Origin of the sequence: uncultured Bacteroides sp. (genome assembly GCF_937912035.1) — a bacterium.
Taxonomy (GTDB): Bacteria; Bacteroidota; Bacteroidia; order Bacteroidales; family Bacteroidaceae; genus Phocaeicola.
Window position 1 is genome coordinate 57672 of sequence record NZ_CALDPF010000007.1, and the last position, 57671, is coordinate 115342.

Consider the following 57671-nt stretch of genomic DNA (forward strand, 5'->3'; position numbering starts at 1 on the left):
AAAAGGTAATATCGAAGAAACAGAAGAATAAACCTTGAAAGAACATAATCTAACGGACTGGTTGCCTACGACCAAGAAAGAAGTAGAGCTAAGAGGATGGGATGAACTGGATGTCATTCTGTTCAGTGGTGATGCATATGTTGACCATCCGTCGTTCGGAGCTGCCGTGATAGGAAGAATGCTTGAGGCACAAGGACTTAAAGTTGCCATCGTACCACAGCCAAACTGGCGTGACGACCTTCGTGACTTCAAGAAACTTGGAAAGCCAAGACTCTTTTTCGGAATATCAGCCGGATGTATGGACAGTATGGTGAACAAATATACTGCCAACAAGCGCTTACGAAGCGAAGACGCATATACTCCTGACGGACGACACGACATGCGCCCTGAATATCCTACTATTGTATATTCACAGATATTGAAGAAACTCTATCCCGATGTTCCTGTCATTATTGGCGGAATAGAGGCTTCACTGCGTCGTCTTACCCACTACGATTACTGGCAGGACAAGGTCAGACAGTCTATTCTGTTGGATTCAGGTGCCGACCTGCTGATTTATGGTATGGGAGAAAAACCAATCACAGACTTATGCAGACACATGTCTGAAAATCCAACCATACCGACAGATATTCTTCAGACTGCATACGTTTGCAAAAAGGAAGAATTCAAGCCCGAAGAGAATGACTTGAGACTTTACTCTCATGAAGAATGCCTGAAAGACAAGAAGAAACAGGCTGAAAACTTCAGACATATAGAAGAGGAATCGAACAAATATGCAGCACAGAGGATTATCCAGGAGTCTGGCAAGAAAGTGGTTGTGGTAAATCCGCCTTATCCGCCAATGACTCAGGGCGAGCTGGATATGTCGTTCGACCTGCCATATACACGCCTTCCGCATCCGAAATACAAAAACAAACGTATTCCGGCATACGATATGATAAAGTTCTCCGTCAACCTCCACAGAGGATGTTTCGGAGGATGCGCATTCTGCACCATATCGGCCCATCAGGGTAAATTCATAGTAAGCCGAAGCAAGGAAAGTATTCTTAAGGAGGTGAAAGCGATAACAGAAATGCCAGATTTCAAGGGTTATCTGAGTGATCTTGGAGGCCCATCTGCCAACATGTATGCCATGAGAGGAAAGGACGAAAGTATGTGCCGCCGGTGCAAACGCCCTTCGTGCATTCATCCCAAAGTATGTCCTAATCTGAATACAGACCACAGACCACTATTGGACATCTATCATGCCGTAGATACACTTCCAGGAATCAAAAAGAGCTTTATTGGCAGCGGTGTGCGATACGACCTGCTTCTGCACGAAAGCAAAGACCCGGCTGTAAATAAAAGCACTCAGGAATATACTCGAGAACTGATAATGAAACACGTGAGCGGACGACTGAAAGTAGCACCTGAGCACACAAGCGACAAAGTGCTTTACGTCATGCGCAAACCTCCGTTCGAACAGTTTGAAAGGTTCAAGAAGATATTCGACCGCATAAATACGGAACATAACCTGCGCCAACAGATTATACCATACTTCATAAGCAGTCACCCAGGATGTACGGCTGAGGATATGGCAGAACTGGCAGTTATAACCAAAAGGCTTGACTTCCATCTGGAACAGGTTCAGGACTTCACTCCTACTCCTATGACTGTCGCTACAGAAGCCTGGTACACGGGTTATCATCCTTACACCCTCGAACCAATCTTCTCTGCAAAAACGCAGAAAGAGAAACTTGCGCAACGCATGTTTTTCTTCTGGTACAAGCCAGAGGAAAGAAAGAATATTATCAATGAATTGAGGCGTATGGGAAGGAATGACCTTATAGACAAACTTTACAAAAAGAGATAAAAAAGACGAGTGAAACAAACGATAATTCTTATGAATATTTTGTTTCACTCGTCTTTTATTATTCAACCTTCAACTCCACGACTTCACGTACAAGATACGTCCCATCATATTCAGCGGCAAAGCCTTCGTCCCACTTTCCGTTATATTCAAGTCTTAATGTAGCTTTTACAGGCTTGCCGTTTTTTTGACCTTTAGTTATTTTGTCATACTTTTCAAGCAACTGGCCGGTCTTGTCAACAATCCAGAACTCTCTGTCGCTGCCGGAAGGAGTAAACGCTCTTACTTCATGTCCTATTCTTAATTCGCCTTCCATGGTGTAAAGCAAGTCCATAGAGGTTGAATCCGTTTCAGTTTCACACAGTTCGATACTGTTTTCATCAAACAGCGGCGCATCCTGACCAATTTCCATAAAAACAGCCTTGTCCGGAGCATTATCGTATATTTCAAAATATCTCATTCCGCTATTACCCGTTCCCCAACCATTGCACGTACTCGGAACAGGTTCCTGCTTCTTCATACTGTCTATCATCTCAACATAAACACCGTCAGGGAGCATTACATATCTGCGTACCCCACTACGGCCGGAAGCCGTTTCTTCAAACCTGCATGTCTGACTTTTATCCCAGTCTGCGGAGCTTGAAAGTATATCTATAACATCGTCTATACGTTTATTCTTCAACTGGAATATTCTGATTAAAGCGTGAGGAGCAATATCACCATTCCTTACCATTACCACACCAGGAAGCAACGGATCGACCAAAAGCCTTATGTCACCATTACTTTGAGCCATCAGTTTCAAACCGGCTCCGGAAATTTCTTTCCATTCAAATCCTTCGTATGGTTTTCTTTGAGACAGCGATACAGATGTATCATTCTTACTTGCAGTCTTGCTTGCCTTATTACTGTAATTGCACGATGTGCAAACAAAAAATGCTAAAGGCAACAACCAAATAAATCGTTTCATAATCAATATTTTTATAGACAAATCAAATATACATTATAATTTTGACATAAACATATTGTTTAAAAATAATTCTCATAAATATACAACTAAGAGACTTTTCAGACATCAGACACATTGATAACAAATTAGCCTAAGAAACAACGACCATACAATCAATTATAATAATTTTACCATACTCCATGAATGCCTGTTTCAATATACTCTTTGTTTCATGACAATATAATTAATAAAAAACCACTAATTCATAATTTAAATATTACAAATCAGTGGTTTTTAAAATATTCAATATAGATTTCCTTTTATCTAAATCGGTTCATATTAAATAGTACATTTATATTCTAAATAATACACTTACTTATAAAAATAATATCATCTTTTGTCGTAAAAAAACATCTGACTTTATTTAACACAAGTAAAAACTTCTGTATAAATATTATCCTCAGATTCACCGTAAAGTTCTACCTTCATAGATGTTGAATTCATTTCCAATATACCTCCAATAATAGATTCATCAAAACCTTCATTAAAATCAACAACGTGCAAAATTCCTGTTCTACTAAATGTCCCATAATCTAGAGCTTCTAGCGATTCAAAATTACCAGGCAAATAACTAATTGGTCTGTCATAATCAACACCAACTAATACATTACCATCCAATTTAAAGTTAAACGAATTAACTTTATTCCAACTACCACTATCATTTAAGAATATGTCAACCTTAAATGAATTATTTCCAAGACTAGATATCTCAAACCTATTTACATAGCTATCATAATCTATCGATTCATCTTGACTTTCTTGTTTAGTATTCTTATCATAATCATAGCTAGCATAACTCTTCACATTCCACTTTCCTGGTATTATAGAGGCATCCACAATTACGCCATAAGAAGTTTCAGCCTTTTGTTCTATAATAATAGTAATACTATCATCACCACATATTATTGTAATTTGAGCCTTACGTTCTACACCTGTATAATTTTTCTCCAACGATATAGAAATCACGTTTTCTCCAGCATTTCCCTGTTCTGAACTTAAAGAGACCCAAGAATCTTCAGTTGAGGCAATCCACGAATCATTAGCAATAAACTTAATAAATTGACTACTTCCATCTTCATCAGCTTTAAATTGCATTACTGCAGAGGCACCATCTGCTAAAACAATTTCACTATCAGCAGTACTTGATTCTTCACTACATGAGCATAGAGCAAAAGCTGTAAAAAACACAATAAAATAAAAGACTTTCATACTTTCAATTTTTATTAGGCTCAATCAAATTTTAAATTCTCATCACACAACTGAGCCATTAACCTGCGTAACAAGAATATTTTATATACAAAAATAGATACATGCCCAATAAAGTATTTAAATATTCGTAAAAAAAATCCCACAAAATTCAACAATTCATAAAAAATGTACACATTTTACAATAATACAATAAAAGCTCTTTTACTTTCCGATAAAATAAAATGAATTTTGAAAATAAAAACGCTCTGATATTTTAATTGAGACGACTTACGTCTGCAATAAAATATCAAAGCGTTTAAGATATGCCTAATTCAGTATTCTATTTATTAAACTATCTATAAAAAGATATAGGTTATTCTGTTTAAAATAACAAAATCTAATCTCACTTTTTACTTTTTTCAAGCTCCTGAAGACTTTCCATCTTCTTAGTCTCAAGGAATTCGTATATACCGCAAAGATGTTCTTTAACCTTCTTGTTGCCGAACTCATAAACCTTGGTAACGAGTCCGTCGAGGAAGTCACGGTCATGTGATACCACAATCAGAGTTCCGTCAAAATCCATGAGAGCCTGCTTCAGTATATCCTTGGTTTTCATGTCAAGGTGGTTGGTAGGCTCATCGAGGATGAGCAGATTCACCGGTTCAAGCAGAAGTTTAATCATAGCCAGACGGGTACGTTCACCACCGGACAAGACCTTGACTTTTTTCATTGACTCTTCTGGACCACCGAACATAAATGCACCAAGCAGGTCTCTGATTTTATTTCTGATTTCGCCTTTAGCCACATCGTCTATAGTCTGAAACACCGTAAGATTTTCGTCAAGAAGCGAAGCCTGGTTCTGAGCGAAATAACCTATCTGAACATTGTGACCTAATGTTAGGGTACCCTCGTGGTCTATCTCGTTCATTATACATTTCACGAGAGTTGACTTACCCTCACCGTTCTTACCTACGAAAGCCACTTTATCGCCACGTTCTATCGTCAGTGTGGCATTGCGGAACACCACATGGTCGCCATATGTCTTTCCTACTCCATCCATTATCACAGGATAGCTTCCACTGCGTGGTGAAGGAGGGAATTTAAGCCTCAACGCCGAAGTATCTTCTTCGTCAACCTCTATCAGTTCAAGTTTCTCCAGCATCTTCACACGGCTCTGAACCTGAAGTGTCTTACTGTATGTACCCTTAAAACGCTCGATGAAATCCTTAGTTTCCTGAATCATCTTCTGCTGCTCTTCGTACTGCTTCATCTGCTGTTCGCGACGTTCCTTACGGAGAACAAGATACTGGGAATAGTTCACCTTATAATCGTATATTCGTCCCATAGTCACTTCTATAGTACGTGTAGTGATATTGTCGACAAACTTACGGTCGTGGCTTATAACGATTACGGCCTTCGCACTGTTGATCAGAAACTCCTCAAGCCACTGTATAGACTCGATGTCAAGATGGTTTGTAGGCTCGTCGAGCAACAATACGTCCGGATTTTGAAGAAGAAGTTTTGCAAGCTCGATACGCATACGCCATCCACCGCTGAAATCGCTCGTAGGACGATTGAAATCTTCTCTCATAAACCCAAGACCGAGGAGAGCCTTTTCTACATCTTCTTCAAAATGAGTCATATCTATGGCATAGAACTTCTCGCTCATGGCAGCCACTTTCTCTATGAGTGCCATATACGAATCGCTTTCATAGTCAGTTCTTGTAGCCAGTTCGTTGTTCATTGCCTCTATCTCTTTTTCCATCTCCTGAAGGTGAGCGAAAGCCTGAGATGCTTCTTCGAACACAGTTCTGCCATCTTCTGTCATGAGATGCTGTGGCAAATATGCTACAACACAATCTTTAGGTGTAGTGACTTTTCCACGTGTAGGCTGCCTTACTCCTGCCAAAATCTTTAACAAGGTTGACTTTCCTGCTCCGTTCTTTCCCATCAGGGCTATACGGTCTTTCTCATTGATCTGAAAACTAATGTCACTAAACAAGGTGGTACCGCCAAATTCAACGGTCAATCCATCTACTGAAATCATATAATTAAAAGTTTTTAGTTTGTGAGTTTATAAGTTTTTGAGTTGAACTGCAATTACAAAATAAATTGGCAAGCAGACGGGGATATTGTCCTTATCCACTTGCCAACACACATTTCATATAAAATTAATATTATGCCATAAGCAATATAAGCAATTGAGCCGTAAGAATACGCAAGAACATACTCAACGGATATACTGTAGAATATCCTACGGCAGGAGCATCATTGCTTGACACCTGGTTTGCATAAGCCAATGCTGGTGGATCTGTATTACTACCTGCAATAAGTCCCATCAGTGTATAATAGTTGAGTTTATGTCTCCAACGTGCTACAATACCCATGATAATAAGAGGTATTATAGTGATAAGGAAACCTATACCTACATAAAGAAGACCGTCTCCCTCTACTACTGTCTGTACGAAACTTCCACCTGCCTTAATACCTACACTGGCAAGGAACAAGGCCAAGCCAACTTCGCGAAGCATCAGATTGGCACTCATTGTAGTATAAGTAACAAGTTTTACTTTATGTCCGAAACGTCCTATAAGTATGGAAATGATAAGCGGACCACCGGCAAGACCTAACTTAATAGGTGTAGGTATTCCCGGAATTGCAAAAGGAAGGCTACCGAACAGAATACCACAAAGAATACCTATAAATATAGTAACTATGTTAGGATGGTCAAGACGCTTCAACTGATTTCCCAGCAAACCGGCTACACGTTCCACAGCATCTTGCGGACCAACAACCATCACACGGTCACCTACCTGAAGAGTCAACTGGCGTGATGCGAACAGGTCCATACCTGAACGGTTAACACGAGTGACGTTTACTCCATACATACTATTGAAATGCAATTCACCAAGTGTCTTACCGTTAATGTTGGACTGAGTGACAAGAATACGGCGTGACACCATCGGTTTGTCTGTTTTGCCTTGAGCTTCCCAATCAACATTCTGCACCTGAGGGCCAATGAATGTTATAATGGCCTCCGAATCATCTTCAGCACATACAATGAACATCTTGTCGTTAAGTTCCAAAACTGTATTTGCTGTAGGAATATATACGCAACCGTCGCTTTTCATTATTCGGGAACAAACGAAATCGCGCGCAAGGAAATTACGTACCTGTAAAACCGTCTTACCCTGCAAAGCTTCGTTATGAACCTCAAGATTGAGGAAGAAAGGTTTCAGATGAGGATTGGCTTCTTCACCACGCTTGATTTCCTCTTCCTCCTTGCTTAAATCTATCCTGCATATTATACGTATGAGAATCATTGACAAGATAATACCCATAACTCCCAACGGATAAGCACAAGCATATCCCATGGCTATCTGAGGTCCGTTATAGTTAATCTGTGTCAAAGCTTCGTTAGCGGCTCCAAGACCAGGAGTATTGGTTACGGCTCCACATAGAATACCTACCATCATAGGTATATCCACCCTGCCCTGAAGTGCGAAATACAGTATCAAGGCTACAGCTATGTTCAGCGCCACTATGCCTACAGCAATCATATTCATGGCTACGCCGCCTTTCTTGAATGAAGAGAAGAAAGAAGGTCCGACCTGAAGACCAATACAGAACACAAACAAAATTAATCCGAAGTCTTGAACAAAATTAAGAATTGATGTATTTCCGGTAAATCCGAAATGCCCTACCAAAATACCTACGAACAAGACAAATGTAACCCCCAGCGAAATGCCGAAGACTTTAATTTTTCCCAATAACACACCCGCTGCTATAACAAAGGCATAAAGAGCAACTATATGGGCTATGGAATCGGGATTGAATAACAAATCACTTAACCAATTCATAGTTTATAAAATAACACATAAATAATTTCCAGCAAAAGTAGTTAAAAAACAATAAGGTATCAAATTAAACAGATTAAAAGTAACAAATCCTAAACTTTTTTTGCCATATAGAGTTTACAATAGTCTAAAAATATCTTCTGCATTATAAAATAAATGTTTATACATCGTGCATTTCCCGAGAGAAAATGGTTGAGATTGGAAGAAATTTGTATCTTTGCCTGAAATGGTACTAAAATAATCAAGTACAAATTTAAAATATAACCTATTTATATAAACCTAATCAACTATGGCAGATAGTAAAGAAAAACTCTTTTCCGATTTCCCTTCCGTAAGCACACAGGAATGGTTGGATAAGATTACAGTTGACCTTAAAGGCGCTGATTTTGAAAAGAAGTTGGTATGGAAAACCAACGAAGGATTTAAAGTAAAACCTTTTTACCGCAAAGAAGATCTTGAAGGACTGAAAACAACAGAAGGACTTCCCGGAGAATTCCCATACGTAAGAGGAATAAAAAAAGACGACAATACTTGGTTCATACGTCAGGACATAAAAGTCAATGATCCGGCCGAAGCAAATACCAAGGCTCTGGAATTGCTAAACAAAGGCGTTGATTCACTTGGATTTAAAGTAAAGGCTTCTGATTTAAGTACCGAATATATAGCCACACTGCTGAAAGACATCTGTTGTGACTGTGTAGAACTGAACTTCTCTACATGTCAGGGACATACAGTAGAACTTGCAGAATTACTTGTAGCTTATTTCAAGGAAAAAGGATACGATCCTAAGAGTTTGCAGGGTTCGGTCAACTTCGACCCTATCAGCAAGATGTTAGGCAAAGGCAAAGACAAGAGCATGCTTATCGCAAAAGCTAAAAAACTTATTGAGACGTTAGCAGAATTCCCTAAATTCCGTTGCATTACCGTAAACTGTGTTGACCTTAATAATTCCGGTGCATATATTTATCAGGAATTGGGATATGCACTATCTTGGGGTAATGAATATCTGAATCAGATGGTAGAGGCAGGTGTTCCTGCCGCTCTAGCCGCAAAGAAAATAAAATTCAACTTCGGTATCAGCTCAAACTATTTCATGGAAATCGCCAAATTCCGTGCAGCTCGTATGCTTTGGGCTAACATCGTTAAAGAATATAATCCTCAATGTCCTCGTAAAGACTGTTCTAACACTGGTGCAGACGGTACTTGCTACTGCGCTTGCAAGATGGTTGCACATGCTGAAACATCTAAATTCAATCTTACACTTTTCGATGCTCATGTAAATCTGCTCCGTACTCAGACTGAAGCCATGAGTGCCGCTCTGGCAGGTGTAAACTCTATCACTGTTACTCCTTTCGACAGTGTTTACGAAACTCCTAACGAATTCTCTGAACGTCTGGCACGCAACCAACAGTTATTGCTCAAGGAAGAATCTCACCTCAACCGTATAGTTGACCCGGCAGCCGGCTCATATTATATAGAGAACCTGACAGCTTCTATTGCCCAGCAGGCATGGAACCTGTTCCTGGCTACTGAAGACGAAGGTGGTTTCCTTGCAGCTGTAAAGGCTAACAAAGTACAGGAAACTGTAAATGCCAGCAACAAGGCTCGTCATGAGGCTGTTTCTAAACGTAAGGAGATACTCCTCGGTACAAACCAGTATCCTAACTTCTCTGAAATGGCAGGCGAAAAGACTCCAGAAGAATGCAAGTGCAACTGCGGATGCAGCCACGGAACAGAAGAAGCTGCTCCTTATATGGCTCTTGACAAGTCACGTGCAGCAAGCGAATTCGAAGCTCTCCGTCTGCAGACAGAACATTCAGGCAAGCGTCCTAAAGCATTCATGCTCACTATCGGTAACCTTGCTATGCGTCAAGCCCGCGCACAGTTCTCTTGCAACTTCCTTGCATGTGCCGGATATGAGGTTATCGATAACCTCGGATTTGCTACAGTAGAAGAAGGTGTAGAAGCTGCAATGAAGGCTAATGCAGATATCGTAGTGATGTGTTCAAGCGATGATGAATATGCAGAATACGCAATCCCTGCATTCAAGGCACTGAACGGACGTGCAATGTATATCGTAGCAGGTGCTCCGGCATGCATGGACGACCTGAAAGCAGCAGGTATAGAGAACTTCATCCACGTTCGCTGCAACGTATTGGAAACTTTAAAAGAGTATAACGAAAAGTTAGGAATTAAATAACTATGAAACCGAATTTCAAAAACATCGATATATATGCCGGATTCCAGCCTAAGAACGGTATGGAATGGCAGAAAGCCAATGGCATCGAAGCCAATTGGAGAACACCGGAACAGATTCAGGTAAAACCGGTCTATACAAAAGAAGACCTTGAAGGAATGGAACACCTTGACTACGTGGCAGGTATTCCTCCTTATCTTCGCGGCCCTTACTCAATGATGTACACTTTCCGTCCTTGGACTATCCGCCAGTATGCAGGATTCTCTACAGCCGAAGAATCAAACGCATTCTATCGCCGTAACCTTGCATCAGGACAGAAAGGTCTTTCAGTAGCATTCGACCTTCCTACTCACCGCGGTTATGACCCTGATCATCCACGTGTAGTGGGCGACGTAGGTAAAGCCGGAGTATCAATCTGCTCGCTAGAAAACATGAAGGTTCTGTTCGACGGTATTCCATTGAACAAGATGTCCGTATCAATGACCATGAACGGTGCGGTACTTCCAGTTATGGCATTCTATATCAATGCCGGACTTGAACAGGGTGCGAAACTTGAAGAAATGGCAGGTACAATCCAGAACGATATCCTTAAGGAGTTCATGGTGCGTAACACATATATCTACCCACCAGCATTCTCAATGAAGATTATCTCTGACATCTTCGAATATACTTCACAGAAGATGCCTAAGTTCAACTCAATCTCTATCTCAGGTTACCACATGCAGGAAGCAGGTGCTACAGCAGACATCGAGTTGGCTTACACTCTTGCCGACGGTCTTGAATATCTCCGTGCCGGTGTAGCAGCAGGTATCGACATTGATGCCTTCGCTCCTCGCCTCTCGTTCTTCTGGGCTATAGGTATGAACCATTTCATGGAAATTGCGAAGATGCGTGCCGCACGTATGCTTTGGGCTAAGATTGTAAAACAGTTCAATCCTAAGAACCCTAAGTCATTGGCATTGCGTACTCACTCACAGACTTCAGGATGGTCGCTCACAGAACAGGATCCGTTCAACAACGTAGGCCGTACTTGTATCGAAGCTATGGCTGCCGCACTTGGTCACACTCAGTCACTACATACAAACGCGCTTGACGAAGCCATCGCACTTCCTACAGACTTCTCTGCACGTATCGCACGTAACACTCAGATTTATATCCAAGAAGAAACTCAGATATGCAAGAACGTTGACCCATGGGGCGGTTCTTACTATGTTGAGGCTCTTACAAACGAACTTGCTCACAAGGCTTGGGAACACATTCAGGAAATCGAACGTCTGGGCGGTATGGCCAAGGCTATCGAAACAGGTATTCCTAAGATGCGTATCGAAGAAGCTGCAGCCCGCACTCAGGCACGTATCGACTCTGGCGAACAGACTATCGTTGGTACAAACAAATACCGTCTTGAAAAAGAAGACCCAATTGATATCCTTGAAGTGGACAACACAGCCGTTCGTCAGGAACAGATTGAAAACCTCCGCCGCTTGAAGGAAGGCCGTAACCAGGCTGAAGTTGACAAGGCTCTTGCAGCAATCACAGAATGTGTGAAGACCGGTAAGGGCAACTTGCTTGAACTTGCAGTTGAAGCTGCACGAGTTCGCGCTACATTGGGAGAAATCTCAGATGCTTGCGAAGTGGTAGTAGGACGTTATAAAGCAATAATCAGAACAATATCAGGCGTGTATTCATCAGAAAGTAAGAAAGATGCAGATTTCGCAAGAGCTTGCGAACTGACAGAAGAATTTGCGAAGAAAGAAGGTCGCCGCCCACGTGTAATGATTGCCAAAATGGGTCAGGACGGACACGACCGTGGTGCAAAAGTTGTAGCAACAGGTTTCGCTGACTGCGGTTTCGACGTTGATATGGGACCATTGTTCCAGACTCCGGAAGAAGCAGCACGCGATGCAGTGGAAAACGACGTTCATGCAGTAGGTGTTTCTTCACTTGCGGCAGGTCATAAGACTCTTATCCCACAGATTATCGCAGAGCTGAAGAAACTCGGCCGTGAAGATATCCTTGTATTCGCAGGAGGTGTAATACCTGCACAGGATTATGACTTCCTCTATAAGGCAGGCGTTATGGCTATCTTCGGTCCTGGTACATCAGTAGCAAAATCTGCTTGCCAGGTTATGGAGCTGTTGATGGAAACTGAAGAGTAATATTCTATAAGTCAGAAATAAATTATCCGGCCTTTATATGCTGCTTAAATGGTAATTAAATACTATTTAAACAGTGTTTAAAGGCCGGATTTTTATTACTTTATCAAATACTAATTTAATATACTAATCTATCGGCAAATTTAGATAATAAAATTCATGGAAAAGATACATTTCTTGCCGGTATCGGCAATATTTCAATCAAATAAAGTCAGACTATTATCCACCTGTCTATAGTTCTTGTCTCGGAACTGAAATTCACCCCAACCTTGACAACTTTTCTTCCGTCCGCAGCAAATGCTGAGGCATAGCCTTTCGCATTTACCTGAGCCATGGCTTCCTCGGCTGTTCCATTAAGCTTGAATTCCATGACATAGATATAATCAGAGGTTTTCAGCACGAGGTCAACACGTCCGCGTGAAGTATGATATTCTACTTCTGCATGGAAACCCATGAGCTTGAACACTATGTAGAGAATGTTCTGATAGTGCACTTCACGGTCTCGTGGAGCAAGTTCGTATGGTATATCATCGAAAAAAGTCTGCAGACGACTTAGGAAAGAATCCACATCACCTTTGCGGACTTCCTCTACAAAACGCTGGATTTCGTACGGAGATTTTGTTACGCTGACAGAGGCATAATTGGGAAGAAGGAAACGGAAAAAGCCCTGCTCAACCTCGCGGTTAGGGAAACCGAGAGTGTAGTTCTCGAACTCTTCATTATATCCCTTTATTGTAAGATAGCCACTCTGATAGATTACAGGAACCGGGTCAGTAGATGCCGCATCTATGGAATCAAGAACAGGACCGCTGGTCACTATGTCTTCTATCTCCTCTACATTGTAGTTATGCTGCTTCATCAATTCCACAAGGTATGTAGGCGTACCCGTAGCAAACCAGTAATTATCTATCTGCATATTGGCAAAGGTATTGAGGATACTGAAAGGATTATACATTCCTGGTGATTTAAAACTGAAATGATAGCCGTCATAATTCAGTTTCAGACGTGCGCAGGTTTCCTCATAACCTGTTCCAAGTTTCTCGGCCAAAGTGTGAATATCATCGTCGAAATATCTGTGCAATTCCTCTTCGGTTATTCCGCATATTTCGGAGAAACGGTTTATCATTGAGATATCCATCAGATTGTTCAAATCACTGAACACACTTACTTTTCCGAATTTTGTAACTCCTGTGAGCATGGCAAACTGTATGTATCCGTCGCATGACTTTAAGGCTCCATAAAAGGCTTTCAAAGTATTACGATACTCAGTCTGAAGTTCAGGATTGCCTATTGCCTGAAGCATAGGCTTGTCGTATTCATCTATGAGAATAACAGTGTTATGTCCGCTCTTTTCGGCTGCTCTGCGGATTACTCCCTGAAATCGTAAAGACAAGCTGGTTTCACTTTCCCTGCTACCATAAATATCTTCCCATCTGCACAAAGCGTCATTAAGAATACCTTCAAGCTTTTCTATACTGTCATATTTTTGCGTATTAAGGTCAAGATGCAGCACAGGATACTCTATCCACTTCTTTTCCAGTTTTCTCCATCTCCAGCCCGGCAAAAAGTTCACGCTTACCGGAGAAATACGCTTCGAGAGTAGATATAAGAAGACTCTTTCCGAAACGGCGGGGACGGCTGAGGAAATAATATTGACCTGTAGCCACCAACTGATATATCAATACTGTTTTGTCAACATAAATATAACCCTGTTCCCTGATTTTTTCAAAACTCTGTATGCCTATAGGATAAAGTTTGCTCATAACTCACTGTTTTTTAATCATATCAATACAAAGATATTACAAACAATATAAAGAGCAAAATAAAGACACAGTTTTCAAACTCTCTTCAGGATCAAATCCTGCTTTGTATAAAAAAAAATACAAGAAAAAACAGTGCCAACCTATATCACATTTCGGAAGCAGAAACATTATTACGTAAATAATCAGTAGGCAGGACACCTATATATTTTTTAAAACTTCTCAAGGCTGTCTCACGGGAACGAAAACCTACACTGAAGAAAGCATCTTGAACATTATCTATTTTTCCGTTTTTTGCCATTTCAACAAATTCAGAGATTCGTCTGCGATTAATCATGTCAGAATAGTTTTTATAACCAGCCTCCTGAATGGCCTTGGATAAATAACTCCTGTTCGTATTAAGCATAGACGACAATTCTATCAAATTCAAATCAGGATTTCTCCAAATCTGTTGTTCATCCATTAATTTATAAATCTGCTTTACAAGGGAATTAACTGTATCATCCTGAGTAATTAAATTATCAATAGTTGGACTTATTGTTTCCACTTTTATCTGTTCTCTAATTTCTTTTGAGACATTAAAGCGAACAAACAACTCATAATATGTAACAGAAGTACATAGATATATATTTACCAATAAATGAATTTCACTGACAATCGAACTTCCTGTAAGCATAAACATAATATACAGTGCGCCAATCAGTTGAATCTTTATCGAATAGGACAATATCCACCTATGGTAGGCACCACTTCGTGTATAATTATATGGTATATAAAACAACATTACGGTAAAAGGCAAGATGCCCAATAACAGTATGACCAATCTCAAAATGACATCAAATTCATCAATATGAAGCAAAAAATCTTCAAAAGACTTTAATTCGCGGCAATAAGGATGTATAATGGAAAGTACAACAATTAATGACAAACCAGGTATTAAAACAAAATTCCTGTATTTCTTTTTGAACCAATCGCTGTTTATAACTCTTACAGGATACAGATAAAGCATTATAATAGCTAAAATACCACCCATAAGGTTATTTACAGGAAGAACAGGATAAACTGATGAACGCAGAAAAAGCTCGTCGGACAACAAACGTAGAAAAAGCAATATCCCAGCTAAAATCCAAGTAAGAGACAAGTAACGACGTGAAAAATCTCCTTCATACCTACGTAACCACAAATATATTCCACAAAGAAAATAAGCACAAATTGCCCAGTTTAATATTATATTTAAAATATCCATAACTATTAATTTACACTTAAAAAAACGTTCACTTATTACATAAATCAATTACATAAAAGAGTACAAAAATTTTTTACCAATTGACTTAATACTGCCTTTCTGTTTATGAATTTGAGTGACAAAAATAATAATACAAAGTTCAGAAAATACACAAAAAAATGATTTGCCATTTATTAAATTTAATTTGCAAATGATAAATAACAAATCAGCAAATGATAAACAGAGAATATACAATTTGTAAAAAAAGACTTTACAACGATGTAAACTAGATAATTACGAAGTCATGGATATGACTATCATGCTTCTGTCTGTTTACGATAGCGGTTTGGAGTAAGCCCATCATGGCTTTGTACGAATGTACGATTGAATACTGAAGGAGATGAGAATCCACAAAGTTCACCTACTTGCCCAACAGGAATGTCCTTGCGATTTAAAAGCATCCATTCTGCCTCTTTAATTCGGTAACTGCGAACCACGTCACTAAAGCTGCTCCCGAAACCTTCATTGAAAACGCGTGAAAGATAAGTTCGGTTCAAAGGTAATATTTCCGTTACATCCATAAGTTTAAAGTTCGGATTCAGATATGGCTTTTTATTTACCATCCATTTGGCTATCTCTTCTTGGTAGAATGGTAATTTGTTGAGAAATGTACATTCGTTTGAATCAATATCAATAAAACAGGTATTGCCTTGAAACAGTTGTTCTTCTTTAAGCTCAGCCGTTCTGCATGCTTCTGCTTCATCCATGGTATCACTGAAAAAATCATTACTATAAGGATTATCCTGAAAAAGTCCATTATAAAGTGTATAGCAGAAGAAACATTGTACTGTGATATTATGTATAATAAATGTGTATGTGCTTCCATTAAAAAGTACAAGAAAATAGGCAACACCTATCAAAACAACCCCTATACCGTATTGTCGTAACCACGAAATATTTAAGTTTTCATCGTTAGAATAATTGTTACGGCACCATTGTTGATATAGTTTTTTATAATGCCAGGTGAGACGAAAAAGGAATGCAAGATAAACTACAATGGAAAAACACATAAAAAGACGATACCAAACATTAAACTCTCCTATATGTATCATTAGCTGTTCCATTGTATGTAGTGCGAGAGGTTTCTCACCAAGAAAGAACAAAACTATATAATAAAACATTGTTACTGATAGATAAGGGAGTAATAAGAGAAACGTACGTTTCAAGCTAAGCCACCCTGGACGTATAACTTCAATGGGATAGAGCAATAACACTATAAGATAAAAATTGCCGCTTATCAATACTATTACATTCGCTACATCAATTTGAGTAAAGTTCAAATCAGGATTCTGCATAAGCATTCCTATAAGACGTACTACATAAAAAAGCCCCCATGTCATCATTATGCCTGCAAGTATACGACGCGAACGATTGTCACGTGAACGTAAAAAGAGAAGCGATGAACCACCAATGCATATAACGGATATCATAGTAATCAATATTGGCAATATTTGAGTATAATCAGGCATAATGTGTAACATTTTATAAATAACAGAACAAAGTTAATAAAAACTCAATTAAAAAAGCACCAATATTTTTCCAATTGTAAAGCTATTTACATATATCAAAAAAGGCGATGGAGGTTCCATCGCCTTTTTATTAATATATGAATTATGTAAACTTTATACAAAGAATTTCAGTACGAATATTGCAGCCAGTATATACATACCGATTGTAAGTTTCTTATACTTGCCAGTAAGCAGATTGATAAGAACATAGCTTATCATACCAAGTACGATACCGTCTGAAATACTGTAGGCAAGAGGCATGAAGATGATACAGATAAATGCAGGTATAGCTTCAGAATAATCAGCAAAACTGACTTTAAGTACTGAAGACATCATCATCAGACCTACAAGAATCAGTACTGGTGCAGTAGCAGCTCCCGGAACAGAAAGGAAGAAAGGAGCGAAGAACAATGAAAGCAGGAAGCAGACTGCTGTTACAAATGAAGTAAGACCGCTTCTACCGCCTTCACCTACTCCTGAAGCACTTTCCACGAACGTAGTGATAGTACTTGTTCCGAGCATTGCACCGGCAGTAGTACCAATTGCATCTACCATGAAAGCCTGTTTCAGATGAGGAATCTTACCGTTCTTATCCATCATTCCAACCTTTGTAGTAACACCGACCAATGTTCCGATAGTATCAAACATATCCACAAACAGGAATGTGAATACCACTACAATCATTTCCTTTGTGAATATATTGTGCCATTCAAATTGCCAGAAGATAGGTTCTATTGATGGAGGTGTACTGAAGATACCATCAAACTTTGTGATACCCATAGGAATACCGATAAGTGTAGTAATAAGGATACCGAAAAGCAAAGCACCTCTTACTCCCTTAACCAAAAGAAGTGAAGTAACCACCAGACCTATCATTCCAAGCAAAGCTGTACCTGAAGTGATATTTCCCATACTGATAAGCGTAGCATCGTTGTTTACGATGATTCCTGCATTCTGCAATCCGATGAAAGATATGAACAGACCAATACCGGCACCTATTGCATTCTTAAGTGTGACTGGTATCGCGTCAACAATCTTCTCGCGCAAGTTTGTAACTGTCAATAATATGAAGATAAGACCTTCAATCAATACCGCAGTCAAGGCAAACTGCCACGTATATCCCATAGTGAGACATACTGTATAGGCAAAGAAAGCGTTAAGTCCCATACCCGGAGCAAGCCCGAAAGGCAACTTGGCATAAAAAGCCATCAGCAGTGTGGCAAAGGCAGAAGCTATTACTGTTGTTGTAAACAAAGCTCCCTTGTCCATTCCTGTAGCACTGAGGATGTTTGGGTTTACGGCAAGGATATATGCCATTGTAAGGAAGGTAGTGATACCTGCCAATACCTCTGTACGTACACGAGTGACGTTTTTATCGAATCCGAAAAGTTTTTCTAACATATTGGTTTATTTTTAATTATTGAATTAGAAAGACCATTTCATTGCAAGAGTTGGCATCCATTTCCAACCGTCCATCACTCCGAAGTTAGAAGAGATTTCCCACTCTGTACCTAAACTAAGATTGAACTTATCGGATACACCATCAAATTTATTCAGGTTTACCCAAAACTGTGGCTCTGCGATAAAGATAAAGTCGCGATTCTCAAAAATAGCTCCGTCTTCTCCTGCACCTGTTATCACTCCATGTTTTTCCTTCCAGAAATCAGCAAATCCACTGAAAGTAAGTTTATCCTTACAGAAATTAATATACCATGTTGCAGTAAGCTGGAAGTTATGAGGTTTAACATTCTTCTGAATTATCTTATAAGTAGGAGTAAAAGTGAATCCTTTTGAAAAATCAGAACTGTTCCAAGAATAAGTTGCTCCCAAAAGATATGCATTATTAAACACTGATGAGCTGTTCAATCCACCATTATATTCTACATGTGCAGAGAAAGGTCCTCCCCAGAAATTCAATTCGCGGGCAATTTCCCAATACGCACCGGTTACACCCTTATTAGTATAGTCCATATCCACGAAGAAGAATGTGCTACCCCATGAATCTGGCTTGAACATTTCTACAGTAGTAGTGATTTTAGGTCTTGTACTTTGAGAGTCATAAATCATACTACCGAAGTCATAATGCAACTGAATGTTCTGTGCACCCACAATCGCTGTTATCATACATACGATGATTGATAAAAACAGTTTTTTCATTGTCTTTTTTAGTTTTTAATAATAGTTATAAATACGAGCTGCAAAATTAATGAAAAGTTAGCATATCACAAAAGAAGTGATTATCTTTGCTCATCATTATATCACTATATATTATGAAGATACGTATTTTATCCATATTTTCTTTACTGTTAATATACATAAACTGTGTTTCGGCACAAGTTTCGGATTCTACATCAAAAAAATGGCAAGACAACAAGCTGGCTGTCAGGATTGTATTCCCAATGCAGAAAGATTCGAAAGGGAATTCTATAGATGGTATTTTCAATTATACTAGCTTCAATGCCGACTCTATCGTTTCACTGGCAGTAAAATCCGGAATACGTACCATAATTGCACCTGCAAAAACAGGCAACGCCTATCTGTTCAATACTGAGACATACACCGGAAAAATAGAAAAGGATATCATAAAAGAACTGAGCGAAGCATGCAGTGAAAACAAAATAAATTTTGGGATCTACTTTCCAGTCAAAGAAAAATTCAATTACAAAGAAAATCACCATTCAAACAATCTTGACAAAACCATAAAAAAACAAATAACCGAACTGCTCACCAAGTACGGAAAGATTTCGGAAATAAGTTTCGACATGAACCCCAAGACTCCGGAAGAGAGTAAAGAACTGTATGCGCTAGTGCACAAACTCCAGCCTGAATGTATGGTTAGTAATGATGCGGGAAACGGTCAATACGATTTTTGCAACATACTGAAATTTCATTTCGGAAAAGAAATACTTGAATGTTGCTGGCGATATGATTCATCTCTGTCATCATCACCTGCAGCCATCGAAATAGACAATGCGGAATCGGACGCAAAAAAAATTATAAGTCAAATGGCTGAGGCTGTATCGTTGGGTGGAGGTTTCATGTTTAAGATCCACCTGGAAAACAACGGAAAAATCAATGAATACGATAAAGAAATAATGAACAACATTGGATTTTGGTTAAAAGAAAACGGCCAGGCGATATACAATACCCTACACACTCCTTTAGTGGAAGATTTCGAATGGGGAAGCATCACAAGAAAAGACAACATACTGTATCTGATACTGTCGGGCAAATACCCTAAAGACGGAAGGATTGAAATGTATATGCCCGAATATGAACTGGAAAAAGCGGACGGTAAGCTTGCCACGTGCATACAGAAGAACGGAGTCATCGACATAGCAATACCCGCATCAGCATATAAAGGAAAGAGTATAAACGTATTGACATTAAAATTCAAACAGAACATAGGCGAACATAAGCCGGAACCAATCAGAGCCATAACTCTGAAACAAAGTAACGCAACACCACATTACAGCATTTCAGGTTTCGACTTTGGAAGTACATACAAAAGCACCGTAAAATACTCATGGTATTTCGAGCAGCTGATGCTGAAACAGCTGGAACTGCTGTATACAGAAAATGAGAAAGGAAAAAATCTGGAAATAGAACTGGACGGAGAAATACATAATGTGACACTAGACAGCGGTAAGGCATCATCGCTTCAAGTGGCAGAAGGTACCGTATGGGGTAAACAATACATCTGTGGTCCGGAAGAGATAATATTCCATTCATCGAAAGACATAAAAACAAACTTTGAAAATCCTCCGCTCAAGAACAATAGCTGGAAGGAGGTTCATATAGGCAGACATACGCTTGATGCCGATCATAATGCGACTTACTACATCATGCAAAACATAGAATCGCCAAGGGCGCAAAACATCATTATTGATGCAGGAGCAGGAAACGGCATCGAGATTTACCTGAACGGCAAATCAATAATGAAGCACCTGAATCCTTACGGATGCGATTTCAAGACAGAAAAAGTGTTACTTCCATTACGGAAAGGAAACAACCAGATTGTGATGAGAATATACAGCAGGATTGGCAAGAATATAAGCTACATACTGTGCCAGTCGCAAGATCAGACCATCTACAAACAGGACCTGACACTGCCGGAAATGAGCAAAAAGAAAAACCACAAACTTACCGTACGACAAACAGGACTCCCTTCCGAAAATGACGATACGGAACTTTCAAATCTGCGCATAAGACTCAGAAGAATTGCATTATAAAAAAGAAATACATATTGCCAAAACATTATGAACACAGAGCTGACACTTATAAGAATAACAGGCATCGACCGTCCTGGGCTTACAGCCTCAGTAACGGAAATATTATCAAAATATGATGTAACAATACTTGATATAGGTCAGGCAGACATACACCAGACACTATCATTAGGCATACTGTTCAAAAGCAAGGAGACGGAATCGGGGAATATAATGAAGGAACTCCTGTTCAAAGCATCGGAACTTGGTGTGAACATACGATTCTATCCTGTATCTGTAGAGGAGTACGAAAACTGGGTATCCATGCAGGGAAAAAACAGATATATAATCACTATATTGGGCAGAAGACTGACGGCGAAACAAATTTCTGCAGCAACAAAGATTATAGCGGAACAGGGACTGAACATAGATTCCATAAAACGTCTCACCGGACGTGTGCCACTTGACGAAGAGAAAGCAAGCGTGAGGTCGTGCATAGAGTTTTCCGTGAGAGGAAACCCGAAGAACAGAGTAGAAATGCAGCGCAGCCTGATGAAACTGAGCAGCGAGATGGGAATGGACTTCTCATTGCAGCTTGACAATATGTATCGCCGTATGCGAAGACTGATTTGCTTCGATATGGATTCCACACTGATACAGACCGAATGTATAGACGAATTGGCGGAACGTGCCGGTGTGGGCGAACAGGTAAAAGCCATAACTGAACGTGCTATGCGCGGTGAAATAGATTTCAAGGAAAGTTTTACGGAGAGAGTGGCACTGCTGAAAGGATTGGACGAAAGCGTGATGAAAGAAATAGCCGAGAACCTGCCTATCACAGAAGGTGTGGAAAGACTTATGTTCGTACTGAAACATTACGGCTACAAGATTGCGATACTTTCAGGAGGTTTCACTTACTTCGGTGAATATCTGAAACAGAAATTCGGAATAGACTATGTATATGCCAACGAACTAGAAATTGAGGACGGAAAACTAACCGGAAGATATGTGGGTGAGATTGTTGACGGAAAACGAAAAGCCGAACTTCTCAGACTGCTGGCACAAGTAGAGAAAGTTGACATTGCACAGACCATAGCCGTAGGCGACGGAGCAAATGACCTTCCTATGCTTTCTACTGCCGGACTTGGCATAGCATTCCATGCCAAACCTAAGGTAGTGGAAAATGCCGAACAATCTATCAATACCATTGGACTTGACGGTGTATTATACTTTCTTGGATTCAAGGATTCTTATCTTGATGAGAAAGGAAAACTGTAAATCACTCATACATCAACAGGATATAACAAAAGCTCTCATTAGTGAGGATATACTGTATAACCCCACAATGAGAGCTTTTTAATTTAGCGTAACACGCTCGTGTAACGCGTGTAACACTTCCGTGTAACGATCGTGACACGAACGTGTTACGGGTGTGACACGAACGTGTTACGGTATCTATGTCAATAAAAAAAGCGATGACCGCCCCATGAAATGAAACAGTCATCGCCATTATGTTTCTCAGATAATCTTACTCCTTAATTCTGATAAGCACGTTTGCCAATATTGCTGTAAGACCTCCTGTTGTAATACCTGACGAGAATATATTCTTTATTGTGTCAGGCAATTGTGAGAGTATCTCAGGAACAAGTTCCACACTCAGACCGAAAGAGAAACTCAATGCCATTACAAGTGTAGCCTTTCTGTCAATCTTCTGTGAAGCAATGATACGTATACCGGCAGCAGCCACTGTTCCGAACATCAGCAGTGTGGCACCACCAAGTACAGGTTCAGGCATAAGTGAGAATACCAGACCTACTGCAGGGAAAAGCCCAAGCAGGATTAGGAAACCTGCAATAAAATATCCCACATAACGGCTGGCAACGCCTGTAAGCTGAATCATACCATTATTCTGTGCAAAGATTGAGTTTGGGAACGAATTGAATATACCCGCAAGCATTGAATTGAAACCGTCTGCAAGGATACCTCCAGAAGCACGTTTTACGAATTTTTCTCCCTCAACAGGTTCACCTGATATCAAAGAGTTTGCGGTTACGTCACCGTATGCTTCAATGGCAGTAATCAGATAAACAAGTCCCAAACCTATTATGGCAGAAATATCAAACGATATTCCATATTTAAAAGGTACAGGAATATTGAAACCACCGTAGCTCTGCACTGCCGAGAAATCAACCATGCCTAAAGCCCATGCCACTACATAACCTACGAGAAGACCTATTACAATGGAACTCATACGGAGATAGCGATTGGAACTGCGATTAAAGATGATGATAAGCACCAGTACCAAAGCCGCAAGACCTACATGCTGGAATGCTCCGAAAGTACCGTCATTCTGAGCTGTTACGCCTCCGCCACATGCCGAAATACCCACTTTAATAAGACTCATACCGATAAGCGTCACCACAATACCAGAAACAAGAGGAGTGATAATCTTGCGTGTATACTTCAACACACGGCTGATGAGCATCTCCACAGTAGAAGCCGCTATAGTGGCTCCGAATATTGAAGAGAGACCGCCTGTAAGTCCTGCAGAAATGATAGGACCGATAAAAGAGAAACTTGTTCCCTGAATACAAAGAAGTCCGCAACCTATAGGTCCTACCCTTCTACACTGTATAAATGTAGAGACACCTGATGCGAAAAGCGCCATGGAAACAAGGAAACCAGTTGTCTCGATGTCAAGTCCCAAAGCTCCAGCTATGATAAGCGGAGGAGTGATAATTGCCACGAAAATGGCCAGCAGATGTTGCAAAGCCGCAAAAATGGTATCCTTCAAAGGTGGACGGTCGTTAAGTCCGTAAATCAGCCCCTCGCCCGGAGCTACGTTCTGTTCATTTTCCATTCTTTAAAATTTGAGTTTTTGAGTTTATTTGTTAGTTATTCTTCCTTAAGAACAATCTTGCAGTTGTCCAGACTTTCAATAATAGCAAGCGATTCAACATGAACTCCCATGCTCCTGAGCTGCTCTCCTCCGTGCTGGAATGATTTTTCGATAAGGAATCCCATACCTACCAGCTCGGCTCCTGCCTTGTTTACAAGGTCGATAATACCTTTAGCCGCATTTCCATTGGCTAGAAAATCGTCGATGAAAAGCACCTTATCCCCCGGACACAGATAATCACTGCTGACACAAACATCGTAGTTTCTGTCCTTAGTGAAAGAATAAACGGTAGTGGTAATCATATTCTCCATTGTACTTGGCTTTTTCTTCTTCGCAAAGACTACAGGAAGTTCGAGCAAATAGCCCACCATAATGGCTGGAGCTATACCACTGGCTTCTATGGTCAGCACCTTGTTGATTTTGGTACTGGCAAAACGCCTTACAAATTCCACCGCCATGGATTTCATCAGAATAGGGTCCATCTGATGATTGATAAAGTTGTCTACTTTAAGGATACCACCTTCAAAACATTTTCCGTCGCGCAATATCCGTTCCTTCAGTGCTTTCATACGTGCAACTAATAATTAAAAGAGTTTCTAAATGATTTTAGTGCGCAAAATTACAAGAAAATTCTTTATGTATTGCAAAAATATGACAATATCTTACTTTGAAGTACCGGTTACCACTATTTCATCCAATGTTATGACATTCCAATCCTTAACTTCATTGCCTGTCATTGTCAATTTTCCATCAACTAATCTCAGCGTAATTTTCGAAAAACTTCCTGCGGCAAAATTATTTCCAATATTTACAGAAGCTTCATATTCTTTCTCGCCATTAGTATAATTCAAAGTAAAACCTAGTGGAGTTTCAAGGCTTACAGGATTAAGAAGTACAGTAACAGCCGATTCCGATAAAGAAGACAAATCCGCTATTTCCAGAGTTGACGTTTCATCCTCACCCGATTTTTTCATTCCTTCTGAAGCCTGATCAAAAGAATACACATGAGGAGTGACTATACCTTCACCTGTAAAAGTGCATTTTTTCATTGAGAATGACTGTGCCGTCTCTTCATTGACAATATTAATATGTAATAGGGAATATACATGCTTGAAAGAATTCTCACCGGTGAAAGATACTACACCGTTATTGTCTGAGTATGATGTAGTACATTTTCCTACAAGAAAATCCTTACTGCCTATATCGTTCAAATTGCCTGTCTGAACAGAAAGATCAGGCATAGGAACTGAAGAACGAACAACCTGATCCGTTTTATCACACGGATAATATGCCAGAAATTCGAAATCGTCCGCACGGTTCTCCCATGTCACAGCATTCTCCGGACTCCATGAAGTCCCATTATATGTCCATAACACTGGATTTTCCTTATTTTGAATAAACATACCGACCTTGTCATTTGTGGAAAAAGTTACATGACCGTCAGCATCGGTAACTGTCCTTGACTTTTGTTGTTGATTTTGATTAGAACCTACTTCTACAAATAATTTTACTGATAAATCTTCGTTTAAAGACAATGTTTCATTACTGCATGCAGCTAAAAAGAGGGAAGTTCCCAACATATAAATAAATGTTTTCATAATATAAGAAATTAAATTTTGTAAGATTGTCGTATCAAATATAACAATTTTAATACAATTCAAACAAAAGAATAGAAAAAAAATCTATTTATTTAATATATTATGTATTTTTGTACTATTAATAAACCTAAACAAAACGATGAAAAAACTCTATTTATTATTTGCAATTGTATTACTTTCATACAATTTGTGTTTTGCGCAACAGGCAAAATACGTTTTCTATTTTATTGGTGACGGAATGGGTGTAAACCAGGTTCAGGGAACAGAACTTTTCCAGGGAGAATTAAACGGAAAAATAGCTATCGAACCTTTATATTTCACCCAATTTCCAATATCGACTGTGGCAACCACATTTTCTGCCACAAACGGAGTAACGGACTCTGCTGCGGCAGGAACAGCATTAGCCACAGGCAACAAGACAAAAAACGGTGCCATTGGTGTACTGAAAGACCTTGAAACTCCGGTTAACAGTGTTGCTGTTTGGGCAAAAAACAGTGGTAGCAGAGTAGGTATAGCCACAAGCGTCAGTGTAGACCATGCCACTCCTGCTGCATTCTATGCACATGAAGCAGGCCGTAGCAGCTATTATAACATCGGTACTGACCTCTACACTACAGGTTTTGATTTCTATGCCGGCTCTGATTTCATGGAACCGAAAAACAAAAAAGACAGTAAAGCAAAGGACCTATATAAAATGGCAGATGAATACGGCTATGCTATTGCCAGAGGATATAAGGATTATACCAAGAAAAGAACTAAAGCCGACAAGATGATTTTGTTCCAGACCGAGGAAGCATCATCTAAAGACAGAAGTGCTATTCCGTACGCAATTGACAGAACAGAAAAAGATCTGACACTCGAAGATATAACCCGATCAGCTATAGACTTCCTTTCAAAAGACTTAAGCAAAGGCTTCTTCCTAATGGTGGAAGGCGGTAAAATAGACTGGGCATGCCACAGTAACGATGGAGCAACAGCATTCCGCGAAGTACAGGATTTCGACAAGGCCATAAAACAAGCATACGAATTCTACAAACAGCATCCTGATGAAACTCTTATTGTAGTGACAGCCGACCATGAGACTGGAGGTATAGTATTGGGAACAGGCCAGTACAAACTGAACCTTAAAGCCATTGAAAACCAAAAGACAAGCGAAAGTGGATTTACAAAAATACTGAATGCCATGCGCAAGGAGTATAAAAACAATGTTCCTTGGGAATCTGTACAGAACGCATTAAAAGAAAATTTCGGATTTTGGGATGAAATAGAATTGTCAGAAAAACAAGAATCACGTCTGAAAAGTGTTTACGAAAAAACACTGAAAGGACAAGATGCAAAAATGGAAAAAAGCGAGTATGCACAAGATGAAGCTCTGGCTGCAGAAGCAAAACGTATAATAAACGAAATAGCCCTTATAGGATGGACCAGCGGAGGACATTCGGCAGGATATGTTCCTGTATTTGCCATCGGTGCCGGTGCACAGAACTTCAGCGGAAGACTGGACAACACACAGATTCCTAAACTGATTGCAAAATCTGCAGGATACATGATTAAATAAAAACATTCACATTTCGTTTTGACTTACTTATTTTTAATATATGTTTAGCGGCTGTTTAAACACTGTTCAGTAGCTTTCTCCTAACAGTGCTTAAACAGCCGCTAAACTTTATACAAATCCTGTTTCTACTCAAAAGAAAAATAATGACTGAGTTTTGTTATATCTTCTTTAGAAAATTCTTTCAACATTGATAACTGTGAAATATCGGTTATTTTTCCTCTTTTGCGTCGTAATTCCACTACAGCCTTTGCCTTATAAAAATCCATATATGGATGTCTTCTTAAATCATCTATATCAGCTTTATTTATACTGATTTTACGATATACATCCGACTTTATCTGAAACCATACCAACAATGTGGTATCTACATATTTTACTTCAAGCAACTGACTTACATCATAAAATCCTCCGAGACGATTCCTGTAGTTCACAATATTACGTGATATCACACTTCCTATACCCGGTATTTTCTTCAGGACCAAAGTATCGGCAGTATTGACATCAACAATTACTCCTCGTGAAAATTTTTCTTGTCTGGGGAATTTATGAACCTTCTTATTTTCTTCTTTCCCTACATATAAGGAAGTGTCGGAACTTTGTTTTTTTTCTTTTGTCAAAGCAAACGCTTCCTTCTCATCACTCTTTCTATATACATATTTCTTATCGTATTCACGTTTTTCCTTCTCGACCTTTCTATAAAGTGAATCAGCTATTGCCAATGGTTCAGCTGATATTTCATTATGCCTCTCACCCAAACTTCCAGTGGACAACAATCCTAAAAGAAGAATAAGCAACAGCAATAACAACAATATAGCCCTACGCTGTCCACGGGAATAAAAGAACCATTCCTTCCACATACAGATAATTCTTATTTAAACAATCCTAATTCGTTTAGGAAAATGAGCATGATGCCTAGAGGAGCGATAAATTTAAGAATAAAAATATATAGAGGATAATAAGTGGACTTTAGTGCACCGTAGTTGGTTGCCTCGCCTTTTACTATAGTCTTATTCAATACCCAGCCTACAAAAACCGCAGACAACATACCAGACACCGGTAACATGATTTTTGCAGTAAGATAATCAAGAGCATCAAAGAAGTTCATTCCTGCTATTTTGTATCCATTCCATAGGCCCAAAGCCAATGAAGACACAACCCCTATGGTCCAGCATCCCAAAGATACTATAGTAGCTGCCCTACCACGAGTAAGTCCAAACTTCTCATGAAGGAAGGCGGTGGATACCTCATGAAGAGATATAGTAGATGTGAGAGCCGCAAGCGCAAGCAGAAGATAGAAAGCCATGGCACATACCACAGCCAACAAAGGTACTGCCGAGAAAGCCTGCTGAAACACGTTGGGCAATGTTATGAATATCAATGAAGGACCGGAACCTGGATTAATTCCGACAGAAAAGGCAGCAGGAAAAATGATTATTCCAGCCAGTATTGCAACGAAAGTATCAATTACTCCCACGCTCATTGCAGTATGTCCAAGTCTGGTTTCCTTACCGAAATAAGATGCGTATGTAGACAAACATCCCATACCAAGACTCATAGAGAAGAATGCCTGCCCCATTGCTCCGAGAAAGACTTCAGGAGTAACCTTGCTGAAATCAGGCTTGAAAAGGAACTCAATACCTTTTTCCGCACCAGGAAGAGTGACTGAACATATAGCCAGTAATACCACAAGAATGAAAAGAACCGGCATCAAAATCTTAGAAGAACGTTCTATACCATCCTTCACCCCTCTTACAATAACGATGTGTGTCAGAAGCATAAACACTGTAAGCCATATTATAGGTCTTAATGGATCGGACGAGAATTCATTGAACATTGTTATAAATCCTTCGGCATTCTTTCCTTCGAAACCTCCTATAGTTGCTTGAAACAGATATTCCAATGTCCATCCTGCCACAACCGAATAATATCCTAAAATAAGAAAACCAGTAAGAACACCCAAATAGCCAACCCATTTCCATTTCGTACCTGGGGCCAGAACACTGAACGAACCTCCTGTACTGGCCTTTGCACTACGGCCTATAGTAAACTCGGCCACCATTATAGGCAAACCAAATATAAAAATACAGCCTAGATATATAAGTATAAAAGCGGCACCACCATGATTTCCCGCCTCGTATGGGAATCGCCATATATTTCCTAATCCCACTGCCGAACCTGCCGCCGCCAATATTGCTCCCAATTTACTTCCAAAACTAACTCTGTCGTGATGATGTTGCATAAAAAAACATATTAAATAATAAATAGAATTGTTTAGCGGCGCAAATGTACGAAAAATATCATATTTTTGACGAAGAAATAAATATTTATAACATGATTACATATTTAAAACGTTATCCGTTGTCTATTCTGGTGATAGCAGCCATCCTGTATCTGTCGTTCTTTAAACCTCCACAGACTTCTATCAGTGAAATAAAGAATATTGATAAGATTGTTCATATATGTATGTATGGAGGACTTACAATTATACTGTGGACTGAACATCTCAGACAACATTTTCCCCTAATCAAAAAACACCTTATTATCGGAGGAGTTCTATGCCCTATTATTATGAGCGGACTTATAGAAATTGGTCAGGCTACTCTAACCGAAACAAGAGGAGGCGACTGGTTTGATTTTCTGGCAAACATAACTGGTGTAGTATTAGGCAGTGTTTTCAGCTATTATATTTTACGCCCATATATATGGAAAAAGCATAACGATAAATAATGATATAAAAAATGCTCATCAAGCCTTGTTTTAAAACCCGGCATGATGAGCATTTTAAATATTAGGGGAAAATAGATTTAAGATTCCTTAACTTCCCAACCCAATGCACTTGCACCAAGGACAGCAGCATCAGCATCTTTAAGTTGAGAAAGCAATAATTTAGTCTTTCCGGCATAAATCTTAAGAACATTCTCATCCAAAGCCTTCTGAATAGGTTTCATGATAAGATCACCAGCTTTGGCAAGACCACCGAACAGAACAATCGCTTCAGGACTTGAGAAAGCTATAAAGTCAGCCAATGCTCTACCCAAAATAGTTCCTGTATATTCAAATATCTCTAAAGCAAGCTTGTCACCTTTGATTGCTGCATCGTACACATCCTTTGAAACGATTTCTTCAGCAGGAATTTCTCTAAGCAAGCTTGGTTCAGAACGGGCAACAAGGAACTCACGTGCAGTACGAGCTACACCTGTCGCCGAACAATAAGTTTCAAGACATCCCTTACGTCCGCATCCACAGATACGACCATCACGTTCTACAATCACATGGCCCAGTTCACCTGCAAAACCATCATGACCATAAACCAACTGACCGTTTACAACGATACCACTACCAACACCTGTACCAAGTGTAATCATAATGAAATCTCTCAAGCCGCGTGCTGCTCCGTATGTCATTTCACCAATAGCAGCAGCGTTTGCATCGTTAGTAAGTGCTGTAGGAATTCCCAATTTATCTTCAAACATGGCAGCCAAAGGAATAACTCCCTTCCAAGGAAGATTTGGAGCAAATTCAATAGTTCCATTATAATAATTACCGTTTGGCGCACCAACACCCATTCCCTTGAACTTCTCTGCACCTCCGAACTGCTGTAAAAGAGGAATAAGTTTCTTGCACACAGCATCAACATACTCATCTATTTCCTCATACTCTTGAGTCTTAATAGAATCGGAAGCCAAAACGTTTCCACGAGAATCAACTACACCGAAAACGGTATTTGTACCGCCGATGTCCATACCAACCACATAAGGTTTTTCCATATTTACAGTCATGACATTTATTGTTTAGGGTTAATTATTGAGACAAAAATATACAATAGACAATAATCTAACAAATTTTTCAAATAAATATTAATACGAATATATAAGTTTTTTTCTAATTTAGCTGCGAATTTATTAATCAATTGACAAAATGATTCAATTAAAAGACATAAACAAAACGTATCACAACGGTGCTCCACTTCATGTTCTGAAAGGTATAAACCTTGAAATAAAAAAAGGGGAATTTGTTTCTATAATGGGAGCCTCAGGTTCGGGAAAATCCACATTACTTAATATACTGGGAATACTTGACAATTATGACACTGGAGAATATACGCTGAATGGTGTACTTATAAAGAACCTAAGCGAAACCAAGGCAGCAGAATACAGAAACAGGATGATAGGTTTCATTTTCCAGTCATTCAATCTTATTTCATTTAAAAACGCGATGGAGAATGTAGCTCTGCCTCTGTATTATCAGGGAGTGGGTAGAAAGAAAAGGAATGAACTTGCTATGGAATACCTTGACAAACTGGGACTGAAAGAATGGGCCCACCACATGCCCAACGAACTTTCGGGCGGACAAAAGCAGAGAGTAGCCATAGCCAGGGCACTCATATCAAAGCCTGAAATCATCTTGGCTGACGAGCCTACGGGAGCGCTGGACAGCAAGACATCTGTAGAAGTAATGAACATACTGAAAGAATTACATGAAAAGGAAGGACTGACTATCATAATAGTAACACACGAGAGCGGTGTGGCGAACCAGACAAATAAGATAATTCATATCAAGGATGGTATAATTGAAAAAATAGAAGATAACATAGATCATAATGCATCACCATTCGGCAAGAACGGATTCATGAAATAATTTAAAAAAGAAATGATAGATCTTATTCAAGAAATATACGGTACAATAATGCGCAACAAACTGCGCACTGCACTGACGGGATTTGCCGTAGCTTGGGGGATATTCATGCTCATTGTTCTTTTAGGGGCAGGAAACGGACTTATACATGCTTTCGAAAACCAGTCGGCAGACATGAAGATGAACTCCATGAAGATTTACCCCGGAGTTACCTCGAAAGCTTTCAACGGACTAAACGAGGGCAGAAACATTTCGCTCAATGAAAGCGACATGAAAATAACATCCAAAAGATTTACCGGCAATATTACCACTGTAGGGGCTACAACAAGCCATAGTGGCATATTGACATACGGTAAAGAAAACGTAAGCATAACAATCAACGGTGTGTTCCCGAATCACACTGAAATGGAACCTATGCGACTCGTCAAGGGACGCTTCATAAACAAGCGTGACATGGAAGAGATGAGGAAAGTAATAGTCCTTCACCAGAAAACAGCAGACATTCTGTTTCCAAAATCCGAAGCTATTGGTAAATACATCACTTCACAGGGTGTTATGTATCAGGTTGTGGGAGTATACTCCGACCAGAACAGTTTCTCGCCAAGCGCACTGGTTCCTTTCACCACGTTACAGATTATCTACAGCAAAGGTGACAGTATCGACAATATAATTTTCGCTACACAAAATCTTACAGACCAGGCATCGAACGATATTTTCGAAAAAGAGTATCGTGCGGCAATAGGAAAGAACAATAATTTTGCCCCAGACGATGACAGCGCAATATGGATATGGAACAGATTCACCCAGTATCTGCAACAACAGTCGGCAACAAACATTCTGAATATTTCTATATGGGTTGTCGGTATTTTCACATTGCTCAGCGGAATAGTAGGTGTAAGCAATATAATGCTTATTACTGTCAGAGAAAGAACACATGAGTTCGGTATAAGGAAAGCGCTTGGGGCAAAACCTTCTTCAATTCTATGGCTGATAATATCGGAAAGTGTAGTGATAACAACATTTTTCGGATATTTAGGCATGGTAGCGGGTATTGCAACCACTGAATATATGAATATAGTGGCTGGAAAACAGGTTGTAGATGCAGGGGTATTTTCGATGACTTTTTTTGAAAACCCTACAGTAGACATAAGTATTGCCATACAAGCCACACTTACACTGATAATAGCAGGAACGCTTGCCGGACTGTTTCCTGCTAGAAAAGCAGTAATGATACGACCGATTGAAGCACTTAGAGCAGACTGATTATGAAACGATTTGATTTGGATACATGCGAGGAGATAATCCTCACCATAACGAGAAACAAGACACGCAGCCTGCTTACGGCTTTCGGAGTGTTTTGGGGAATATTCATGCTTGTAGCCCTTATGGGAGGAACCAAGGGTGTACAGGACCTTATGGCAAAACAATTTGTAGGATTTGCTACCAACTCTGGTTTTATGGGTACCAACCAAACAAGCAAAGCCTATAAAGGATTCCAGCAAGGACGTTTTTGGGAGCTCACAAACACCGATGTTGAAAGAGTCAGGCGAAGTGTTCCTGAAATAGAAGTTGTCACTCCGAACATAACGAAATGGGGAATAGACATGGTATATAAAGAGAATAAGACCTCCGGTACCCTTAAAGGACTTTATCCGATATATGCCAAGATAGAAGAGCCACAAATATCAATGGGACGATATATAAACGACATGGATATTATAAACAGAAGAAAAGTATGTGTACTCGGTAGCAGAATTTTCGAGAGTCTTTTTCCCGACAAAAGCAATCCATGCGGAAAATATATCGAAGTAAGCGGTATATATTATCAGGTGATTGGAGTCAACATGGCTGCCGGAAACATGTCTGTTCAGGGTCAGGCAGAAACCTCCATCATTATTCCTTTTTCTACAATGCAAAACAATTATAATTATGGAGACAAAATCCAAATGCTTAGTTTTACAGTCAAGAAGGGATACTCCGTGAGCGAAGTGCAGGAAAAAGTGGAATCCGTAATAAAACGCGCACATAATGTACATCCGGACGACAAACAGGCCGTAATCAGCGTAAATGCAGAAGCCATGTTCGGAATGATGGACAATCTGTTCTCGGGTATAGAAGTCTTGGGGTGGATGGTCGGACTTGGAACACTGCTTGCGGGTGCAATAGGTGTCAGCAACATCATGATGGTTACAGTAAAAGAAAGAACCACCGAAATAGGCATCCGTAGAGCTATCGGTGCACGCCCCAATGACATATTAAGCCAGATTCTAACGGAAAGTATGGTACTGACCACCATTGCGGGAATGAGCGGAATATCCTTTGCTGTTTTCCTGCTTAATATTGTGGAACAAGCTCTCTCCTCTCCTACTTCAGCTGCACATTTTCAGATAAGTTTTTGGGGAGCTATAGGAGCGTGTATTCTGTTACTCATATTAGGATTACTGGCAGGACTGGCACCTGCATTCCGTGCAATGGCTATCAAACCTATAGAGGCTATCAGGGATGAATGATATTCAATTTATAATGAAAAATTAAGAGTTAGTTGTTTAAAGCAAAATAGTACATAAAATAAGAAACTTAAAAACCAAATTATATGAAGAAATTTATCAGAATCGGTATAATGGTAGTCATTGCACTACTGTTCATCGGAACTTTCGTATTCCTTTATCAGAAATCACAGCCAAAAGACGTTGAATACAACGTTCTGAAAGTAGTAAAATCAAACATCGTACAGACAACAGTGGCTACAGGTAAAATAGAACCTAGAGATGAGGTACAGATAAAGCCTCAGATTTCAGGTATCATATCCGAAGTCTACAAGGAAGCCGGTGAAAATGTGAAAAAGGGAGAAGTTATAGCCAAAGTAAAGGTTATCCCTGAACTGGGACAGCTCAATTCGGCAGAGAGCCGCGTACGCCTGGCAGAGATGAACGGCCGTCAGGCAGAAATCGACCTTGAAAGAATGGAGAAACTTTACGAAAAGAAACTGGTGAGCAGCGAAGAATACGAAAAGACATTGCTGACTACGAAACAGGCCCGCGAAGAAATTCAGGCTGCAAAAGACAATCTGGAAATCATCAAGGAAGGTATCACCAAAAACAGCGCATCTTTCAGTAGCACACTTATCCGTTCAACAATAGACGGACTTATTCTGGATGTACCTATCAAGGTCGGTAACTCGGTTATCATGAGTAATACATTCAACGACGGTACCACTATAGCAACCGTTGCAGATATGGGAGACCTTATTTTCCGCGGTAATGTAGACGAAACTGAAGTAGGAAAAATATCTGTCGGTATCCCAGTAAAAATTACCTTAGGAGCTCTTCAGGACATGTCTTTCAATGCCACTCTGGAATACATCTCGCCTAAAAGTGTAGAGAACAACGGAGCAAATCAGTTCGAAATAAAAGCCGCAATTACTGTGCCGGACAGTGTCACTATCCGTTCGGGATACAGCGCAAACGCAGAAATGGAGCTTCAGAGAGCAGACGATGTATTAAGTATCCCTGAAAGTGCACTGGAATTCAAGGGAGACTCGACATTTGTTTATCTCCTTACAGACAGTGTTTCAGGTCAGAAATTCGACCGTAAGAACGTGACTACCGGAGTGAGCGACGGAATAAACGTTGAAATCAAATCGGGTCTGAAAGAGAATGACTTTGTGCGTGGACTTAAGAAAGAATAATGTATAACAGTTTAACAAGAAAACTGAAATGAAGAAAAATATAATCTTGACTTCTGCTCTGATGCTTCTATTCACCGCAAATGTTACAGCTCAGGAAAAATGGGATCTGGAAAAATGTATCACCCATGCCATAGAAAACAATCTGAGCATAAAGCAGCAGGAAGCTTCAAAGGAACAAAGCGCAGTAGAGCTGAGTACAGCAAAATGGAGCAGACTTCCGGACCTGAACGGTAGCACTTCGCATTCATTTAATTTCGGACGAAGCATACAGGCAGATAATACATATAAAAGCCTCAACACACAAAATACAGCATTCAATCTGAACACCAGCATTCCCCTGTTTACAGGTTTGAAGATAACAAACAGTATCTCTCTTGCCAAACTGAATCTACAGGCTGCGACAGAAGACCTGAACAAGGCCAAGGAAGATATAAGCATACAGGTGGCATCTGCCTATCTGCAAGTACTTTTCAACGAAGAGCTTGCACAAGTGGCACATTTGCAGGTTGAATTAAGTAATGAGATGCTTGCACAGAAAGAGGCATATTTCAAGACTGGAAAAGCTTCAGAGGCTGAATGGCTTGAAGCAAAATCAAGAGTTGCACAAGACCAGCTGTCTGCTGTTCAGGCTGACAACAATTACCAATTGGCACTTCTGGATTTAAGCCAGTTGCTTGAACTTCCGTCGCCTGATAATTTCGCTATCGTATCTCCTAAAGCTGATATGGACGAATATATGGGCAGCATCACTTCACCGGCAGACATCTACAATCAGGCTATAATGTTTAAACCTTCTATCAAGGCTGCACAATATCGTCTGGAAGGTGCTGCAAAGTCTATAAAGATAGCTCAAAGCGCATATTATCCTCAACTGAGCTTCGGAGCAGGTCTTAGCACAAACTATTATAAGGTGGCAGGAATGAAGAACCCTGTTTTTGGCTCACAGTTGAAAGATAACTTCAGCCAGAACTTCGGATTCCAGCTGACAATTCCTATTTTCAACCGTTTCAGTACAAGAAATCAGGTAAGAAACGCAAGAATCCAGCAAAATACACTCAACTGGCAACTTGAAGACAGCAAGAAAGCTCTCTACAAAGAGATACAGCAGGCATACTACAATGCCTTAGGTGCAGAAAGCAGATATGAAAGCAGCCTTACAGCCGATGAGGCGGCAGAGGCTTCATTCAATCTTATGAAAGAAAAATACGCTGAAGGTAAAGCCAATGCTACAGAATACAACGAAAGCCGTACTAGCTGGATGAAAGCCATATCAGAAAAGCTACAGGCCAAGTACGACTATATATTCAGAACCAAGATACTGGATTTCTATAAAGGCGTACCGCTTACTCTGAAATGAATTCAAACATATTGAACAGCGAAAAACGACAATACCCGACAGTATGTAAACTGACAGTATTGTCGTTTTTTTGTTATCCTAATTTTTTACCTTATAAAAAAATAATACAAATCACAACAAGAGAGATATATATTTTATGAAATTAATACTCTGTCACAATTCACGAACGACCCTACTTGAAGCATCCCTTGAATTCCGTGTTGAACTTCTGTCAATACGTTCCTTGCTTCTTCTTACCTCTTTTCTATTTTCATGACGTTCATACCTGTCATGCTTGTCATAGTCATGTTTTGGAGGACGAGGTACAGGAGAAGGTAGCGGTTTATTTGGACGAACCGGTTTTGTCGGAGGCAGAGGTTTTGCCGAAGGACACACAGGACGCGACGGTCTGACTGCCGGATTAGGTCGTCCAAAATCATGAGGCCTATACTCTGGTCTACACTGATAATGACCTACATAAACTTTATGATTATAATGCTTTTTGAAATTCTTCTTATAGTAACTTACACCACCACAATGCACACGTCCGTGTGTTCCCCTATATGAGTAATAATGCACAGGCAATCCATAATAGAAGAAACGTCTGTCAGGATATACTTTATATACGCGTACGTAACAAACATTATTCACCGCATATATAGGACGGAAGAAATAATCTATTGACATAAATTTTACATACGCCGCACTTGGCAGAACCCATCTAAGGTCATCGTTTCTTTCATCCAGATATCTGTAATAAGCATCCATTGCGCGTGCTTCGGCGCGTGATAAAGCCGAGACATACGGATCAACATTATTGAAAAAATCAAAATTGATTTCATACAAATCATTATACTGACGTTGGTTCAACTTCAGTTCGAAAGCCATTCTATCTGTCAGGAAACGGGCATTTACCCTTACATCGCCCAGATCAAAGGCATTTGCAGGCAATACAAACATACAAGCCGCGACTGCCATAAGCATTAAACAAATTCTTCTCTTCATAATCTTACTGTTTTTAATTTCCTGATACAAAAATAGGAGGATAAAAATCCTCCTACAACAGAATATTCCCAAACGTTTTTAGGAAAGTTCCTACAGCATATAGGATAAACCCTATATACAAATATCATCAAGCCAGACGTATTCCCTGTTCACCTTCAAGCACTATCAGACGTTTCTTGTATAAATCGCCTACCGCTTTCTTGAAAGTCTTCTTGCTTACACCAAATGTATTGTAAATCACGTCCGCATCCGTCTTGTCGTTCAAAGGTGTAAAGCCACCGTTACTGCGTATATATTCCAGAAGAGTGTCAGCAAAATCTTCTACCTTCTTCACTCCCCCTTTCTGAAGTTCAAGATCTATTTTACCGTCCTGACGAACCTGCTTGATATAAGCAGTCATCTTCATGCCTGTACGCACATCGGTAAATATTTCATTCTTGAAAATCATTCCTCCGAACTTGTTGTCAACTATCACCTTAAATCCAAGGTCTGTTTTCTGCCATACAAGTACTTCTACTTCATCGCCCGCATTATATTCCGGCATATCTTTCGAAAGATACTTCTCAACTTTTGCTGATGCCACAATACGATAGCTGTCTTCGTCAAGATGTACATGCACCACATACGAGTTCCCTTTCAGCATTTTCATCTTCTGCTCGCGGAAAGGAACAAACAAGTCCTTCATCAACCCCCAGTCGAGGAATGCTCCATATTGATTAACCCATGCTACCTCAAGACACGCAAACTCGCCGACCTTAACGTATGGCTGCAAAGTTGTAGCAATCAGACGTTCGTCCATATCGAGATAAATAAACACATTCAGTACGTCACCAGGTTTGCATCCCTGAGGAACATAACGTGTAGGCAACAATATTTCTCCATCTTCGCCGCCATCAAGATAAACCCCGAAATCCACTTCCTTTACGACTTCCAGAAGGTTATATTCTCCCAATTTAATATGACTCATAATTATATATAGTTGTTAGTTATTGGTTTATAGTTTTTAGTTATTGGTTTATAGTTTTTAGAACTTGGGTTTGATTGTCCTAATTATTAATTTTTAATTATTCATTATTAATTAAACAATCCTTCCATCAAGCATGTGAATAGTACGGTCTGTCTGTCCGGCAAGTCCTTCATCATGAGTTACTATAACGAAAGTCTGACCAAGCTTATCGCGTAATTCGAAGAACAGATTATGTAATTCCTCCTTATTCTTCGTGTCAAGGCTTCCTGAAGGTTCATCCGCCAGCACTACAGCCGGATTATTTATCAGAGCCCTAGCCACAGCCACACGCTGTTTTTCTCCACCAGAAAGTTCTGCCGGCTTATGCGACGCACGGTCCGCAAGTCCCAAAAACTTCAACATGTCCATAGCCTGATTACACGCATCTGTTGCCGAAGCCCCTTTGATCAAAGCAGGAATAGTGACATTCTCCAATGCTGTAAACTCAGGCAGCAACTGATGAAACTGAAAAACAAAACCTATCTCCCTGTTTCTGAAAGCAGACAATTCTTTCTCTTTCATACGGCTTACGTCTGTACCGTTGATTATCACTCGTCCAGAATCAGCCCTATCAAGTGTTCCTATAATTTGAAGCAAAGTAGTTTTTCCGGCACCACTTGGACCTACAATACTGACCACCTCACCTTTGTTTATATTAAGATCAATCCCCTTCAGGACCTGAAGTTGTCCGAAGCTTTTTGTTATTCCTTCAATCTGTATCATCGTTAAACTAGATTTTTCGTATAACATATTCCGCCAGATAGCATCCGAACACAGCCGGCATATAACTTACAGTACCGGTAGTGGACTTTTTGTTCTGCTCATCATCTATCAATATAACAGCATTCGGGTCGGCTTGTTCAGTGCTGAACACCACAGGCAATTTCCGCTTCAGACCCATCTTCTGCAACCGTTTTCTTACGGCCTTACTCAATCCGCAATGATATGTATCCCATAAATCGGCAAATCTGACCTGGGTTATATCACTCTTTGCACCGGCACCCATACTGCTGACTATTTTCAGTCCTCGCTTCAAAGCATTATATATAAGGTAGCATTTCGGCGCAACAGTATCTATGGCATCTACAATAAAATCAAACTTCGCACTGTCCAAAAGTTGTGGTATAGCCTCATCTTTCAGATATATAGGCAGAACTGTCAAATCCAAATCCGGATTTATATCCTTGAAACGTTCTGCCAAAACCTCAGCCTTTGGCCTTCCTATCACAGAATGTAGTGCCGGCAACTGCCTGTTTATATTACTCGGCTGAACAGTATCGGCATCCACAATAGTCATCTTCCCTACTCCTGCACGACAAATCATCTCGGCAGCATATGCTCCAACTCCTCCAAGTCCTACTACAAGGACATGGGAGTTTCTCAGATGCTCCATTCTTTCTTTTCCCAGCAACAGTTCGGTACGCTGTTGCCATTCTATATTATTGTCAGTATTCATCTATTACTCTTTCTTAAACCATTTATACAGATTATTAATCACAGTATCATAAGCTGTCGGACCTACTGCACGTCTAGGTTCCGAGAATGATATTATTTCTTCCGGATCTCCCCATCTGTCTGGATATATCATCAAAAGACTATTGTTTGAAAAATATTTAGAAATCTGTCCAGGCAGTTGATCGAATGACGGTTGATAAGACATGGAACCTTTACGGGCAGAAACTATCACAAATAAATGGTCGTATGCCATCTGACCTGTCAACAACAGTAAATCATCCCAATCTTCAAGCACAGAGTACATTGAGAAAGTATTTGCCCCTTCCCTATCAATAATTCTTTTCAAATATGCCAAAGTTTGTTCGGTAGCATAAAAATAGACTCTACATCCAAGAATCTTACCCATACGACACATCTGTACAACCCATTTTGAGAATCCTGCCTCGAATTCAGCCTGTTTTGGAACTGCCACGACGATGCGTCTTAAAGTATTGACAGGTACGAGGAATTTGGCAATCATAACCTGCCTGTGTGTACCCGAAAGCAGATTCTCGGTCATTGTACCGAAGAATGAATCCAGAATATTAGTCTTCCTGTGCAAACCAATTATAATGTCTGTAATATCATTTTCACGGGCTGTATGGATAATACCCTGCGCAATGTTCATATCATATCTCAACACTGTTCTGACAGATGTATCGGCTGCAGAAGCTATTATTGATGTTTTCTCCAGATTACGCTTCGACATCATCTCCTTAGCTTCTGAAGTATTATTATCATTAATCACGCTCAGAGCCACCAATTCTTTTTTCTGTTTAGGATGTTTTATCGTAAGAGCCATATTGACAAGTCCTTCGATCGTTTCCGGATTTGCAACAGAAATCATAAAATTCTCCTTATCGTTTTTCTTCTTGTCTGTATCCGTTTCTCCGTCATGCTCTTCAGCTACTATACGTTTTGCAGCGCGTTCTGTCACTACAGAACTTATTATACAGGTAAATAAGATCATTACTACCGTACCGTTCAACACATCATCATTAAGCAATCGTTCGCCTGAAGGAAGAATTATCTCATGACCGATCAGTACAGCAGCGAGTGTGGCAGCTGCCTGAGCATTACTCAAACCGAAAATAAGACTACACTCACTCTTTCTCATTTTGAATGACTTCTGCGTAATCCACGCAGCCAGCCATTTACTTATAGTAGCCACAACAGTCATCACTACAGCCACCTTCAGTGCCTCACCTTCTGTGAAAAGGCAACGCACATCAATTATCATTCCTACTCCAATAAGGAAATAAGGTATGAAAAGAGCGTTACCTACGAACTCAAGGCGGTTCATCAAAGGAGATACATGAGGAACATATCTGTTGATTACAAGTCCTGCCATAAAAGCACCCAGTATACCTTCCATACCTACTAGTTCCATAAGTCCGGCACCAAGAAAAACCATGGAAAGAACAAAAACAAACTGCATTACACTGTCATCGTATTTGCGGAAAAACCAACGGCAAAGTCTTGGCATACCTATTATAATTAATGCTCCAAGTGCCAAAACCTTGACTACAAGCAATACCCAATACAGGCTTCCAACGGTTTCCTCCTTATACATTCCCCCAATTACTGCCAGTACGGCCAGTGCCAGAAGAACTGTCACAGCAGTACCTCCGATAGTGATACTTACACTTCGTATTCTTGCAAGCCCGTAACGGCTAATTATAGGATAGGCAATGAGAGTGTGACTGGCATACATACTTGCCAAAAGCACAGATGTGACCAATGAATATCCCAAAAGCCACATACTTGTCACTATACCCAAAGCCATAGGAATGACAAAAGTCCAAAAGCCAAACACCAATCCTTTTGTCTGGTTCTTCTTAAAGTCGTCCATATCCATTTCCAGACCTGCCAGAAACATGATATAAAGCAAACCTACCTTTCCAAAAAGCTCGAAACTACTGTCGCGTTCCAATATATTGAAACCGTACTCACCTACAACTACCCCTGCCAGAATCATACCAATAATATGAGGTATCCTGAGTTTCCCCATTATGATAGGCGCAAACAGTATTATGACAAGCACTAAAAAGAAAATCCACGTGGGATCAGTTATAGGAAGGTTGATACCAAGTCCGGTTAAGCCAAGCAAATCTTTCATAAACATTTAATATATATACAATTTGAGACAAAAATATAAAATTTCTCCCGATTTTTCTACATGATATTCCAAAATATTCTATTTTTGCGGACAAAATGATGTTTTTATTAACAATTTAAGTTTAAAGAAAAAAAATGAAAGTAGCAATTGTCGGTGCGAGCGGAGCCGTAGGACAGGAATTCCTGCGTGTGCTCGAAGAAAGAAATTTTCCTTTGGATGAATTAGTTTTGTTCGGTTCTTCACGTAGTGCAGGACGAAAATACACATTCCGTGGAAAAGAAATCGAAGTCAAACTTCTGCAGCACAACGATGATTTTAAAGGTGTTGACATTGCCTTTACTTCTGCGGGTGCTGGTACTTCAAAAGAATTTGCAGAAACAATTACCAAGTACGGAGCAGTAATGATAGACAATTCAAGCGCTTTCCGTATGGACAACGATATTCCATTGGTAGTTCCTGAAGTTAATGCAGAGGATGCATTGAACCGCCCTCGTGGTATCATTGCAAACCCTAACTGTACTACAATACAAATGGTTGTGGCACTTAAAGCCATTGAAAACCTGACACATATCAAACGTGTTCACGTATCAACATACCAGGCAGCCAGCGGTGCAGGTGCAGCAGCCATGGACGAACTTTATGAGCAGTATCGTCAGGTATTGGCCAACGAGCCTGTTAAAGTTGAAAAGTTCGCTTACCAGCTTGCCTTCAACCTAATTCCTCAGATTGACGTGTTCACTGACAACGGATATACAAAAGAAGAAATGAAAATGTATAACGAAACACGTAAGATTATGCATTCAGACGTTAAAGTAAGTGCAACATGTGTACGTGTTCCAGCTCTTCGTTCTCATTCAGAAAGTATTTGGATTGAAACAGAACGTCCTGTATCTGTAGAAGAGGCTCGCGAAGCATTCTCAAAAGGTGAAGGACTTGTTCTTATGGATAACCCTGCCGAAAAAGAATATCCTATGCCATTATTCCTTGCAGGCAAGGATCCTGTTTACGTAGGCCGTATCCGTAAAGACTTGGCAGACGAAAATGGACTTACATTCTGGATTGTGGGCGACCAGATTAAGAAAGGTGCAGCGCTGAACGCCGTACAGATAGCAGAATATCTCATCAAAGTAAAGAACATAGGATAATTGACCATATCACATTAATGGTAAAGGAGGTTTCAGCCTAATTAAACTGAAACCTCCTTTTTATCTATAGAAAACCTGATTTTACAAGCTCAAAAAAATGTACTGTCGTTTTAAACAAAACGACTTGTCATTTAAACTAAAACAACATGTCATTTTTCTTAAACACATCAGGCCAAACATACGGACATAAAAAAAGGAGTACCGCTGTACTCCAACCTTTATTAACCTTAAATCTAATACTATGAAAAACACATTGCAAAGGTAAGGAGAAAATTTTAATTTGCAAATCAAGAATCAATAAATCAATGTTTTATAACACGATTTACAAGTCGTATATCTTTATTAACTAAACATCCTAGATATTCAAAGTATGTTCACAGTAATTCTAATAATGTTTGCAGGTATAATTTTAGGTGTTTTCACCCGAAAATATCAGCTGAGACCTATTAACAAACTAATAACTATTCTTATATGGCTATTATTATTCATTCTTGGCATAGAAGTAGGCAGTAACCGCGAAATTATAAACGGGTTAGCGACTTTAGGCTTGGAAGCCATAGTAATTACAATATGTGCAGTATTGGGCAGCTGTGTTTGCGCATGGGCATTATGGTATATACTCTACAAAAGAAAGAAAGGAGCAAAAGCATGAAAGGCAGTCTTATTATCGTAGGTTTCTTTGTTTTGGGATGTATAGTTGGAGTGTACAATATTCTACCATTCAATATTTCTGAAACAGACATTAGTTTCTATGCATTATGTGCATTAATGTTCTCCGTAGGACTTAGTATAGGCAACGATCCACAAACTATAAAAAACTTCCGTGCCTTAAATCCCAGATTGGTATTCCTACCTGTCATGACAATCCTCGGCACATTGGCAGGAGCTGCGGTGGCCAGCCTCATCCTGACGCACAGAACAACGGCTGAATGTATGGCTGTAGGAAGCGGATTCGGGTATTATTCGCTATCAAGTATATTCATTACCGAATATAAGGGAGCAGAATTAGGAACAATAGCTCTGCTATCAAATATTTCCAGAGAAATCATAACTCTATTGGCTGCACCATTACTTGTAAGATGGTTCGGAAATCTGGCTCCTATTTCATCAGGAGGTGCCACGACTATGGATACTACATTACCAATAATAACAAGATGCAGCGGACAGGAATTTGTAGTTGTTTCAATATTCCATGGTTTTGTAGTAGACTTCAGTGTTCCGTTTCTAGTTACTTTCTTCTGTTCATTATAATAAACATAGGTTAAGAATATTCACTTACAATACTGGCTCACAACAATCTTTTTGTTTTTAATAAAATAAAAATCTACATTTGTTTTTGTAAACCAAAATATGAAATCGAAATGAAAGCTTCAGAAATATTGAAAATATTGGTGTTAGTAATCTGTACATCAATCTTTATAAGTTGCCAGAAAGAAGAAGGCAGAAAAATTACAGGTTATGAGGAATACACTATCACAGTAGCATCAAAGAAAGTGCCGGGATTATTATTTGCCTCAGGTGACAATCATATATCTGAAGTATATGCGGTAATGAAGGAACATTCCGCAAAATGGGAACAGCTTGGAAATATTCAAGGATTTGAATACGAACCAGGATATGAATATACCATGCGCATAAGCGAGACCAGCTATCTGGATCGTAGCATGGGAGATCCGGCATGGACTGAATATGAGCTGCTGAAACTGATTTCAAAAGAAGAAAAAACATCTGATGAGGTTCCAGACAATTTTATCCCTGACTGGTTCTACACAGAATACTGTAGCAGTATTGGCACTGATTTCAGATATTATATTGATGCGGAAAATAAAGATATCATAGAAGAAGATTTAAACTCAAACCCAATAATTACATTCGGTGGTTTGAATTGCTATATGGACAACAACTGGACAAGATGGCTTCTTGTAAACGAAAAGAAGGAAATAGATATGCTTGGTTATATAAAGAAAGTAAACAAGGAAGGCATTAATTTTCCGGAATCATATAACAACCTCAAACCTAAAGGAACAATTGTCGGGACTATGGAATGGACTTTCATTATAGGCAATGATCCTGAGAACGAAGATAATGCAATAAAATATGATGTATTCATCTGCAATCCTTCAAAGAACAAATCTGCCGGTCCTACATCCGTTCCATCTTTCTACAAAGATTTTACACATTATTATCAGGAAAAATATCCTGAAGCCGGAGTCAGGGCTGTAGCGATAAATCATAACCTAAAATAACTAATGATGAAAACAATAAAACTATTCTTCCTAATCATAACAACTATAGTTGCCAGTTGTACACACCATACACAAACAATACACCGTGAAAACGGATGGTATCATTATGAAAACGACAGTCTTTCATTAGAGCCAATAGTAACTGTAAAAGAATTTAACAGCTTAAAACTGGATTCTGACATTAATGGTACATATGTTATTTTAGGACAGATAAGCAAACACAAAACAGAAAAATGGTCTGACGAAACAGAAAAATCAGTAGGAAAACAAATCGCTTTTGTTTTAAATGATTCCATAATCACTGCCCCTCAAGTAAACGACAGAATAGAAAGTGGTACATTTTTGATTTCATCCGTTAATGACAAGGATTTGCCTCTCTTATATAAACAACTAGTAAAAGAAAAGTCAGATTCCATAGAAGCTTTGTTCAAAGATTGGGAAAAAGACTCGCTATATTACACATTAGACCAAAGGCAGAAAGATTCCATTACAGTCAGTCTGGATTATATTGAAGCGAAGGACTGGCTGAACTTGACAAGAAAAGAATTCCATAACGGTAAGTAAACAATAAATATTATATCAAAATTATTTATAAAAAAGGCATTGTATAAAAATTAATAACTACCTTTATATCAGGTTATAATCTAAACATGTTTCAAACAATGTCTAAATTCAACACATACATGACAGGTATCGATACCGGCTTTTACAGAAACCTGTGTATTGAAAAAGGAGAAATGCGCCAATATAAAAAGAACGAATATATACAGAAAGAAGGAGAAGTATTTCCGTATTGTGGGTTACTGGAATCTGGTGTAGTAAAATACACTTGCAGAAATGCGGCAGAGGGAAAAGATTACAATATAGGCTTCTCATTTCCTGACGAATTTGTAGCAGACTATCCTTTTTGTCTTTACGCCATGAAGACAGAAATCAGCATTCAGGCAATAACTGATTGTAAAATATTCTTTTGTCATTCTGACATTATAAACAATGAATATGATGATACCGTAAACGGGCAACGTCTGGCACGTATAGCAGCCGAGCAACTGTTCAATCAGGTATATCTTAGATACATAGACTTATACCGTTACACTCCTGAAGAAAGATATATACAACTTTTGGAGAGATATCCTGATATTATCCAACTGATACCACTAAAAGAAATAGCGTCTTATTTGAGAATAACCCCTATCCATTTAAGCAGAATAAGACGGAAGCAAATTCTTGAGATGAAATAATAAACAAATGTTTAGAAAATACGATATATGAAACTAAACAAAAGTTTTATTTGGAACATTATATTATTTTTGTATTAACATAAACCTATAATTATGAAAGTCATGAAATTTTACTCATTCATCATCGCACTATTATGTGCAGTTTCCTTTACCGCATGCGACAAGGAAGATTTTTTTTATCCTACATTTTCTTTTGATGATAACGGAGAATGTTATCTACCAGATGTAGCCAATATATCAATGGAAGAGTTTAAATCGTCTGTTGTAGGCTATGGTTGGAAACATATCATTACACATGAAATAGGCAGAGACGGCAAATGTTCAAAAAAAAATTATTATGAGGACATGATTGGAGGAGGAGCAAGCCAATATTATTTTGAATCATCTTCATCAATCAAAGAATATGTTTATGTAGATGCTATTCCAGCTAATGGATATTTCACATATTCTTATGAATATGAACATGGAAACAGAGTCAATAAAGATGGGCATTCGATAATGCGTATCGTTTCTTTAAAAGGAGATGTTATGAAAGTTATCGAATACCTTGGTTTTCGTGATGAGGGGGTAGATATATACGGTTACTCAACTTTCAAACGTATGACAAAAGAAGAACTTGCGGAAGTGCAGAATGCTTATCCTACAGATCTATCGAATATTAAAGATATTACTACATCTGTAAACGACGAAGTCAATATCATATCCGGTGACGAATTTGAATTTGACATTCTTTATCACAACGGTCCATATTCCGTAAATGCAATAAACGAGGGATCGTGCGAAATAATATCCAACGGCAACCACTTCAAAATAAAATTGCTCACAAATGGAGCTTACATATCCGTATCAGACAGGTTCAGTCATTTTGAATTCAGTATTTTCTCTACTAGTGAAAAGATGAAGCCTATAGGAACAAACATATATGATTTGAGCTATAATGAAGTTGTATTCAACAAGACATTTGAGTTTAAAGAACCAACAGAAAACAGAACATTAAGTTATGAAAACTCAAGTATAGAAACTACTGTTCGTGAGGGATATGCAGGAAGTATTTTAAGTCAATTCAACCCTTCGTACGTACTAGTTTTCGATACTGATAAAAAAGCGAGATTTATACATTTAGAGAAAGGCAGACTTTATCTGAAAGAACTTCTTCCCAAAGAAACTTTACTTTCACTAATAGAAAAAGGGAACGGTAGCTCGATTTCTTATAAACTCGAACTGACTACATCCAACAGAAGAGTTTTCCAGATTTTACCATTCAAGGTTACTTACAAAGAAGAATAATTTCTATATTCCTTGCACAAAGTAACACACAGACAATCATGAGAACAAGAAATATAATCTTATCCATATTCATAACAACACTGTTTACATGCTGTAATTCAGGTGTTTTTATTGACAATTTCATTTCTGAGTACCCTGATACATGTCATGTAGTAAACGGCAAACCATATAAGCTGAATTTTGATTCCGATAATTGGAACGTATTAAATGTCTATAGCATGACATCTTTGAACTATGATATATACGACCTTGACGGAAATAAAACAAACAATCGTCTTCCTCTCGAAAATGGAGAGACGGCTATCATCTCATACCGGAGTACATATTATAAATTCCATATAGAAAAGAGAAACAGTAAGGAAATAATTATAACATGCGATAAAAATCTGGAGAATTATCCTATCAGTTTCAGCATGGTAGTAGGAAACCAATATACAAGAAGGACTATTAATGTACTGCTGAATCCTACAAATAAATTCGTTATTGACAAAGTGGAATACGATTTCGAAAATGATTTCTATTACAGTAACTACGTTGTAGAACAAGTTGACGGGATGACGGTAAACAATTCTAATTCTGAAGGACCTATTACATTACACTTATATCCATTCAAAAACTCACTCAGAAAAATTAAGTTTGCCCCAGATGACTATGAAATTTTCAAGAATATGGATAAGATTCTTGGTGAAAATCTTGCAGAAATACCTATACCTGATATTGTAGATGAAAAACCGGTTGTTCGGAACACTAAAGCAACATTCGGACTGAAGGAACAAAGTTTCTGGACAGGCAGGCTAGACAAGGACTTTATGGTTTCAACAACAGTTCAACCAGGAGAAACAAAAAATATAGAGGTATATAACAATATTGAAGAATTCCATGTAAACTACAGAGTATATGCTTCAAATCCAGACACAGGAGAAGAATATATTTTTAAAGGAAGACTCTACAGTGAAGACCCATTCGATTACCTCATGATTTTCCCTAAATTAGACCTGAAATAATGAAAAAATTTATTACAGCAGTACTACTATGCCTGATAGCAGTAAATATAAATGCAGAAAGACAAGACAGCATTCCGAGAAAAATAATACATGTGATAGGTCTTGACTTCAAACCGGCATATACTTTCCCTACAAAAGGTTTCTTCAGAGGAGAGAATTTGGCGCAATCCCCCATACGTACCAATCTTTCCGGACATATAAAATATGGGTTCAAATTCAGTCCAAACAGCTATATGGGGAAAATGTATCCTAACACCATTCAAGGTATAGGTATAGGTTACAACTCTTTCAATAACACAAAAGAAGTAGGAAATCCAATCGCCATATATGTATTCCAGACTTCCAGAATAGCATCTATCACCAGAAATCTTTCATTCGACTATGAATGGAATTTCGGTGCGTCATTCAGCTGGAAAAAATACGATGCCGAAAAAAATCCATTCAACACTATTGTCGGCTCAAAGACCAACGCATATATAAATCTGGGCTTCCTCTTCAACTGGCAAATGACAAATGAAATCTCATTAAGGGCAGGAATAGGTCTTTCCCACTATTCCAACGGTAATACAAGTTACCCCAACTTCGGTGTAAACACGCTTGACGGCCGTATAGGAGTGATGTGGTGTCCACAGGATGAAACTAAATCAGGATTGAGAAACTACAGACCGGCGATAACACCTAAGTATGGATTCAAACCATACATAAGCTATGACCTTATAGTATATGGTGCCACCAAGAAAAAAGGTGTATCCTGGCAAGATGGTACAGGAGCGGTCATCCATGGAAATTTTGCTGTAGCAGGACTGAACTTCAATCCGATGTACAACTTCAGTAAATATTTCCGTGCCGGCCTTTCCCTTGATGCACAATATGACGAAAGTGCAAACATAACTGACCATATTGCAAATACCGATACACCTACCGATGATGTGAAATTCTTCAGACCTCCATTCATTGAACAGTTCTCACTAGGATTATCAGCCAGAGCTGAAATCGTTATGCCGATATTCTCTATAAACCTTGGTATCGGAAAGAACTTCGTGTGCAGTGGAGATGATACAAACTCTTTTTATCAGACCTTTGTGCTGAAAACTCATATTACAAACAAAATATTTCTGCATGTAGGATATCAATTATATAAATTCAAGAATCCAAACAACTTAATGCTAGGTATAGGTTACAGATTTAATGCTCACAAGAACAGATACTGACAAAAATTTGAAATAGAACAATCTGAAATCATCATCATCACGAAAATAATTATCACATTTCATCATCTGTAATATTTTTTTCTTAACTTTGCGAACGTCTAAGAAATAAAGAAAAAACTCTTTAATTAAAATATTAAGATTATGATGACAATTGACAAATTCAACTTTGCTGGTAAAAAGGCAATCGTTCGCGTTGACTTCAACGTGCCTTTGAATGAAGAAGGTAAAATCACAGACGACACTCGTATCCGCGGTGCTCTTCCTACATTGAAAAAAATCCTTGCTGACGGTGGTGCTTTGATCATCATGTCACACATGGGTAAACCAAAAGGCAAAGTAAACGCTAAATATTCTTTAAGCCAGATTGTTGACGCTGTTTCTGCAGCTCTTGGTGTTGAAGTAAAATTCGCTCCAGACTGTGCAAAAGCTTCTGAAGCTGCTGCAGCTCTTAAACCAGGTGAAGTTCTTTTGCTTGAAAACCTCCGTTTCTATCCTGAAGAAGAAGGCAAGCCAGTAGGTATCGAAAAAGAAGATCCTGCTTACGAAGATGCTAAGAAAGCAATGAAAGCTTCTCAGAAAGAATTCGCTAAAACTCTTGCTTCATACGCTGACTGCTACGTAATGGACGCATTCGGTACAGCTCACCGTAAACACGCATCTACAGCTGTTATCGCTGACTACTTCGATGCAGACCACAAGATGTTGGGTTACCTGATGGAAAAAGAAGTTCAGGCTGTTGACAACGTATTGAAAGATATCAAACGTCCTTTCACTGCTATCATGGGTGGTTCAAAAGTTTCTACTAAGATAGGTATCATCGAAAACTTGATGGATAAAGTTGATAACCTGATCCTTTGCGGTGGTATGGCATTTACTTTCGCTAAAGCTAAAGGTGGTAAGATCGGTAACTCATTGGTAGAAGACGACAAACTTCAGTTGGCTCTTGACATCATCGAAAAAGCTAAAGCTAAAGGTGTTAATCTTGTATTGGGTTGCGACTGTATCGCTGCTGACGCTTTCGCTAACGATGCTAATACTCAAGTTTGCGACGATAGCAATATTCCTGACGGTTGGATGGGTCTTGATGCAGGTCCTAAGACTCGCGAAGAATTCAAAGCTGCTATCAAAGGTGCTAAAACTATCCTTTGGAATGGTCCTGCAGGTGTATTCGAAATGGATAACTTCGCTGCTGGTTCTAAAGCAATAGCTGAAGCAATAGCTGAAGCTACTAAAGAAGGTGCATTCTCACTCATTGGTGGTGGTGACTCAGTAGCTTGTATCAACAAGTTCGGTATGGCTGACCAGGTATCATACATATCTACTGGTGGTGGTGCTTTGCTTGAAGCTATCGAAGGTAAAATCCTTCCGGGTATCGCAGCTATCCGTGGTGATAAATAATTTGAGAATTATTTCATACCATAACAAGAAAAGGAGACCTTTTGGGTCTCCTTTCTTTTTATCTGAATATCAATGTGTAATTATTCATATCCTTGCATTCACTCATAAGTGAATAGAACTGTCTGTAGTTTTTCTTTGTTATCAGCTGTTCGTCAACCTTATAAGTATAAGTAACTTTTACTTCATCACCTGAAAGTTCATATTCAATACTCACCTCTCCCACTTCATTCGAAACTTTCACATTTCGTTTTTCAATCCACGTCTTGCCTTCAGGAAGCTTAACGTTATATTGCATTATGAAATTCAATTTATGTGGAAGCAACATATTCTCAGATATTGACGTATTAGCCGAATACGGATAAAGAGTTGCGGCAATATGAGTATCAGGAATTGTTACAGCAACATATCCCCCTGGCAATGTTCTTGAATTAGTCTCATTCAGTTCAATAGTCTTGATATTTTTTGTAGGCTTTTCAGGTTTGTCTGTTCTCAATGACGACTTTACTCCATTTAAATCTGTCACCGACATGTAATCCTGAACATCTGCATACCAACCGTTTGCGTATGTGTTCATCTCGCTGTCTGAAAGAACGGCTACTACACCGCTCAGTCCTACACTGTTCATATCTTTTGCCTCAACAAAAGCAACCTTTATCTCAGCATCAAGACCGGCTACCTTATGCAGCACATTATCAAGATTTGCCAATTCAGCACGTGTTCCGTACATTGAAAGCAAAACCTCCGAAGCCGGACGTACCCTATAACCAGCCTGACTTAACGACACTCCGCATTGTCCTTTCACACTATATAAATATGTCATGAACTTGTTTATAGCCATACGAAGTTTATTCTTGTCATCACCGGACTCTTTCTTTAATTCGGCAATCTTATTTTCAATAACACTCGTATCACCCACAGTGAACTGCTTCTTCAAAACATCAATAGCCACAGTATTGCTACCATACGTAGAAGCTGTAAAAGCAGGCATCATTCCACTTGCCACTTGCTGGACTATACCGATTGAAGCACTGTAAACCGGATACGAATAAGGGCGTGGGGCTATATTCTTCATATTATATGACACAGTCCTTATACCGTTGTCAACTCTCACATCAGGTTTTGCAGAAGAATTCAGTAATTCATAATTAAGTTTTTTAGATTCAGGCACATTTACAGTCAGCCTAAAATCTTCTATAGGAGAGAGCTCCTTAATCATGGTAAACACATCCAGTTCGCCACACATCGCAGCTTTGGTCTTGATAGAATAATCAAGCACAATGGTCGCTCCGAGTTCAAGCCCTGTATGAACCACTACCATCTCCTTCAGATGATTGTAAGCTGGAGCATCAGCCGCAAAAGAAGGCAGTACTTCTACAAAAGCATTGGCAGGAGTAATCACCTTGCTGCCATCCTTCTGTATTGTATAAGATTCATTAATCTTCAGCTCCTGAAATTCTGGATTATATACAATGAACGTTTCTCCATATTTGCTGTTCATTGCAGCATGAGTGAAAATCTTCAGTTCCTTATATACCCTTTCCTCCATACTTCCGTCCTGATTCAGAGTATATGTCTTATATAGTTTTCTGAAACTTGCCTCCGAAGCGGAATAAGCCGGAGCTACTATCAGAAGCAAGCATACCAGACATAAATATTGTTTTATGGTTTTCATAATCTCCTACTTTATTACTTTCTAACTACGATATACTCACCAAACGATTTATAGGCATTCACTGAATTACGGAAATCATCCCAGTCTTCTGCCGAATAGACTCTCTTGTATAAAGACAGTCTGGTATCCAAAAGAATCTTACCACCATCTTGCTTCAAAATTCCAGCAAAATCAGCGGCCTGACCGTCAATATTAACATGCTTTTCGTCGCCAAGCATCTTATATCCGGAAGGCAAAGAAAGCTTTTCTTCCACCTCGACAAGGCGCGAACATGAATCCTTGAATCCATACTTACGGTCCTTCAAGTCTATATTTACACGCAGGAAAGTAAATACCTGTGTATAGAGGTTATTCATCACGAATGGTTTGAAAATCAGTTCACCGTCGCCAGTCATAGCATATTCAGGTATCTCGTAGGTAAACGTTATGCTTATAGGTGCCTTCTGATAATCCTTAGGAGAACGTCCGTAATCAACACTTTTCATCACAGCTTTAGGAGATACACTAAGCAACTGCTTTTCCATCGTATTTCGCCATTCACTCTGGAATCCTGTTGTAAATATACGGCGTATATTGCTGTCGCTCTGTCCTTCGGCAGAAATTGTGAATTTTCCCACTAAAGTACCGTCGGACTTCAGACGGTTTTCAGCTTTGATGCGTACATAGTGGTTTTCCGGAGCAGAAACTGGAGTGACACAAAGATCCGAACCTTCAGGTATGCCCGGCAGATAGTTCTGCTGCTGTTCGGCACTGCTCCACAATTCACGACAGAAAGGAACCCATGTAGGATCAAGAGGCATAAGAGTACCGTTGTCTAGTTTCACCACAGCCACACAATGATTAAAGTGGTCGGCAGGTATGCTTTCCACTCTGCTTCCAGCCATGGTCATTGCAGGATAAGCCTCGAAGCCGGCCATACGGAGAAAAGCGACCAATGTTCCAGCTATATCCTTACACACGCCACAACGGTCTGTGTAATTCATTTTCAGATTATGGAGAGTGAAACCTTCACCCTTTCCCATTGTTATTCCGGCATAACGGATGTTATCGGCTACCCAATGGGTAAGAACTGCTATTTTCTCCATTTCGGATTTCTTGCCTTTTATCAGCTCATCAACTTTCTTCTGTGCTTCAGGTATGGCATCAAAACTGCCGTAATCCTCATTTACCTTATTGAACCAACGTGACTTCTCCATCCAGTCCGGTGTAGTTGACATCATCAGCTTCGGAGCAGCATCGAAAAGGTCAACCATATTAGGTTCCTTTTCGAAAGGCATTACATCGTCCATCGCGAATGTATATACCTTCCTGCCATCGTCATAACGCATTGATGACGAACACTCTCCCTGATAAAACTGGAACTGCAGCTCTTTTTCCATAGGCATACCTACACTATATACCTTTCTGAGAGTCGGCTCGGAAACCCAGAAAGGAACAATATCATAAAACTGTCCGCGCATAGGAGGAATGAAACGAGAGTCATCATCTTCCCCAGCTCCAAGAAGTGCGTATGTGAAACCTTTCTTATCTATTTCATAATAGATTACATCTCCCGGTTTCAGATTATCCAGCTGGAGCATAATCTGTCGTGCACCCCAGTATATCATTCTTGCAGGTGCCGCATAGTCGCAGGTTTTGTTTACATCAACTTCGGTACATGTTCCGTCTTCATGATATATCCTGACAATCTTGAATTTTGCAGCGGCAGTCAGCGGATCATAATCATATTTCAGGACACGGTTTGTCATTACTCCCTTCAGAGTCTGCACCTTTATGGCCTTTACTATTGAGAAAGCACCCTGTCCGGTTGGCTGTACTGACACATTTGTGCTGTCAAGCAACGTGACTGAAGCATAGTCTGAATATTTGTCCGACTTCAGAATTTCCTTGTAATCGGCAAACGGATTTGCCTGAGAACCAGCAGAAGATATGAACAAAGATGCAAACAAAAGAAAAACTTTTATCTTCATAATATCATTATTAACAGGTTTAAAAATCGAGATATTATCAGAACTGGAACATCGCGGTAAACACTATACGATTGTTCTTTACAAGATGTGTATCAACTACCTTTCCCTTAGAATCATTGTCTCCATACCATGCTCCCGTCCACGAATATTCTGCACCGAATTTCCAGTTAGGAATATTATATGTAAGCTCGGCTGACGCACTTGACAGCTGATCAAGGTTTGTACCAGTACCTATCAGACCGGCTACGTCTTCCTTTGCACCAAGATTTTTAAGATAGCCGGCAAAAACGCCGAAACGCAACTTGCTTCCATATACCATGTTTATCCACGAATGAGAAACTCGCAAAGGAGCATATTCCTGCTCTCCTGTACGACTGTCAACAGATGTCACTCCATATCCTCCTACTGTACTTGTCATTGTAAGATTGGAGCTCAGCAACGTTTTTGCCGCGAGAGAGAATTTATCCTTCACATATTTCACATGGGCTTCACCGGAAATTCCTGTTATACGTTCGTTCACCTTATAAACTTTACCTCCGGTTTCCGACTGTGTACGTGGAGTCATAGAAGACACATGCACTCCGGCACCAAGAATCATTCCCAGTGTCCTGTAGTCCGCGCCGAAATAGAATTCAGGAACACAACTGTTCTTTATAAAATTCTGGCTTTTCACAGTTGATGTAGTTCCCGGAGTATTATTTGCCGGACCTACAGAAAGATACTGCGACTGCCATATAGCCGAGGCTGTAAGCACCATACCTTGAGTAGTAAACCTATACCTCAATTGTGGAGCACGGCTGAAAGGCTGGAACGGTGCACCCATATTCAGGTTCAGTATGTCGGGAGCCACATCGCCATACAGAGGATGCCATGTCTGACCTACAAGCAATGCAGACTTGCCCCAGTCCAGATTGAAATATACATGTCGCATACGGAACATTGAAAATGAAGTTCCCGAGCCGCGGAAATCCACTTCCAGCTTTGCAGAAGTCTTGATTTTCCCCATCAGTTCAGGACCTTTCACGTCAATTCCAAGACGTGAATACAGGGTATAGAATCCACCGTTGGCAAAACTGTTAAGGTCCTTGCCGTCGGCATCAGGAGATATGTCTTTCGGATACATATAAAACAATCCGTCAACAGTTTCCGAATTGGCTCTTGAATTATAGAACAAGTCGGTACGTACCTGACCGTAAAACTTGTAGTCGAAACCCTTTTTTTGGGACATCATCAAACCAGGTAATGCCATAAAGGCCACCAAAATCAAACTTTTCTTCATCTCTTTCCTATGTATTATTATTCTAAATAAACTGCGGTACCCGAAGCTGTAACCATAAGCATACTTCCGTTTCCACCGACAGTCTCAAAATCAAGATCAATTCCTATGACAGCATTAGCTCCCAGACGCATGGCCTCATCACACATTTCTTTCATAGCGCTATCCTTAGCCTGACGCAAGACCTCTTCGTAAGAGCCTGCACGTCCGCCCACAATATCACGAATACTTGCAAACAAGTCTCTGAACATATTCGCACCGATTATAGTCTCTCCTGAAACTATTCCATAATAATGCAGAATACGCTTGCCTTCCACATTATTGGTTGTTGTCATTAACATATTATCTATATTTTAGTGTTTAACAGATTTTCTATACCATGCCACAAACCATATTGCAGCCACTATGACACATGCCGTTCCTCCCCAGTAAGATATAACAGGCGAAAGGCTGAAACCTTCCGGAGCTATCAATATATATGTGGAGCATACGCATGTCATAAACAAGGCTGGAATGAGAGTCACCCAATAGTTCTTCTTATTCTTCACAAGATATACAGTTATTGCCCAAAGTGTAAATACCGAAAGTGTCTGGTTACACCAAGCAAAGTATCGCCATATAATCTTGAAACCTTCGGCATTACTGAAACTGAATACCAGAAGTCCCACTGTGAGAAGGAATATAGGAATACATATCAGCAGACGTTTTGCGATGCTTCGCTGTTCGATACCGAGGAAGTCGGCAACGATAAGACGTGCCGAACGGAGTGCAGTGTCACCGCTAGTGATAGGAGCCGCAACGATACCCAATATGGCAAGTATTCCACCGAAAGTGCCCAGCCACTGGTTGGAAATATCTGTAGCCACCTTCGC

The 57671-nt window shown here is 39.5% G+C and carries 47 protein-coding genes and 1 pseudogene (2 of these 48 cut by a window edge); 23 read left to right on the forward strand and 25 right to left on the reverse strand.

Annotated elements, in window-relative coordinates; translation table 11 throughout:
- Positions 1 to 31, forward strand: the final stretch of a protein-coding gene (locus Q0486_RS01070) for a hypothetical protein (protein WP_204443025.1). It extends 290 nt beyond the left edge of the window; the window shows 31 of its 321 coding nt (coding positions 291-321); its start codon lies beyond the left edge, outside the window; the stop codon is at positions 29 to 31.
- A gap of 3 nt (positions 32 to 34) precedes the next feature.
- Positions 35 to 1852: a YgiQ family radical SAM protein gene (locus Q0486_RS01075; RefSeq protein WP_299229492.1), complete on the forward strand. Its 1818-nt coding sequence runs from the start codon at positions 35 to 37 to the stop codon at positions 1850 to 1852.
- 58 nt (positions 1853 to 1910) lie between these two features.
- Here the strand turns inward: Q0486_RS01075 and Q0486_RS01080 are convergent, their stop codons facing one another.
- From Q0486_RS01080 to Q0486_RS01095, 4 genes are all read right to left on the reverse strand, one after another.
- Positions 1911 to 2816, reverse strand: a complete 906-nt coding sequence (locus Q0486_RS01080) for a hypothetical protein (RefSeq protein ID WP_299229495.1) — start codon at positions 2814 to 2816, stop codon at positions 1911 to 1913.
- 399 nt (positions 2817 to 3215) lie between these two features.
- Positions 3216 to 4064, reverse strand: coding sequence for a BACON domain-containing protein (locus tag Q0486_RS01085; RefSeq protein WP_299229498.1), 849 nt, complete (start codon positions 4062 to 4064; stop codon positions 3216 to 3218).
- Between the two features lie 382 nt (positions 4065 to 4446).
- Positions 4447 to 6090 (reverse strand): ABC-F family ATP-binding cassette domain-containing protein, encoded by a 1644-nt coding sequence (locus Q0486_RS01090; protein WP_299229501.1) that lies wholly within the window; start codon positions 6088 to 6090, stop codon positions 4447 to 4449.
- A 130-nt stretch (positions 6091 to 6220) separates the two neighbouring features.
- Complete coding sequence (locus tag Q0486_RS01095) at positions 6221 to 7903, reverse strand: putative transporter (protein ID WP_299229504.1); 1683 nt, start codon at positions 7901 to 7903, stop codon at positions 6221 to 6223.
- Between the two features lie 286 nt (positions 7904 to 8189).
- Between Q0486_RS01095 and mutA the strand changes: the two genes are divergently transcribed.
- Together mutA and scpA are read left to right on the forward strand one after the other, a co-directional pair.
- On the forward strand, positions 8190 to 10100 hold the full coding sequence (gene mutA, locus Q0486_RS01100) for a methylmalonyl-CoA mutase small subunit (protein WP_299229507.1): 1911 nt from the start codon (positions 8190 to 8192) through the stop codon (positions 10098 to 10100).
- Positions 10101 to 10102: 2 nt separating this feature from the next.
- Positions 10103 to 12253, forward strand: a complete 2151-nt coding sequence (gene scpA / locus Q0486_RS01105; RefSeq protein WP_154043648.1) for a methylmalonyl-CoA mutase — start codon at positions 10103 to 10105, stop codon at positions 12251 to 12253.
- Between the two features lie 208 nt (positions 12254 to 12461).
- Here scpA and Q0486_RS01110 read toward each other — a convergent pair.
- From Q0486_RS01110 to Q0486_RS01130, 5 genes and pseudogenes are all read right to left on the reverse strand, one after another.
- Positions 12462 to 14013 (reverse strand): annotated as a pseudogene (locus Q0486_RS01110) (ATP-binding protein).
- Between the two features lie 145 nt (positions 14014 to 14158).
- Positions 14159 to 15256 (reverse strand): AraC family transcriptional regulator, encoded by a 1098-nt coding sequence (locus tag Q0486_RS01115; protein WP_299229512.1) that lies wholly within the window; start codon positions 15254 to 15256, stop codon positions 14159 to 14161.
- 296 nt (positions 15257 to 15552) lie between these two features.
- Positions 15553 to 16764, reverse strand: coding sequence for a helix-turn-helix domain-containing protein (locus Q0486_RS01120; protein ID WP_299229515.1), 1212 nt, complete (start codon positions 16762 to 16764; stop codon positions 15553 to 15555).
- A 153-nt stretch (positions 16765 to 16917) separates the two neighbouring features.
- Positions 16918 to 18204: an NCS2 family permease gene (locus tag Q0486_RS01125; RefSeq protein ID WP_299229518.1), complete on the reverse strand. Its 1287-nt coding sequence runs from the start codon at positions 18202 to 18204 to the stop codon at positions 16918 to 16920.
- Positions 18205 to 18228: 24 nt separating this feature from the next.
- Positions 18229 to 18960, reverse strand: a complete 732-nt coding sequence (locus Q0486_RS01130; RefSeq protein ID WP_299229521.1) for a DUF5020 family protein — start codon at positions 18958 to 18960, stop codon at positions 18229 to 18231.
- Positions 18961 to 19073: 113 nt separating this feature from the next.
- On the opposite strand from Q0486_RS01130, the gene Q0486_RS01135 reads away from it, so the two are divergent.
- Positions 19074 to 21035: an alpha-L-fucosidase gene (locus Q0486_RS01135; protein WP_299229524.1), complete on the forward strand. Its 1962-nt coding sequence runs from the start codon at positions 19074 to 19076 to the stop codon at positions 21033 to 21035.
- 27 nt (positions 21036 to 21062) lie between these two features.
- Entirely contained in the window at positions 21063 to 22289 is a 1227-nt protein-coding gene (gene serB, locus Q0486_RS01140) for a phosphoserine phosphatase SerB (protein ID WP_299229527.1), read from the forward strand.
- Positions 22290 to 22539: 250 nt separating this feature from the next.
- On the opposite strand, the gene Q0486_RS01145 is transcribed toward serB, so the two are convergent.
- The 3 genes from Q0486_RS01145 to Q0486_RS01155 all read right to left on the reverse strand — a co-directional run bounded on the left by Q0486_RS01145 (position 22540) and on the right by Q0486_RS01155 (position 25508).
- On the reverse strand, positions 22540 to 23871 hold the full coding sequence (locus Q0486_RS01145; protein ID WP_299229530.1) for a nucleobase:cation symporter-2 family protein: 1332 nt from the start codon (positions 23869 to 23871) through the stop codon (positions 22540 to 22542).
- Between the two features lie 35 nt (positions 23872 to 23906).
- On the reverse strand, positions 23907 to 24479 hold the full coding sequence (gene xpt, locus Q0486_RS01150; RefSeq protein WP_299229532.1) for a xanthine phosphoribosyltransferase: 573 nt from the start codon (positions 24477 to 24479) through the stop codon (positions 23907 to 23909).
- A 93-nt stretch (positions 24480 to 24572) separates the two neighbouring features.
- On the reverse strand, positions 24573 to 25508 hold the full coding sequence (locus Q0486_RS01155; protein ID WP_299229535.1) for a fimbrillin family protein: 936 nt from the start codon (positions 25506 to 25508) through the stop codon (positions 24573 to 24575).
- Positions 25509 to 25647: 139 nt separating this feature from the next.
- Between Q0486_RS01155 and Q0486_RS01160 the strand changes: the two genes are divergently transcribed.
- Complete coding sequence (locus tag Q0486_RS01160; RefSeq protein WP_299229538.1) at positions 25648 to 27066, forward strand: alkaline phosphatase; 1419 nt, start codon at positions 25648 to 25650, stop codon at positions 27064 to 27066.
- Positions 27067 to 27191: 125 nt separating this feature from the next.
- On the opposite strand, the gene Q0486_RS01165 is transcribed toward Q0486_RS01160, so the two are convergent.
- Positions 27192 to 27923, reverse strand: coding sequence for a helix-hairpin-helix domain-containing protein (locus Q0486_RS01165; protein ID WP_299229541.1), 732 nt, complete (start codon positions 27921 to 27923; stop codon positions 27192 to 27194).
- An 11-nt stretch (positions 27924 to 27934) separates the two neighbouring features.
- On the reverse strand, positions 27935 to 29305 hold the full coding sequence (locus tag Q0486_RS01170; RefSeq protein ID WP_299229544.1) for a sodium-dependent transporter: 1371 nt from the start codon (positions 29303 to 29305) through the stop codon (positions 27935 to 27937).
- A 92-nt stretch (positions 29306 to 29397) separates the two neighbouring features.
- On the opposite strand from Q0486_RS01170, the gene Q0486_RS01175 reads away from it, so the two are divergent.
- A complete protein-coding gene (locus tag Q0486_RS01175; protein WP_299229547.1) occupies positions 29398 to 29793 on the forward strand; it encodes a VanZ family protein in 396 nt (131 codons plus the stop codon).
- A 77-nt stretch (positions 29794 to 29870) separates the two neighbouring features.
- Here Q0486_RS01175 and Q0486_RS01180 read toward each other — a convergent pair whose 3' ends face one another.
- The gene (locus Q0486_RS01180) at positions 29871 to 30845 is read right to left on the reverse strand and encodes an ROK family protein (protein ID WP_299229550.1); all 975 of its coding nucleotides are present in this window, start codon (positions 30843 to 30845) and stop codon (positions 29871 to 29873) included.
- 139 nt (positions 30846 to 30984) lie between these two features.
- Between Q0486_RS01180 and Q0486_RS01185 the strand changes: the two genes are divergently transcribed.
- From Q0486_RS01185 to Q0486_RS01205, 5 genes are all read left to right on the forward strand, one after another.
- Positions 30985 to 31704 carry an ABC transporter ATP-binding protein gene (locus Q0486_RS01185; RefSeq protein ID WP_299229553.1) on the forward strand — a complete coding sequence of 240 codons (720 nt, stop codon included), beginning with the start codon at positions 30985 to 30987 and terminating at the stop codon, positions 31702 to 31704.
- A gap of 12 nt (positions 31705 to 31716) precedes the next feature.
- Positions 31717 to 32964 (forward strand): ABC transporter permease, encoded by a 1248-nt coding sequence (locus Q0486_RS01190; protein ID WP_299229556.1) that lies wholly within the window; start codon positions 31717 to 31719, stop codon positions 32962 to 32964.
- Positions 32965 to 32966: 2 nt separating this feature from the next.
- Positions 32967 to 34211 (forward strand): ABC transporter permease, encoded by a 1245-nt coding sequence (locus Q0486_RS01195; RefSeq protein WP_299229559.1) that lies wholly within the window; start codon positions 32967 to 32969, stop codon positions 34209 to 34211.
- Positions 34212 to 34294: 83 nt separating this feature from the next.
- Complete coding sequence (locus Q0486_RS01200) at positions 34295 to 35389, forward strand: efflux RND transporter periplasmic adaptor subunit (protein ID WP_299229562.1); 1095 nt, start codon at positions 34295 to 34297, stop codon at positions 35387 to 35389.
- Positions 35390 to 35417: 28 nt separating this feature from the next.
- A complete protein-coding gene (locus tag Q0486_RS01205) occupies positions 35418 to 36746 on the forward strand; it encodes a TolC family protein (RefSeq protein ID WP_299229565.1) in 1329 nt (442 codons plus the stop codon).
- A gap of 153 nt (positions 36747 to 36899) precedes the next feature.
- Here the strand turns inward: Q0486_RS01205 and Q0486_RS01210 are convergent, their stop codons facing one another.
- From Q0486_RS01210 to Q0486_RS01230, 5 genes are all read right to left on the reverse strand, one after another.
- Positions 36900 to 37730, reverse strand: coding sequence for a hypothetical protein (locus tag Q0486_RS01210; RefSeq protein WP_299229568.1), 831 nt, complete (start codon positions 37728 to 37730; stop codon positions 36900 to 36902).
- Positions 37731 to 37857: 127 nt separating this feature from the next.
- A complete protein-coding gene (locus tag Q0486_RS01215; RefSeq protein WP_299229571.1) occupies positions 37858 to 38697 on the reverse strand; it encodes a S1-like domain-containing RNA-binding protein in 840 nt (279 codons plus the stop codon).
- A 111-nt stretch (positions 38698 to 38808) separates the two neighbouring features.
- The gene (locus tag Q0486_RS01220) at positions 38809 to 39459 is read right to left on the reverse strand and encodes an ABC transporter ATP-binding protein (RefSeq protein WP_299229574.1); all 651 of its coding nucleotides are present in this window, start codon (positions 39457 to 39459) and stop codon (positions 38809 to 38811) included.
- A gap of 7 nt (positions 39460 to 39466) precedes the next feature.
- The gene (locus Q0486_RS01225) at positions 39467 to 40192 is read right to left on the reverse strand and encodes a tRNA threonylcarbamoyladenosine dehydratase (RefSeq protein WP_299229577.1); all 726 of its coding nucleotides are present in this window, start codon (positions 40190 to 40192) and stop codon (positions 39467 to 39469) included.
- 3 nt (positions 40193 to 40195) lie between these two features.
- Entirely contained in the window at positions 40196 to 42349 is a 2154-nt protein-coding gene (locus Q0486_RS01230; protein WP_299229580.1) for a cation:proton antiporter, read from the reverse strand.
- 134 nt (positions 42350 to 42483) lie between these two features.
- Here Q0486_RS01230 and Q0486_RS01235 point away from each other — a divergent pair, with 134 nt between their 5' ends.
- The 10 genes from Q0486_RS01235 (at position 42484) to Q0486_RS01280 (ending at position 51881) form a co-directional block, all read left to right on the forward strand.
- Complete coding sequence (locus tag Q0486_RS01235) at positions 42484 to 43494, forward strand: aspartate-semialdehyde dehydrogenase (protein ID WP_299229583.1); 1011 nt, start codon at positions 42484 to 42486, stop codon at positions 43492 to 43494.
- Positions 43495 to 43864: 370 nt separating this feature from the next.
- Positions 43865 to 44146 (forward strand): LysO family transporter, encoded by a 282-nt coding sequence (locus tag Q0486_RS01240; RefSeq protein ID WP_299229586.1) that lies wholly within the window; start codon positions 43865 to 43867, stop codon positions 44144 to 44146.
- Positions 44143 to 44745: a lysine exporter LysO family protein gene (locus Q0486_RS01245; RefSeq protein ID WP_299229589.1), complete on the forward strand. Its 603-nt coding sequence runs from the start codon at positions 44143 to 44145 to the stop codon at positions 44743 to 44745. Before Q0486_RS01240 ends, Q0486_RS01245 begins: the two co-directional genes overlap by 4 nt.
- A 110-nt stretch (positions 44746 to 44855) precedes the next feature.
- Entirely contained in the window at positions 44856 to 45740 is an 885-nt protein-coding gene (locus tag Q0486_RS01250) for a DUF4377 domain-containing protein (protein WP_299229592.1), read from the forward strand.
- A gap of 3 nt (positions 45741 to 45743) precedes the next feature.
- Positions 45744 to 46304, forward strand: coding sequence for a hypothetical protein (locus Q0486_RS01255; RefSeq protein WP_299229594.1), 561 nt, complete (start codon positions 45744 to 45746; stop codon positions 46302 to 46304).
- A gap of 98 nt (positions 46305 to 46402) precedes the next feature.
- Entirely contained in the window at positions 46403 to 46981 is a 579-nt protein-coding gene (locus tag Q0486_RS01260; RefSeq protein ID WP_299229597.1) for a Crp/Fnr family transcriptional regulator, read from the forward strand.
- Positions 46982 to 47074: 93 nt separating this feature from the next.
- Positions 47075 to 48268, forward strand: a complete 1194-nt coding sequence (locus tag Q0486_RS01265; RefSeq protein WP_299229599.1) for a hypothetical protein — start codon at positions 47075 to 47077, stop codon at positions 48266 to 48268.
- A 38-nt stretch (positions 48269 to 48306) separates the two neighbouring features.
- Positions 48307 to 49272 (forward strand): hypothetical protein, encoded by a 966-nt coding sequence (locus tag Q0486_RS01270; RefSeq protein ID WP_299229602.1) that lies wholly within the window; start codon positions 48307 to 48309, stop codon positions 49270 to 49272.
- Entirely contained in the window at positions 49272 to 50483 is a 1212-nt protein-coding gene (locus Q0486_RS01275) for an acyloxyacyl hydrolase (protein ID WP_299229605.1), read from the forward strand. Before Q0486_RS01270 ends, Q0486_RS01275 begins: the two co-directional genes overlap by 1 nt.
- 141 nt (positions 50484 to 50624) lie before the next feature.
- Complete coding sequence (locus Q0486_RS01280; protein ID WP_299229609.1) at positions 50625 to 51881, forward strand: phosphoglycerate kinase; 1257 nt, start codon at positions 50625 to 50627, stop codon at positions 51879 to 51881.
- A 58-nt stretch (positions 51882 to 51939) separates the two neighbouring features.
- Here the strand turns inward: Q0486_RS01280 and Q0486_RS01285 are convergent, their stop codons facing one another.
- The 5 genes in view from Q0486_RS01285 to Q0486_RS01305 are tightly spaced (at most 37 nt apart) and all read right to left on the reverse strand, a layout consistent with a single transcriptional unit that may run on beyond the window.
- A complete protein-coding gene (locus tag Q0486_RS01285; protein WP_299229612.1) occupies positions 51940 to 53553 on the reverse strand; it encodes a DUF3857 domain-containing protein in 1614 nt (537 codons plus the stop codon).
- Between the two features lie 14 nt (positions 53554 to 53567).
- Positions 53568 to 55523 (reverse strand): DUF3857 and transglutaminase domain-containing protein, encoded by a 1956-nt coding sequence (locus tag Q0486_RS01290; protein WP_299229615.1) that lies wholly within the window; start codon positions 55521 to 55523, stop codon positions 53568 to 53570.
- 37 nt (positions 55524 to 55560) lie between these two features.
- A complete protein-coding gene (locus tag Q0486_RS01295; RefSeq protein ID WP_299229617.1) occupies positions 55561 to 56802 on the reverse strand; it encodes a DcaP family trimeric outer membrane transporter in 1242 nt (413 codons plus the stop codon).
- Positions 56803 to 56819: 17 nt separating this feature from the next.
- Entirely contained in the window at positions 56820 to 57140 is a 321-nt protein-coding gene (locus tag Q0486_RS01300) for a heavy metal-binding domain-containing protein (RefSeq protein WP_154044602.1), read from the reverse strand.
- Positions 57141 to 57152: 12 nt separating this feature from the next.
- On the reverse strand, positions 57153 to 57671 hold the end of the coding sequence (locus Q0486_RS01305; protein ID WP_299229626.1) for a carbon starvation protein A. The gene runs 912 nt beyond the window's last position; the window shows 519 of its 1431 coding nt (coding positions 913-1431); its start codon lies off the right edge, out of view; its stop codon occupies positions 57153 to 57155.

Coding starts and splice junctions, on each gene's coding strand:
- Q0486_RS01250 (WP_299229592.1), top strand. CDS start 44,856: ATGAAAGCTTCAGAAATATTGAAAATATTGGTGTTAGTAATCTGTACA.
- Q0486_RS01200 (WP_299229562.1), top strand. CDS start 34,295: ATGAAGAAATTTATCAGAATCGGTATAATGGTAGTCATTGCACTACTG.
- mutA (WP_299229507.1), top strand. CDS start 8,190: ATGGCAGATAGTAAAGAAAAACTCTTTTCCGATTTCCCTTCCGTAAGC.
- Q0486_RS01135 (WP_299229524.1), top strand. CDS start 19,074: ATGAAGATACGTATTTTATCCATATTTTCTTTACTGTTAATATACATA.
- Q0486_RS01220 (WP_299229574.1), bottom strand. CDS start 39,459: ATGATACAGATTGAAGGAATAACAAAAAGCTTCGGACAACTTCAGGTC.
- Q0486_RS01085 (WP_299229498.1), bottom strand. CDS start 4,064: ATGAAAGTCTTTTATTTTATTGTGTTTTTTACAGCTTTTGCTCTATGC.
- Q0486_RS01115 (WP_299229512.1), bottom strand. CDS start 15,256: ATGGATATTTTAAATATAATATTAAACTGGGCAATTTGTGCTTATTTT.
- Q0486_RS01190 (WP_299229556.1), top strand. CDS start 31,717: ATGATAGATCTTATTCAAGAAATATACGGTACAATAATGCGCAACAAA.
- Q0486_RS01280 (WP_299229609.1), top strand. CDS start 50,625: ATGATGACAATTGACAAATTCAACTTTGCTGGTAAAAAGGCAATCGTT.
- Q0486_RS01260 (WP_299229597.1), top strand. CDS start 46,403: ATGTCTAAATTCAACACATACATGACAGGTATCGATACCGGCTTTTAC.
- Q0486_RS01240 (WP_299229586.1), top strand. CDS start 43,865: ATGTTCACAGTAATTCTAATAATGTTTGCAGGTATAATTTTAGGTGTT.
- Q0486_RS01235 (WP_299229583.1), top strand. CDS start 42,484: ATGAAAGTAGCAATTGTCGGTGCGAGCGGAGCCGTAGGACAGGAATTC.
- Q0486_RS01120 (WP_299229515.1), bottom strand. CDS start 16,764: ATGCCTGATTATACTCAAATATTGCCAATATTGATTACTATGATATCC.
- Q0486_RS01095 (WP_299229504.1), bottom strand. CDS start 7,903: ATGAATTGGTTAAGTGATTTGTTATTCAATCCCGATTCCATAGCCCAT.
- Q0486_RS01185 (WP_299229553.1), top strand. CDS start 30,985: ATGATTCAATTAAAAGACATAAACAAAACGTATCACAACGGTGCTCCA.
- Q0486_RS01080 (WP_299229495.1), bottom strand. CDS start 2,816: ATGAAACGATTTATTTGGTTGTTGCCTTTAGCATTTTTTGTTTGCACA.
- Q0486_RS01165 (WP_299229541.1), bottom strand. CDS start 27,923: ATGTGGAAGGAATGGTTCTTTTATTCCCGTGGACAGCGTAGGGCTATA.
- Q0486_RS01170 (WP_299229544.1), bottom strand. CDS start 29,305: ATGCAACATCATCACGACAGAGTTAGTTTTGGAAGTAAATTGGGAGCA.
- Q0486_RS01180 (WP_299229550.1), bottom strand. CDS start 30,845: ATGACTGTAAATATGGAAAAACCTTATGTGGTTGGTATGGACATCGGC.
- Q0486_RS01210 (WP_299229568.1), bottom strand. CDS start 37,730: ATGAAGAGAAGAATTTGTTTAATGCTTATGGCAGTCGCGGCTTGTATG.
- Q0486_RS01205 (WP_299229565.1), top strand. CDS start 35,418: ATGAAGAAAAATATAATCTTGACTTCTGCTCTGATGCTTCTATTCACC.
- Q0486_RS01295 (WP_299229617.1), bottom strand. CDS start 56,802: ATGAAGAAAAGTTTGATTTTGGTGGCCTTTATGGCATTACCTGGTTTG.
- Q0486_RS01285 (WP_299229612.1), bottom strand. CDS start 53,553: ATGAAAACCATAAAACAATATTTATGTCTGGTATGCTTGCTTCTGATA.
- Q0486_RS01130 (WP_299229521.1), bottom strand. CDS start 18,960: ATGAAAAAACTGTTTTTATCAATCATCGTATGTATGATAACAGCGATT.
- Q0486_RS01255 (WP_299229594.1), top strand. CDS start 45,744: ATGATGAAAACAATAAAACTATTCTTCCTAATCATAACAACTATAGTT.
- Q0486_RS01270 (WP_299229602.1), top strand. CDS start 48,307: ATGAGAACAAGAAATATAATCTTATCCATATTCATAACAACACTGTTT.
- Q0486_RS01225 (WP_299229577.1), bottom strand. CDS start 40,192: ATGAATACTGACAATAATATAGAATGGCAACAGCGTACCGAACTGTTG.
- Q0486_RS01195 (WP_299229559.1), top strand. CDS start 32,967: ATGAAACGATTTGATTTGGATACATGCGAGGAGATAATCCTCACCATA.
- Q0486_RS01090 (WP_299229501.1), bottom strand. CDS start 6,090: ATGATTTCAGTAGATGGATTGACCGTTGAATTTGGCGGTACCACCTTG.
- Q0486_RS01155 (WP_299229535.1), bottom strand. CDS start 25,508: ATGAAAACATTTATTTATATGTTGGGAACTTCCCTCTTTTTAGCTGCA.
- Q0486_RS01300 (WP_154044602.1), bottom strand. CDS start 57,140: ATGTTAATGACAACAACCAATAATGTGGAAGGCAAGCGTATTCTGCAT.
- xpt (WP_299229532.1), bottom strand. CDS start 24,479: ATGAAAGCACTGAAGGAACGGATATTGCGCGACGGAAAATGTTTTGAA.
- Q0486_RS01215 (WP_299229571.1), bottom strand. CDS start 38,697: ATGAGTCATATTAAATTGGGAGAATATAACCTTCTGGAAGTCGTAAAG.
- serB (WP_299229527.1), top strand. CDS start 21,063: ATGAACACAGAGCTGACACTTATAAGAATAACAGGCATCGACCGTCCT.
- Q0486_RS01125 (WP_299229518.1), bottom strand. CDS start 18,204: ATGTTAGAAAAACTTTTCGGATTCGATAAAAACGTCACTCGTGTACGT.
- Q0486_RS01145 (WP_299229530.1), bottom strand. CDS start 23,871: ATGGAAAATGAACAGAACGTAGCTCCGGGCGAGGGGCTGATTTACGGA.
- Q0486_RS01175 (WP_299229547.1), top strand. CDS start 29,398: ATGATTACATATTTAAAACGTTATCCGTTGTCTATTCTGGTGATAGCA.
- Q0486_RS01160 (WP_299229538.1), top strand. CDS start 25,648: ATGAAAAAACTCTATTTATTATTTGCAATTGTATTACTTTCATACAAT.
- Q0486_RS01275 (WP_299229605.1), top strand. CDS start 49,272: ATGAAAAAATTTATTACAGCAGTACTACTATGCCTGATAGCAGTAAAT.
- Q0486_RS01265 (WP_299229599.1), top strand. CDS start 47,075: ATGAAAGTCATGAAATTTTACTCATTCATCATCGCACTATTATGTGCA.
- Q0486_RS01245 (WP_299229589.1), top strand. CDS start 44,143: ATGAAAGGCAGTCTTATTATCGTAGGTTTCTTTGTTTTGGGATGTATA.
- Q0486_RS01290 (WP_299229615.1), bottom strand. CDS start 55,523: ATGAAGATAAAAGTTTTTCTTTTGTTTGCATCTTTGTTCATATCTTCT.
- Q0486_RS01230 (WP_299229580.1), bottom strand. CDS start 42,349: ATGAAAGATTTGCTTGGCTTAACCGGACTTGGTATCAACCTTCCTATA.
- scpA (WP_154043648.1), top strand. CDS start 10,103: ATGAAACCGAATTTCAAAAACATCGATATATATGCCGGATTCCAGCCT.